We start from the raw sequence: 57,671 nt of genomic DNA, 5'->3' as shown, positions 1-57,671 counted from the left end.
GGGGTGGGTTGATTCCACCGTGCCCAAGGCCCCGGCCACAGCAACGGAGAGTGCGGACGCGTCCACGTGCACTGGCGGTTGCCTGCTGCCGCCGGCACCCATCGGCGGGTCCACCACCAGGGGCAAGGACGCCTGGTTTTCCAGCCCGCCCCACCAGTGCGATTGCCGCATCCCCGCTTGTTGGCTGGCCGAGAGCACCATTGCGGCACTGGCCAGCGCCGCGGCTGCAAGAACTGCGGCGACGGCGGGAACGCTCCGTCCCCGGTTCCTGGCCGAGTCCCGTGCCGCCATCCGGAGGGACAGGGTCATCCAACGCGTGCGGGAAGTCAGGCGGAGGACGAGCCAGCCGGTGACCATGACCAGGCCGGCTACGCCAAGCACGGCACCCAGGATCAGGATAGTGACCACCAGGGGCAGCTCCGCGGCCCGCTGGTCGGGATCGGTGGTGGACGTACCCAGCACCCAGCCGGCCAGCAGGAGCCCCGCCCCAGCCACCAGCGCCACGGCACCTGCAACAGTGGACCGCCGCGTCTTCGGAGCCGGTGCCCGCCCCGATTTCAACGCGCCAAGGACCGCCTGGCGTGACACCTGCCGGGCCGGCACCATGGCTGCGAGGACGCAGGCCGCCAGGCCCATGGCAGCAGCGGCCAGGGTCATGGGGACGTCCGGGTGCACGCCCGCCAGCCGGACAGATCCGGTCAGTCGGACCAGATGGACGACGACGGCAGCGCCTCCCAGCCCCACCGCGGCACCCGCGGCAACAGCGATGCCGCCAAGCCATAGTCCGCCTGCGGTGACCACCGCGCGGATGGTGGGGCTTTCCGCCCCGGATGATGCCAGGAGTGCCAACTCGCGCACCTGCTGCTTGGCTCCCACGGCGAACGCGGCACCGGCCAGCAGGCCCACTTCCAGGAGTGCGAGCGCGCCGACCAGGCCGAAGGTGGCGTAGACGGCCATCAGGGCCGAGGAGTCGTCGCGGGGCTGCGAACCCGGGACGACGCGCTGTTCGAGGGGCGGCGGGTCAAGGACCACGCTGCGCGACAGCACCGCCACCCCTTTACTGTTGGCGTCCTTGATGTAATCCCATGTCACGGGGTCCGGCCCCACAAGGTAATACGACACCGACAGGCGGGTATGCGGCCCGGGGGCAAAATTCTCAGGCACCTGGTGGGACTGCAGGTACAGGAAGCTGTTGCTGTCCGCCGAGCCGGCGTCGCGGATGGTGCCCACCGGGACAAAGGTCCCTGCCGACGTCGTGAATTCCTTGCCAAAGGTGAGCTTGAAGCGGGCCATCAGCCCGGGTGAGGCGAGGACCTCCGCCGCGCCGCGCGGGGGCCGCCCGTCCAGGAGCGTGAACTTGCCGGCGAAGGCCGGATTGAGTGCGTCCACTTCCCTGCCCTGCAGTGCCAGGAGGGCTTCGCCCACGCCGGTGGTCAGCTGCAGCAGGCGCTGTGGCAGGACTTCGTAGCCCGCGGGCAGGGCGTCGCGAGGGTCGGCGGGCTTGAAGTCCGGGTCATAGCGGCCGGTGCTGGAGGCCACCACGGCATCGTTGAGCGGGTCCTGGAGCGATTCGGCGCCCGGAACCGGCAGGGTGCTGAACCGGGCCTGCGTGCGGCCGAGTTCGTAGTCCACGATTTCAACAGGCGTCCGCTGGGAGCTCTGGTAGAGGGTGGCGGCGCCGGTCATCCCGGCCACCGGCACCATGATCAGCAGGATGATCAGCAGGGACCGCCCCTTGTGGCGGGCGATCTCGCGGCGCGCCAGCCGCAAGGCAACCCGAAGGCTGCTCCGGCGGCCATGGGGCGCCGGAGCCAGGTCCAACGGCATCAGAGTCCGGCCTGGGTGAGGAGCATGGTGGGGTCGTGCATGGCGGTGGCCTGGTCGATGATCCGGCCATCCCTGAGGAAGACCACCCTGTCAGCCCAGGCGGCGTGCCGCGCTTCATGGGTGACGAGCATGACGGCGGCACCGGCGTCGGCACGAGACCGCAGGACCTCCATGACCCCCTGGCCCGTGGTGGAGTCCAAGGCGCCGGTGGGTTCGTCGGCCAGGATCAGCCGCCGTTGGCCCACGATGGCCCGGGCGATGGCCACCCGCTGCTGCTGGCCGCCGGACATCTGGTCCATGTACCGGTGGGCGAGCTCGGATATCCCCACCTGCCGGAGCGCATCGGCTGCCTGCCGGTGCGCCTTCCGGGCCGATGTCCCGTCCAATTCCAGGGGCAGCGCCACGTTCTCCTCGGCCGTCAGCGTGGGCACCAGGTTGAAGTCCTGGAACACGTACCCCACCGCCCGCCGGCGCAGCCGGGCCAACTCGTTCAGGCCCAGCCCCGCCAGGGGCGTTGACTCCACGAAGACAGCGCCCGACGTCGGACGGTCCAGGCCGCCGGCCAGGGCCAGCAGGGAGGACTTGCCGGAGCCCGAAGGGCCCATAACGGCGACAAACTCCCCCGCGCCGATGGTGAGGTCCACATCGCGAAGCGCGGCGACCGCCGTCGCGCCCTCACCGAACGTCCTGCCAACTTTCGCGAGCTCAAGGACCTGCTGCGGCCCCTGCACGCTCACCGGCGGGTGTCCGCGTTCAGCGGGGCGTCTTCCGTGGCCCCGCTGGACGTCTTCCGGGCAGTGGCCGCCGCGGCCGACTGCGCCTGCTGGACCATCCTGGCCTCGCAGAGGTCCAGCCAGCGGACCTCCGCTTCGGTTTGGAAAATCAACGAATCGAGCACCAGCAGCCAAGCGGTGTCCGCCGCGCGCTGGTTCGCCGCGGTGTCGCGGCGGGCCTTGGTGTAATCCTGCAAAGCCCTGATGGAAGCCACGCGCTGGGCCTGGATGATGGCCTGGACGTCCACGCCGGGCAGCGTCACGGCGAGCGCGAGCTTGATGGCGAGCTCGTTGCGGGGCGGGTTGTTGCGCTCGACGGGCGCGGCGAACCAGCTCCGGACCTCGGCCTGGCCGGCGGGGGTGATGCTGTACACGACGTGGCCCTCGCCGTCGTCGCCGTCCCTGGCAACCAGGGCATCGCGTTCCAGCCGGTCCAGGGTGGTGTACACCTGGCCGATGTTCAAGGGCCAGGTGGCCCCGGTGCGGTTCTCAAACTCGACCCGCAGCTGGTAGCCGTAGCGCGGCTGGTCCTGCAGCAGGGCAAGGAGGCTATGGCGTATGGACATTGTGCTCCCCCGGGCTGGTCTCTACCGGTATGCACGAGCCCCCAAGACTCGTGCATACCGCGTATGGACAACACTAACGGGCAGCCGCGCCTCTGGCAATACTGAGTATCTAGGCCATTACATGACCAGGAGGACCTTGCCCACGTGATCCCCGCTGTCGAAGTAGCGGTGGGCCGCGCTGACCTGGTCCAGCGGGAAGGTCTTGGCCACGAGCGGGCGGATCCTGCCATCGACGATCAACGGCCACACGGCGTCCCGGACGGCACTCATGATGGCCCCCTTCTCCGCCACGGGCCGGGGCCGCAACGCCGTGGCCACCACGGCCGCGCGCTTCTTCAACAGCAGCCCCAGGTCCAGCTCCCCCTTGGTGCCGCCCTGCAGGCCGATCACCACCAGCCGGCCGTAATCGGCCAGGGCGTCCACGTTCTGGGGAAGGTATTTGGCTCCCACGACGTCCAGGATGACATCGGCACCCTTGCCGCCATTTTGGCGGCGGAGGCTCTCGGGGAAGTCCTCTTCCGTGTAATTGATGGCGATGTCCGCACCGAGGAACGCCTTGGCGGTGCCTACTTTCTCGTCCGTGCCCGCCGTGGCGGCAACCTTGGCGCCGAACGCCTTGGCCAGCTGGATGGCCATGGTGCCGATTCCGCCCGTGGCCCCGTGGATCAGGACCGTCTCGCCCGGCTGCAGCTGCGCCGTCATGACCAGGTTGGAGTACACGGTCGCCGCCACCTCGGGCAGGGACGCCGCAGTGACCAGGTCAACCCCCTCGGGTACCCGCAGCACCTGTTCGGCCGGGACCGCCACCTGTTGGGCGTACCCGCCGCCGGCCAGCAGCGCCACCACCTTGTCCCCCAGCGAGAAGGGCTTGCTGACGCCGGGGCCGAAACCGGCGATCCGGCCCGATACTTCCAGTCCGGGGATTTCGGAGGCACCGGGAGGCGGCGGGTAGAAGCCGCGGCGCTGCTGGACGTCCGCCCGGTTCAGGCCGGCAGCCACCACATCGATCAGCACTTCGCCCTGGCCGGGTACCGGCGCATCCACGTCGCGGACTTCCAGCACTTCCGGGCCGCCCGGTTCCGAAATGTAGACGGCTTTCATGGACCTCTCCCGTTCCTGATTCAAATCCTGGCTGCAACCAGTGTGCACCGGACTCCTGCCCGCGGCCTGTTTTGTTGCAGGCAAGTGCCTATGAAACACTACTAGCTGAGGAAGGTTGTCCGAGCGGCCGAAGGAGCTGGTCTTGAAAACCAGTGTGCGGTAACCCCGTACCAAGAGTTCGAATCTCTTACCTTCCGCAAGGGAACCCCTGGCAGCCGGCACCGGCCGCCAGGGGTTTTTTGCTTTAAGCTCACCGGCCCGGCCGTGTTGCGGATATGTAAATTCTTTGGATAAAGCCACCGCAAACACCTGGTCGTGATGCTACAGGCGGGTATCGTTTGTGACTGCCGGCACACCCCCGGGTTGCCGGCGATCATCACTCCCGCCACCAGCACCTCCGGTCCGGGCTTGGGGAAAAGCCCGTACCGGACGGCGGGGCGCACCGCTGGGGAACGCCCCGCCGAATGCACGCGCCAGCAACCTTGCGTTCATTCAGTGCTGTTGTCATGTGCCTGGACAACCACCTGGCCAGGCACGATCGTGCCCAGTCCGATCCATGAAGCATGGACGCACCCACCGGTCCACCCACCCGGTACTCCTCAATGAAAGTAAGAGCGGATGCATCACACACCTTGGAAGTCAGCGCTCGGCGCAGCATTGTCGGCGGGGCTCATCGCAGCCCCGCTGGCTGCTGTTCCGGCGGCCGCGGAGGTCTCAACCGCGCCCGGCACATCCCCCGTTGTCATCAACGAGGCCTACCTGAGCGGCGGCAGCAGCGGCGCCGCATACAAGCACAAATTCGTGGAACTGTACAACAGCTCCGACGCGCCCGTGTCCCTGGACGGCTGGTCGGTTCAGTACCGCCCGGCCACCGGAACGGCCGCTCCCAGCGGAGTCGCCGCGTTGTCGGGGTCCATTCCCGCCAAGGGCTACTACCTGGTGCAGGGCGGGAGCAACGGCACCAGTGGTGCAGACCTGCCCGCGCCGGACCTCGTGGCCGGGGCGCTCAACTTCGGCGGCAGCGGGGGCACCATTGTGCTCGCGAAGCAGCCCACCGCCGTCGGACTTTCCACCGGATCCGTGGTGGAGCCTGCGGGCGTGGCCGATCTCCTGGGCTACGGCAGCTCCAACACGTTTGAGACCAAGGCCACCGCGGCACCCGCTTCCAACACCGACGTGAAGAGCCTGAACCGGACCGGCGGCGCGGACAGCAACAGCAACGCCGCAGACTTTACGCTCAGCGCCGCCATCACCCCGACGTCCTCCGGCGGCACCGCGCCGGACCCCGCACCGGCCCCTGACCCGGTGAACCGCAGTATCGCCGAGATCCAGGGCACCGGTGCCGAAAGCCCGCTGGCCGGAGCCGCCGCCACCACCAAAGGCAAGGTCACCGCGACCTTTCCCACGGGCGGACTGAACGGCTACTACATCCAGACCCCCGGCACGGGCGGTGACCTGAGCGCCACCAACCACTCCGCCTCTGACGGCATCTTCGTCTACTCGCCCGCAACGGTGGGCTCGGTCCAGACCGGAGACTATGTCCAGGTCACGGGCACGGTTGCCGAGTACTACGGAATGACCCAGCTGAACGTCACGGCGGCTGCCGGCCTCACCAAACTGTCCGAGGCCGCACCCGAGGTCAAGCCCACCATCTTCACGCTTCCGGCCGGCGAGGCCTTCCGTGAGTCCCTGGAAGGCATGCTGCTGGCACCCCAGGGCCCCATGACCGTCAGTGACAACTACAGCCTGAACCAGTACGGCGAAATCGGCCTGGCCGGCGGCACCACCGCACTGGAGCAACCCACCGCCGTGGCACCCTACGGCTCCGCCGAATACGCCGCCGTGGTGGCTGACAACGCCGCCCGCGGCATCAAGCTCGACGACGGGTCCAGCACCAACTTCCTCAAGGACGCCGCCACCAAGGCCGAAGTGCTGCCCTACCTCACCACTACGGATCCGGTCCGGGTAGGCTCACCGGTCAGCTTCACCACCAACGTGGTGCTGGGCTACGCCAACAACTCCTGGAAGTTCCAGCCGCTGACCCACCTGACGGAGGCCAACAAGGCCACCGTCCAGCCGGCCCGCTTCGGCGCCACCCGCACCGATGCCCCCGCTGCCGTGGGCGGCAACCTGAAGCTCGCGTCCTTCAACGTGCTGAACTACTTCCCCACCACCGGCGACCAGGTTGCCGGCTGCAAGTTCTACAGCGACCGCGCAGGCAACCCCATCACCGTCAGCGGCGGCTGCAACGTCCGCGGCGCCGCCAACGCCGCGAACTTCAAACGCCAGCAGGACAAGATCGTCGCCGCCATCTCCAAGTCCGGCGCCGACGTCGTCACCCTGATGGAGGTGGAGAACTCCGCCCAGTTCGGCAAGAACCGGGACGACGCCCTGGCCAAGCTCGTGGAGGCCCTCAACATCCCCACCCCGGGCATCTGGGACTACGTCCGCACCCCCGCCAACGCTCCCCCGCTGGCAGACGAGGACATGATCCGCACCGCGTTCATCTTCAAGAAGGCCGCCGCCGAGCCGGTGGGCGAATCCATCATCCACAATGACACGGTCGCCTTCGCCAGCGCCCGCAAGCCGCTGGCCCAGGTTTTCAAGCCCGTGGGCGCCCCTGATGACAAGAAGTTCATCGCGATCGCCAACCACTTCAAATCCAAGGGCTCGGCTGCCACTCCGGACGACACCGACAAAGGCCAGGGCAATTCAAACCTCGCCCGCACCGCCCAGGCGCAGTCCCTGCTGGCTTTCTCCGACGAGCTGCAGAAGTCCAAGGGCACCGACAAGGTGTTCCTGATCGGCGATTTCAACTCGTACGGCAAGGAAGACCCGATCAACGTCCTCACCGGCGCGGGGTACGTCAACCAGGACGACAAGGCCAGGAATGCCGACGGCACTGCCAAGCACTCGTACCTCTTCGGCGGCCTGGTGGGCTCGCTGGACCACATCCTCGCCTCGCCGGCGGCCAACGCGGTGGTCACCGGTGCGGACATCTGGAACATCAACTCGGTGGAATCCGTGGCGCTGGAGTACAGCCGCTACAACAACAACGTCACCGACTACTACGCACCGGACCAGTTCCGCGCCAGCGACCACGACCCCGTGGTGGTGGGCCTGGACCTCCCGGCAGTCCCTGCCACTGTTGACCTGAACCTCCTGAACATCAACGATTTCCACGGCAGGATCGATTCCAACACCGTGCAGGTCGCCGGGACCATCGAGAAGCTCCGCTCCGCAGCCGCTCCGGGTGCCACTGCCTTCCTGTCGGCCGGGGACAACATCGGTGCCTCGCTGTTCGCGTCCGCGGTCGCCAAGGACCAGCCCACCATCGACGTCTTGAACGCCTTGGAGCTGAAGGCGTCCGCCGTGGGCAACCACGAGTTCGACGGCGGCTGGGCGGACCTGCGCGACCGCGTCAGCGCGGGCGGCACCAACGCTAAGTTCCCCTACCTGGGCGCGAACGTCTACAAAAAGGGCACCACCGATCCGGCCCTGCCGGAGTACACGGTGCTGGACCTTAACGGCATCAAGGTTGCCGTGATCGGCACCGTTACCCAGGAAGTCCCCGCCCTGGTGACTCCCGCCGGCATCGCCGACCTCGACTTCGGCGACCCGGTGGACGCCATCAACCGGGTGGCCGCCAGGATCACGGCGGAGAAGCTGGCGGACGTGATCATCGTTGAAGACCACGACGGCGCCGGTTCCGGGGTGGTGGAGGGCGCCACCCTGGAGCAGGAAGTTGCAGCCGGGGGTCCCTTCGCTAAGCTGGTCACCGAAACCTCCCCCGAGGTGGATGCGATCTTCACGGGCCACACCCACAAGGAGTATGCCTGGGACGCCCCGGTGCCGGGCGCCGCGGGCGAGACCCGGCCGATCGTGCAGACCGGCAACTACGGTGAGAACGTGGGCCAGATCCAGCTGACCGTGGACACGGCCACCAAGCAGGTGACCGGGTACAAGGCCGGAAACATCAAGCGCACCACCGACCCCGCAGCAGAGCTGGTGGCCGCCTACCCGCGCGTGGCCGCCGTGGACGCGATCGTAAAGAAGGCCCTTGCGGACGCCTCCGTGGTAGGCAACCAGCCCATCGGCTCGGTCACCAGGGACATCACCACGGCGTTCACCACCGACGCCACCGGTGGTGCCAAGCGCGATGACCGCGGCAGCGAATCCACCCTGGGCAACCTGGTGGCCGATTCCCTGCTCTCTTCCCTGCAGCCGGCCGAGCTTGGCGGCGCGGAGATCGGCGTCGTCAATCCCGGCGGCCTGCGCAACGAGCTGTACTACGCACCGGACGGCACCATCACCTACGCCGAGGCCAATGCGGTGCTGCCGTTCGTGAACAACCTGTGGACCACGTCCTTGACCGGTGCGCAGTTCAAGACGCTGCTCGAACAGCAGTGGCAGACCAACCCGGATGGCACGGTTCCCAGCCGGGCCTACCTGCAGCTGGGCCTGTCAAAGAACGTCAACTACACCTACGATGCCGCCCGCCCGGCCGGTGACCGGATCACGTCCGTGCGGGTGAACGGCGACCTGCTGGACCCGGCCAAGTCCTACCGGGTGGGAACCTTCAGCTTCCTGGCCACCGGTGGCGACAACTTCCGGATCTTCACCGCGGGCACCAACACCCGCGATTCCGGGCTGGTGGACCGGGATGCCTGGATCGGGTACCTCCAGAAGAGCAGCCCGGTGTCCCCGGACTTCGCCCGGCGGTCGGTGGCTGTCACCAACACCACTGCCGCTGAGGTCAAGCCCGGAGAACCGCTCACGCTGACGGTGTCCAAGCTTGACCTGACGTCGCTCGGCAGCCCGGTGAACACGGCACTGGCGGCCTCGTTCACGGACTCCGCCGGCACGGTGACCCAACTGGGCACGGTCCCGGTCGCCGCCGAAGCCGCCGCCGTGAACCTTGCCGTGCCGGCCGGCGCTGCAACGGGGACGGGCACCCTGGTGCTCACCGCCGTCGAATCCGGCACGATGGTCAGGACTGCGGTCCTGGTTGCGGCGGACACTCCGTCGCAGCCGGTATGCGTCCCGCCGGTCAAGCCCACCCGGCCCGCGGACCTCAAGGGCCAGGCGAACTACGGACAGGCCATGGCCGCGTACCGGGCCTGCCTGCGAGGCTGATCCCAGGATGCGCCGCCACTTCCGGTTCCCTTCCAACGGTTTGGGGGCCGGAAGTGGTGGCGCATCGGTGTTTAAGCCCTGGTGGGGTTAACCCCTGTTGAGGATGGCCGCCGCGATTTCGTCGGCATCGCGGAGGGTGCGCTGGCCGCTGCGGTAGGCGGGGCCGCCCTCCTGGAAGGCTTCGGCGGCGATGGCGGTGCCCCATTGTGCCGATGACAGCTGCAGTCCCAGCACGAACAAGCCCGCCGTCACCGACCCGTTGGCCCCCACCGGCCGGTAGGGGTGGGGCTCCACGTCCAGTCCGGTGGACTCCACCGGGGCGCCTTCGGCGGTCATCATCAGCTTGGATCGGACCAGCCCGTCGGCCAGCAGCTGTTCGAGAAGGGGGGATTCGTTGGCTGATACCCGGTTGCCAGGGGCCAGCGCTTCCACCATGGTCCGCGCCCTTGCCGGCGGCCCGGAAACCCACGGTGACGAAGCCGTAAACTCCGCCGATTTCCGGTCCACACCGAACTTGGGGTCCGGCCCAACAAAGCTGACCACCCCGGCCCGGGCGAGCGCGGCGAGCTGTTCGGAACGGAGCGCCGGCGGCCCGCTGGCCAGGCCCTCCACGAAGGACTCGAACCAGCCGCGGAGTCCGGCCACCCAGGATTCGTCGGTGATGCCGCCATCGGCCACTGCCGTTTTGAGGACGGCGCGTCCGTGGTGCAGGGCACCGATGGCCATCTTGACCGGATCGTCCTCGCCCAGCGCGGAACGGCGTGCGTCGTCGAGCAGGAATTCCACCACGGCGGCGTCGTGCCCGGCCCGGGAAGCAAACGAACGGCCGGCCAACGGAGCCGCCAGTCCCAGCAGGTCCAGGCGGTGCCTGGGGCCGACGTGGACGGCAAGGACACTGTCCACCCCGTCCTCCCACTTCACGGCGCTGTGCGCATGCGGCTGCAGGGCTTCCTCCAGCGCGGCAAGGAATGCCGGCGCGTCCGGCACTGCTCCCGGCTGCGAGCGCACCAGCGTGGAGTAGTAGGCCCACAAGGCGTCGCGGTACAGCAACGGCCACAGGTCGTGGTCGAACGAGGGCCGGATTCCTGCCTTGGCCAGCCGTCCGATCGCGGCCTCGGTGAGGTAGCGCAGCCTGACAGAGGGGGCGTAGTAGCCGTCCAAGGCTGCCTTGGCGCGGTACGGGGTGCCGCGCCGGGAAGCCGCAATGATCACCGGCTCCTGGCCGGAGGCTTCGTACTCGAGCCGGTTGCCGCTGGAGACGAACTTCCCGCCGCGGCCTTCGGTGAGCTGTCCCATGGTGTCAAAGAAATTCAGTCCCATGCCGCGGACCAGGACAGGTTCGCCGGCCGGGATCCGGGACCAGTCCACATCCGCGGGCGCCGCCGGCGGAAAGTACTGCAAACCCAGCCGCGCGGCCGAATCCTGGAGGTCGCGCTGTTCCGGGTTCAGGCGGGACGGGATGTGCCCCAGGGCGAGCACCACGGAGTTGGCCCTGATGGTTTCCCCGGCAGCCAGTCCGACGTCGAACCTTCCGTCCCCGGCGGGGCGCACCCACAAGGCGGACGTTTCGTGGAATTCGATGGTGACGCCGTCGGGGGCCTTGGCCAGCACGTCCGCCAGGGTGCTGCGAAGGTACCGGCCGTACAGGGCACGGCTGGGGAAATCCCGCGAACCCAGCACCGCGATTTCGGCCCGCTCGTCATCGGTGAGGTCCGGCAGCGGATCCTGCTGCTGCCTCAGCCGCCATTGATCGAACGTGGTGCCGGCAACCGGGGCCGGCAGCGACGGGTCCTGGGGAACCAGGGTGGGGTAGAACGACTGGGTGTTCATGAGGAACAGCCGGGACTGGCCCGGCTGCCAGACATGGCCTGGGCCCGCCGGGTACGGATCCACGACGTCGATGCGCAGCCGCACGGGGCGCCCCGCCGCTGCCGCGTGGGCGAGCAGCCGCTCCAGCACGCTGGTGCCCCGGGGGCCGGCGCCGATGATGACGGCCCGGGTGCTCTGCGATAATTCCACGCCATCCAGCGTACGGGCTCAGCGCAACCGGTGCCCCGCACGCTTGACTTGCCAGCTTTGGGGGATGTTGTTTGGATGGGGCGCATGACCACCACAGCAGCTGATCAAGCGTCCGTTCCCGGTCCCGGCCGGGACACCACCGCTACCCCGTCCCCGGGCTCCGCTCCCGAACCAGTCGACGAGAATGTGTGGCTGGAGGACATCTACGGCGAGGAGCAGCTGGCCTGGGTCAAGGAGCAGAACTCCCGCACCGAGGACCTGCTCGAGGGCTCTGACTACGCGGAACTGGAAGCGGGCATCCTCGAAGTCCTGGACTCCACCGACCGGATCGCCATGGTGGGCAAGCGCGGCGACTGGTACTACAACTTCTGGAAGGACCGGCAGAACCCCAAGGGCCTCTGGCGGCGCACCTCCTGGGAGAGCTACTGCACCGATTCCCCGGAGTGGGACGTCCTGCTGGACATTGATGCCCTGGCCGAGGCCGAGGGCGAAGAGTGGGTGTTCCACGGCGCCACGTTCCTGCGTCCGGCCGCGGGCGAGCCCTACCGGCTGGCCTTGCTGGCCCTCTCCCCCGACGGCGGCGACGCGAACCGGTACCGCGAGTTCGACGTCGAGGCACGCGGCTTCGTGGATCCGGCGGAGGGCGGATTCGACCTCCCGACCGCCAAAGGCAACGTGTCATGGCTGGACGCGGACACCCTGCTGGTTGCCTCCACCGCGGAGGGCCTGCCCAGGACGGCGTCCTCGTACGCCCGGACCGCGGTGACCCTCAAGCGCGGCGATTCCCTGGCCGGCGCCCCACGCCTATTCGAGGTGCCCGAGGACCACATGATGGCCATCGTGGCGCATGATTCCACCCCCGGCTTTGAGCGCACCTTCGCGGTGGACTACATCGACTTCTTCAACCGCACCAACCTGGTGCTGCGGGGCGACGAGTGGGTGCCGATCGACGTGCCCACGGACGTCAACGTGAGCGCCCACCGCGAATGGCTGCTCTTCCGTCCCCAGCAGGACTGGGCTGTGGACGGCACCACCTACCCGTCCGGCGCCCTCCTCGCCGCCGGGTTCGAGGACTACCTCGCGGGCAACCGGGAACTCACGGTCCTGTTCACGCCCGATGCCCACACCTCGCTGCAGTCCTGGAGCTGGACCCGGAACTTCCTGCTGCTCAACCTGCTCAGGGACGTTTCCTCCGAGATCCGCGTGCTGGATCCCTCCCGGCCGGCCCACGACGGCTGGGCGGCCACTCCCCTGGACGCCTGCCCGCCGCTGCACGACGTGAACGCGTACGCCGTGGACGACGAGGACGACGAAGCAGCCAACGGCGGCGCGGGTGATGACTTTTGGCTCATCGCCACGGGCTTCACCACCCCCACAACCCTGATGCGCGGCACCCTGGAGCGGAGCGCCCGGGACGGGGAGGCCGACGGAACGCCCGGTGTGGTGAGCCGGCACGCGGCCATCAAGGCCTCGCCGTCGTTCTTCGCTGACGGCGACTATGAGGTGGAGCAGCACTTCGCCGTGTCCGACGACGGGACCCGGGTCCCGTATTTCCAGGTAGCCCCGCGCGGGCTGGCTTTGGACGGGCAGAACCCCACCCAGCTCTCCGGCTACGGCGGGTTTGAGGTCTCCCGGACCCCCGCGTACAGCGGCACGGTCGGCAGGGCGTGGCTGGAGCGCAGGACGGCTTTGTCGGACGGCAGCGACGGGAAGTCGCCGCACTCGCGCGGCGGGGTGTACGTGGTGGCGAACATCCGCGGCGGCGGCGAGTACGGGCCGGCCTGGCACCGTGCCGCCCTGAAGGAAAACCGGCACAAGGCCTACCAGGACTTCGCAGCGGTGGCCCGGGACCTGATCTCGCGCGGAGTGACCTCGCCGCGGCGGCTCGGTTGCGTGGGCGGCTCCAACGGCGGGCTCCTGGTGGGGAACATGCTCACCCGGTACCCGGAACTGTTCAGGGCGGTTTCCTGCGGTGTGCCGCTGCTGGACATGCGCCGCTACACCAAGCTGTCTGCCGGGCATTCCTGGATCGCCGAGTACGGCGACCCGGATGTTCCCGAGCAGTGGGAGTACATCAGGACCTTTTCGCCGTACCACCTGCTCAAGGACGCGGTGGAGTACCCGGAAACCTTCATTTGGACGGCCACCTCGGACGACCGGGTGGGCCCGGTGCAGGCGCGGAAGATGGCCGCCCGGATGCTGGCCATGGGGATCCCCAACGTGTGGTTCCACGAAGCTTTGGAGGGCGGCCACGCCGGCGCCTCCGACAACCGGCAGGCGGCGGCACTGCAGGCCCGCAGCCAGCATTTCCTCTGGAAGGCCCTGGCGGGCTGATGGCGGCCGGGATGGCGGTCCGGAGGGCTGTGGCCGCGGACGTTGAGCAGGTGGCCCAGGTACACCTCCGCTGCTGGCGTGAAACGTACAGGGGCATGTTGACCGATGCTTTCCTTGGCTCGGTGGATCCCGCAGGCCGGCTTGCCCTGTGGCAGCACCTGCTGGACCGTCCGGACCCCGCCGAGGCGTGGGTGGCCTGCGACGGCGCGACGATCGTCGGTTTCGCCGGGCGGCGGCGGCTGCCCGCCCCGGGCTCCCCCGAAGGGCACCCGCCGCCGACTTCCGGCGACCTGGAGCTCTGGGGGTTGTATGTGCTGGCCTCGCACCAACGCCTGGGCCTTGGCGGCCAACTGCTGACCGCTGCGCTGGGCACCCAGGCGGCGAGCCTCTGGGTGGCGGCGGCGAACAGCAACGCCATCGGTTTCTACCGCCGCTTCGGCTTTGAACCTGACGGCGCCAAGGATGTTCTTGCCGACTGGGAGGATCTGCCGGAAATCCGGATGGTCCGCGCCGGGCAAGGCCTCCCCTAGGACCTCCCGGCGCCGGTTTCCCGGGCCGCATGCCTGGCCGGGCACCGTTTTGCACTGCATGGCCGGATCTGCGTATCCTTGGTGGGCTAGGAATAGCAATTGGAGACGTGCCAGAGCGGCCGAATGGGCTTCACTGCTAATGAAGTGTGGGGCACAACTCCACCGGGGGTTCAAATCCCCCCGTCTCCGCGTTTGGCCCCGGTCCCTGGACCGGGGCCTTTTGCGTTCCCTGGCCTGGCTTCAGGAGCGCCCCTGGCCAGTCCTAAGCCAGTTCGCGAATCATCACCTTGAAGTGTCGGCAGACGCGAACGAGCTTCTGATACGCCGGACGTTGCGCCCCGCCCATTCGGAAAACGCTGTCCGGTAGCCGGACGCGGAGGGCGCCGTTCCGGGGTCAGTGGCAGGATTGGCCCATGGCGGCACGCAGCAACTTACCCCGGCCCGAAGGCACCCGGACGGCATGGAATCCTCGCCTGGCACTCCTGGTGGCGGCGACCTTCTTCATGGAGTTCCTTGACGGAACGGTCCTCACCACCGCCATCCCCAGCATTTCCGCGGACTTCGCCATCCCCGCCGCGGACGTGAACGTCACCATGACCGCGTACCTGCTGACGGTGGCCATCGGCATTCCCCTCAGCGGCTGGCTGGCGGAACGCTTTGGTGCGCGCCGGATCTTCTGCCTGGCCATCGCCGTCTTCACCGCCGCTTCGCTGGCCTGCGCCCTCAGCCAGGACCTCACCACCCTGACCTTGAGCCGTATTGCCCAGGGGGCGGGAGGCGCCATGATGGTCCCGGTGGGAACCCTGGTGGTCCTTCGCGGCACCCCGAAGTCCGAGTTGCTTCGCGCCACCGCGTTCCTGGTGTGGCCCGGGCTCCTGGCCCCGGTCCTCGCCCCGCTGGTGGGCGGTGCGCTCACCACCTACCTGTCCTGGCACTGGATTTTCCTGGTCAACCTTCCGCTCGGTGCCGCCGCGTTCCTGGCCTCGCTCCGGCTGGTCCCGGTGGCGCCAGGCGATCCGGGCCGGCGCTTGGACTGGCCCGGCATGGCCCTGACCACCGTCGGGGTAGGAGCGCTCGTGGCCGGCCTGGAGCTTGCCAGCAGCCACCCCGAACTGCCCTGGGCCGGGATCAGCGCCGCCACCGGGGCCGCAGCACTTACGGGGGCCGTGATATGGATGCGGCGCACCCCGCATCCGCTGTTCAACCTGCAAGTCTTTCGCGCCCGGACCTTCCGCGCCATGGCTACCGGCGGTTTCGTGTACCGGGTAACCATCAGCTCGGTCCCGTTCTTGTTGCCGCTGATGTTCCAGACCGGATTCGGCTGGACTCCCCTGCATGCCGGCGCACTCGTGGCCGCAGTGTTCATCGGCAACATCGGCATCAAGCCTGCCACCACGCCCCTGATCCGGAAGTTTGGCTTCAAGGCGATGCTGGTGTTTGCCTCGCTGGCGTCGGCCGTGACCTTCGCCGCTTGCGCCCTGCTGACTCCGGACACCCCGGAAGCCCTGATGTTCGCGCAGCTGGTGTGCAGCGGGGCCTTCCGCTCCATCGGCTTTTCGTCATATGCGTCGGTCCAGTACGCGGACATCCCGCCGGCACAACTCACCTCCGCCAACACAGTGTCGGCGACCCTGGTGCAGCTCGCCACAGGCTCGGGAATCGCCGTTGCAGCGCTGCTGATCCGGACGTTTGACGGGGTTTCCCTGGGGCACCAGGATGCCGCCGGACCATTCCGGGCCGCGTTCCTGGCCATGGCCGTGCTGATGCTGGCCAGCACCGCGGACAGCATGCTGCTGCCGCGGCACGCCGGGGCGTCGGTAAGCCAGCGGGGACACCGGAGAGACTCCGGCCACCGGACCGGCACAGCAAGCTCGACCGCCACATCAGCCGCAGCAGGCACGGCAGCCGGCGGCCCTGGCACTGTGACCGGGCGGCCTGCCGTCAGCCCGCCTGCGCCAGCACCAAAGGAAGCACCGCTCCCGCCCCGGCCTGCCGAAGGGAGCGCCCGGCGACCGTAAGGGTCCACCGGCTGTCAACGAGGTCGTCAATCAGCATGACCGGCTGGCCTTGGGCTGACTGCAGGGCCGCTTCAAGCTCCGGACCCACCACCAGCCGGTCCCACACGCCGGCCAGCCGGTAGGCGCTGTTGCCGCCACGGCCTCCGGTGGGACCGCCGTGCGCCAACTGCAGCTCACCAAGGTAGGGGATCCGCCCGATATCCGAGATCCCGCGGGCCAGCGAACCCACCAGCTGCGGCTTGCTCCGGGAGGGGATGCTGACGATCGCAGCTGGCCTGCCGGCTCCGCTCCACCCCGGGTTCCGGGCGTCCCCGCTGCCCCATTCGCGCAGCACCTGCACGCAGGCCTGCAGCATCCCGGGATCCACCGGCCGGTCCTGCGCGCCGGCGGCGAACACCTCCCGCAAGGCCCCGCCCCAGCCCAGGTCCGTCAGGCGGGCGAGGACCCGCCCGTCCGCGAGGCCTTCCCCTGGCTTGAGCTTGCCCTTCGCCGGAACTCCCAGGCGGTCCATGCCGCTGGGCCACTGCAGGCGCGGCTCCAGGACTCCGCCCGCCATGCTCAGAGTCTGGCCGGCGGCTGCTGTGGCCTCGGCCGCGACGTCGGCGGGGAACCATTGGCCTGCACAGTTGTCGCACCGGCCGCAGGGCCGCGCCGTCTCATCGTCCAGGACCGAGGTGATGTACTCCATCCGGCAGCCCGCCGTGTCCTGGTAGATGACCATGGAGTCCTGCTCGTCCACGCGCGCCTCGGCGATCCGGCTGTAGCGTTCGGCGTCGTAGGTCCAGGGCTGTCCGGTGGCGCGCCACCCGCCGCCGACCCGTTCCACGGCGCCGTCCACGGAAAGTACCTTCAGCAACAACTCGAGCGGGGTGCGCCGAAGGTCCACCCTTGCTTCCAGCGCCACCGTTGACAGGGCCGTTCCGGCCTCGGCCAGGGCGGTCAGTACGGCCCCGGCTTTCTCCTCGGACGGCATGGATGCGGTGGCGAAGTATTGCCAGATTTCGCGGTCCTCGGAGCCGGGCAGCAGCAGGACGTCGGCATTGGCGGCGCCACGGCCCGCACGGCCCACCTGCTGGTAGTAAGCCACGGGCGACGACGGGGCCCCCAGGTGGACAACGAAGCCAAGGTCCGGCTTGTCGAAGCCCATGCCCAGTGCCGACGTGGCCACCAGCGCCTTGACCGCGTTGTCCTTCAGCAGCTGCTCCGCCCTTTCCCGGTCGGCCGGATCGGTCCGGCCGGTGTAGGCAAGCACGTGGTGCCCTGCCTCGGCCAGCAGCCTGGCGGTGTCTTCCGCTGCGGACACCGTCAGGGTGTAGATGATGCCGCTGCCGGGGAGGTCTGAGAGGTGCGTCAGCAGCCAGCCCAGGCGCGCTTTGGAATCGGGAAGTGACAGGACGCCGAGCCGCAGCGAATCACGGCCCAGCGCGCCGCGGATGGTCAGGACCCCTGCACCGAGTTGCTCTTCGATATCGTGCACCACCCGCGAATTGGCCGTTGCGGTGGTGGCCAGGACCGGCACAGAATCAGGCAACCGCGTGATGAGGTCGGCGATGCGGCGGTAGTCGGGGCGGAAGTCGTGGCCCCAGTCGGAGATGCAGTGGGCTTCGTCTATCACCAGCAGGCCGGTCCGGCGGAGGAGTTCGGGCAACTGGTTTTCACGGAAGGCAGGATTGGTCAGCCGTTCCGGGGAGACCAGGAGGACGTCCACTTCATCGGCAGCCAACTGCTCACGGACAGTGTCCCACTCCAGCTGGTTGGCGGAGTTGATGGCCACGGCCCGCACCCCGGCCCTCGCAGCGGCGGCCACCTGGTCGCGCATGAGGGCGAGCAAGGGCGAGACGATCAGCGTGGGGCCAGCGCCCCGGCGCCGCAGCAGCAGGGAGGCCACGAAGTAGACGGCGGACTTGCCCCAGCCGGTGCGCTGGACCACCAAAGCCCGCCTCCCGGCGTCGACCAATGCCTCAATGGCCTCAAACTGCCCGTCGTGGAACACTGCACCCGGGTGCCCCACCAGGCCGCGAAGGACCTCGAGGGCCTCGGCGTGGGTGGCGGTGCCCGGGGCATCTTGACCTGCTGCAAGGGTGGGGGCGGAGAGTGTGGACGTGTACTGGTTATCGGCCATTGATTCAGTATCCCAGCACCCCCTGACAGCGGGCACAGCCCGGACTGCTATGTGGAAAGCGGCGGCCGGTGCGCCCGAAAGCGCGCAGCTGTTACGAAAGTGCGCCCGGAGCCAGCTTGGCTGCGTCCGCCGCCCACGTAAGATAAAGCCCGTGACTAGCGAACAGACAACGACATTTGATCTCTCGGCATCCTTCAAGGCCTACGACGTCCGTGGGATTGTGGGCGAATCGATCACCGCCGAAATCGTCGAAGCCGTGGGGGCCGCGTTCGTGGATGTCCTCAAGCTCGAAGGCCAGACCATCGTGGTGGGCGGCGACATGCGCCCCTCCTCCCCCGAGTTCACCAAGGCCTTCGCCAACGGAGCCGCAACGCGGGGCGCCAACGTGGAGCTGCTGGACCTGATCTCCACCGATGAGCTGTATTTTGCCTGCGGTTTCCTGAACCGCGCCGGCGCAACCTTCACCGCCAGCCACAACCCTGCCGCCTACAACGGCATCAAGATGTCCAAGGCCGGCGCCGTCCCGATTTCCTCCGAAACCGGCCTGAAGGAGATCCAGGCCCTTGCGGAGCAGTACCTCAACGCCGGGTCCATCCCCGCCGCCGGCGCCCGTGGAAACATCAGCGTCCGCGACGTCCTGAAGGATTACTCCGAGTACCTCCGCAAGCTGGTTGACCTCTCGGCCTCCCGCCGGCTGAAGGTGGTGGTGGACGCAGGCAACGGCATGGCAGGCCTGACCACTCCCGCCGTACTGGGCGACGCCCTGCTGCACAAACTGCCGTTCGACATTGTCCCGCTGTACTTCGAACTGGATGGTTCCTTTCCCAACCACCCCGCCAACCCGCTGGAGCCGGAGAACCTCCGCGACCTCCAGGCCGCGGTCATCAAGCACGGTGCGGACATCGGCCTGGCGTTCGACGGCGACGCAGACCGCTGCTTCGTCATCGACGAAAAGGGCGAGCCCGTGTCGCCGTCGGCCATCACCGGGATGGTGGCGCGCCGCGAGATCGCCCGCGCCAAGGCACAGGGTGAGGAAAAGCCTACGATCATCCACAACCTCCTCACCTCCCGCGCCGTCGCCGAGCTGGTGGAGCACGACGGCGGACGGGCTGTCCGGACCCGCGTGGGCCACTCGTTCATCAAGGCGGTCATGGCCGAGGAAGGCGCCGTGTTCGGCGGCGAACACTCCGCGCACTTCTACTTCCGCGATTTCTGGAACGCGGACACCGGCATGCTGGCAGCCATGCATGTCCTGGCAGCACTGGGCGAGCAGGACGGGCCGCTGTCCGATCTGGCACGCGAATACGAGCCCTACGTCAGCTCCGGCGAGATCAACTCCGAGGTGGAGGACAAGCCGGCGGCGGTGGAGCGGGTACGCCAGGCCTTCGCGGACGAGGACCTCACCATCGACACCCTGGACGGCAGCACGTTCACGGCCAACGACGGCAGCTACTGGTTCAACCTCCGCCCCTCCAACACCGAACCGTTCCTGCGGCTCAACGCCGAGGCGACGGACCGGGCCACCATGGAGCGCGTGCGCGACCGCGTCCTCTCGCTGGTACGGGCCTAGCAGCGGATGGCTGACCACACCGGGCAGGCAACGGAGGGCTCCGGCGGCCAGGAGAGCTGGCGCGATTCTGTTCCGGAAGCCACGGCAACCGACCTGGAGAACCTCCTGGGGACGGGTGTCAGCGCGGCCCAGGAGCAGCTCCAGCGCAACGGCGGCTTCCTGCCCTTCGCGCTTACGGTCCAGAACGACGGCGAGGTGCGGCTGGTTGCCGTCTCCCCGGCGGAGGCCGGGGAGGACACGGACGGGGATTTCGACGCCGAGGCCATGATCCACGACCTCCAGGCGCTCCTGCGGCAGAACCGGGACGACTTCCGTGCCGCCGCCGTCGTGTGCGACATCCTGCTGGTGGAAGAGGATTCCGACGCCATCCATGTCGCCGCCGAGCACCGGGACGGTTCCCTGTTCGCTGCTGTCCTGCCGTATGCCGCCAACCCCAGCACCCAGTCCTGGGATTTTGGCGAGCTGGGCGCGGATGCCAGCGAGCCCGCCATCTGGGTGGACTAGACCAGCGGCAGCCGTGAAGATCAACGCCTTCGCCGACGTCAGCCTGCGGGCACTCATGGTGCTCGCAGCGGTCCCGGATGGCACCCTGCTGACTACCCAGAGCATCGCGGACTCGGTGGGGACGCCCTACAACCATGTCAGCAAGGCGATGGCCAAGCTGCGGAGCCTGGGGCTGATTGAGGTTGTCCGGGGCCGGTTGGGCGGGTCCCAGCTCAGCCATGCCGGGCGCGTCGCCAGTGTGGGGCAGATCCTGCGGCAACTCGATTCCCGGGCCGATCCGGCCGATTGCGTATCGCCGGCCGGCAACTGCCCGCTGATCACGGAATGCCGGCTCCGCAGCGCCCTGGCCCGCGCCCGGGAAGCCTTCTACGCAGAGCTCGACTCCGTGGTGATCGCCGACCTTCCCCAGGCCCGCCAGATGGCTCCCGTATTCCAGGTGATCGGCCTCCGCCCGGGGTTGTAGCCCCACGCATCCGGGGGTCGACTACCAGTTTGATTTCAAACTTCTACACAGTGTAGAACTGAGGCAGAAATACTTGTATTTCAAATACGAGTTTTCATCCGGCCGGACGAAGGCCCCGGCCATAACCTCAGGAGTTTCAGATGCTCTCGGACAAATCCCGCCCCGTCATTGAGGCCACCCTGCCGCTGGTCGGCTCCAGGATCGGATCCATCACCCCGAACTTTTACGCCCGTCTTTTCGCGGCGCACCCCGAACTGATGGATGGCCTGTTCAGCCGCTCCAACCAGCGCTCCGGGAACCAGCAGCAGGCCCTCGCCGGCAGCATCGCAGCCTTCGCCACCCACCTGGTCAACAATCCGGGCACCCTGCCGGAGACGGTCCTTTCCCGCATCGCCCACCGGCACGCCTCCCTGGGCATCACCGCGCCGCAGTACCAGGTGGTCTACGAGCACCTGTTCGCCGCCATCGCCGAAGACCTGGCCGAGGTGATCACGCCGGAGATCGCTGAGGCCTGGACCGAGGTCTACTGGCTCATGGCAGATGCCCTGATCAAGCTCGAGAAGGGGCTCTACGCGGCCCAGGCCAACGACAAGATGTGGACGCCGTGGCGGGTTGCGGCGAAAGCCCCCGCCGGAACCGGTTCCATGACCTTCACCCTGGAACCGGCGGATGACACCCCGGTCACCGAAGCCTTGCCCGGACAGTACATCAGCGTGAAGGTGGCCCTCCCGGACGGCCTGCGGCAGGTGCGGCAGTACTCGCTCTCCGGCGATGCCGGCACCAGCCGGACCTTCACCACCAAACTCGACGACGGCGGCGAGGTCTCCCCCGTCCTGCACCACACCGTCCAGGTGGGCGACGTCGTCGAGATCTCCAACCCCTTCGGTGAGATCACGCTCAAGGACGGCGACGGCCCGGTGGTCCTGGCCTCCGCGGGCATCGGCTGCACCCCCACCGCGTCCATCCTGCGGTCGCTGGCCGAGTCCGGCTCTGACCGGCAGGTGCTGGTACTCCACGCCGAAAGCACCCTGGACAGCTGGGCCCTGCGCAGCCAGATGACCACCGACGTCGAACGCCTGGACGGCGCCGAGCTGCAACTTTGGCTGGAGCAGCCGGTGGACGGCACCAAGGAAGGCTTCATGTCCCTGCGCGAAGTGGACCTCCCTGCCGACGCGTCCCTCTACCTCTGCGGCCCGCTGCCTTTCATGAAAAACATCCGCAACGAGGCCATCAACGCCGGCATTCCCGCCACCAGCATCCACTATGAGGTCTTCGGCCCGGACATCTGGCTCGCGAGCTGATTTAACCCCTGGGCCCGCTCCTGGGCCCACGGGACGACGACGGCCCCGCACCTTTCGGAAAAGGTGCGGGGCCGTCGTCGTACTTCATGTTACGAAAGGCGGGCCTTCAGGCCTGCCAGTTCGGACTGCAGGGCTTCGGGCAGCGAGCCGCCGAAGTTGGCGAACCAGTCTTCAATGGAGGCCAGCTCGGTGGCCCATTCGGCGGGATCGACCTTGACGGCTTCCTCGACCTGCGCGGCCGTCATGTCCAGGCCCTCGAGGTCGATGGCCTCGCCGGTGGGCACGTAGCCGATGGGGGTTTCGACGGCGTCTGCCGTGCCTTCAAGGCGCTCGATGGCCCATTTGAGCACTCGGGCATTGTCGCCGAATCCAGGCCAGGCGAAGCCGCCTTCGGAGTTACGGCGGAACCAGTTGACCAGGAAGATCTTGGGCAGGCGCTCCGGATTTGCCTTGGCGGACAGGTTGACCCAGTGGTTCAGGTAGTCGCCTGCGTCGTAGCCGATGAAGGGCAGCATGGCCATGGGGTCGCGCCGGACCACGCCCACCGCGCCGGCAGCGGCGGCGGTGGTTTCCGAGGACAGCGTGGAGCCCATGAAGATGCCGTTGGACCAGCTGCGGGCCTCGGTGACCAGTGGAATGGTGGTCTTCCGACGGCCGCCGAACAGGATCGCGGAGAGCTCCACGCCGTCGGGGCTGAAGTACTCCTCGGCCAGCATGTCGATCTGGTCGATCGGGGTGCAGAAGCGGGAGTTCGGGTGGGCTGCGGGCTTATCCGAATCCGGCGTCCAGGAGTTGCCCTGCCAGTCGGTAAGGTGCGCGGGCACCTCGTCCGTCATGCCCTCCCACCACACGCCGCCGTCGTCGGTCAGCGCCACGTTGGTGAAGATGCTGCTGCCCTTGGCGATGGCCCGCATGGCGTTGGGGTTGGTGCCCCAGCCGGTACCGGGTGCGACGCCGAAGAGGCCCGCTTCAGGGTTGACCGCGCGCAGCTCGCCTTCCTTGCCAAACCGCATCCAGGTGATGTCGTCACCGAGGGTTTCCACCTTCCAGCCCTTGATGGTGGGATCCAGCAGGGCGAGGTTGGTCTTGCCGCAGGCAGAGGGGAAGGCCGCGGAGATGTAGTACGTCTTCTGCTCGGGGGAAGTCAGCTTAAGGATGAGCATGTGCTCCGCCAGCCAGCCCTCGTCGCGGGCCATGACGGAGGCGATGCGCAGGGCGTAGCACTTCTTGCCCAGCAGCGCGTTGCCGCCGTAACCGGAGCCGAAGGACCAGATGGAGCGTTCTTCGGGGAAGTGGACGATCCACTTGTCCGGGTTGCACGGCCACGGGACGTCATCCTCGCCCGGCGCCAGCGGAGCACCCAGGGAATGCAGGGCCGGAACGAAGAAGGCGTTGGTCTCGGTGATCCGGTTCAGGACATCCGTGCCAATGCGGGCCATGATTCGCATGGAAGCAACAACGTAGGCGCTGTCGGTGATTTCCACGCCGAACTTGGGGTCCTCGGCATCCAGGTGGCCCATGACGAACGGGATGACGTACATGGTGCGGCCGCGCATGGAACCGGCGAAGAGCCCGCGCAGCTTGTCCTTCATCTCGCGCGGGTCCATCCAGTTGTTGGTGAAGCCGGCGTCACGCCTGTTTTCCGAGCAGATGAAGGTCTGTTCCTCGACGCGGGCAACGTCGGCGGGATCCGAGAACGCGGCGAAGGAATTCGGGAACAGGTCCTGGTTGAGGCGCGTGAGCGTTCCGGCGGCGACGAGTTCGTCGGTCAGGCGGGTGTTTTCCTCTTCGGACCCGTCAACCCAGTAGATGCGGTCCGGCTGCGTAAGCTCAGCAACCTCTTCGACCCATGCCAGCAAGCCGGCATGTGTGGTGGGTGCTTTCTCAAGCAGCGGCTTCTGCGCCAGATCGCCCATTGCAGTTCCCTTCCTCGGGTTCATCGGTGTGAGCTAAATGCTATGGTCCGGACCACTGGAGTTTTTGGGGAGCTTGACTGACATCTCCGGTCACGAAAAGTGAATTCCGCGGAAATTCAGGGAATTTTTGCCGCAGAATCACCGATTAAGTGACAAAGGTCACCTATACCGGTCTAGTTGCGGAGATTACAAGCGTTTCGATTTGGCACTACGGCCCCGGCTCGCGTAAAGTAATTCGAGGTTCGGGGAGAGCGGTTCTTCTCCCGGGACACGGAATGCGCCCATAGCTCAGCTGGATAGAGCGTCTGTCTACGGAACAGAAGGTCAGGGGTTCGAATCCCTTTGGGCGCACCAACAAGGTCCGCACCGGTTCGCCGGTGCGGACCTTTTTTGTGCTGTTCCGGCGCCACGGCCCGGCTAGGCTGTGCACATGATGCCCGAGGCCGCTGAGCGCGAATTTGATGTTGTTGTTATCGGCGCAGGCGCCGTAGGTGAAAACGTGGCGGGCCGCGTGGTCCAGGCGGGCCTGAGCGCCGTCATGGTGGAAGCGGAACTCATCGGCGGTGAATGCTCCTATTGGGCGTGCATGCCGTCCAAGGCACTGCTCCGGCCCGGCACCGCCCTGCATGGGGCGCAGACCACCCCTGGCGCCAAGGAAGCTGTCACCCGAACCCTGGACGCCGCCGCCGTCCTGTCCCGCCGCAACTACTTCACGTCCAACTGGCAGGACGACAGCCAGGTTGCCTGGGCGGAGGACACAGGCATCGAGCTGGTGCGCGGCCACGGCTGGCTGACCGGGCCCAAGACCGTGGAGGTGGCGGGACTGGACGGGACCCAACACCTGCTGCGGGCCCGGCACGCGGTGGTCCTGGCCACCGGATCGACCCCCAACACCCCTCCGATCGAGGGCCTGGAGGACGTGCAGGTTTGGGGCACCCGGGAAGCGACGTCGGCAGCTGAGATCCCTGAGCGCCTCGCGGTCCTGGGCGGCGGTGTGGCCGGAACGGAGCTGGCGCAGGCCTTTGCCCGCCTGGGTTCAAGCGTCACCCTGGTGGCGCGCAGCGGCCTGCTTGGCACGTTCCCGGAGGAAGCGGCAGCGCTGGTGGCGGCTGGATTGCGGGCAGACGGCGTCAACCTCCGGCTGCATACGGCCACCGAACGCATCGCCGCGAACGACGACGGGACGCTCACCGTCAGCCTGGGCGACGGAACCACCGTCACGGCGGAAAAGGTCCTGGTCTCCACCGGCCGGCACCCGGCACTGGAAGGCCTGGGCCTGGAAAGCGTGGGCTTCGAGCCCGGTGAATCGGGACACCTGAGCCTGTCCACTGACACCACGGGCCTCGTGGAAGGAACCCCCGGCAATGACCACTGGCTGTATGCCGTGGGGGACGCCGCGGGCAAGAACCTCTTCACCCACCAGGGCAAGTACGAGGCCCGCGCCACCGGCGACGCCATTGCCGCCCGGGCCAAGGGCGAGCTCAAGGGAGCCCCGGGCGACTGGACCCGCTGCGCCCAGACCGCCAACCAGCACGCCGTACCCAGCGTCGTCTTCACGGATCCGGAATTGGCCAGCGTGGGGCGCACCCTGGCGACTGCCAGGAAGGACGGCTACAACGCCTCATCCGTGGAACTGCCCATCCAGGTGGCTGGCTCCTCCCTGCACTCGGAAAACTACGAGGGGTGGGCGCAGCTCGTGGTTGACGAAGACCGCAAGGTCCTCCTGGGCGCCACCTTCGCCGGGCCTGACGTGGCTGAGCTGCTGCATGCGGCCACGGTGGCAGTGGTGGGCGAGGTCCCGCTGGACCGGCTGTGGCACGCGGTCCCTTCCTATCCCACCATCAGCGAGGTCTGGCTCCGGCTGCTGGAGAACTACGGCCTGTGACTCCTATTTGAACTGACCGGTCAGTTTGGTTAGTCTTGAGGCAGACTTCTTCTGCGAAAGGCAAGCCTTGCTCTCAGCACACCAGCTCCAGGCCAAAGGACGCCGGGACCCGCTGCTTCCTCCCACGTCCCTGACGGTTGCCCGCGGCGAGCTCCTGCTCGTTGCCGGCGACCGGCAGGACCAGCGCACCGCGCTGGCGCTCCTGCTCAGCGGCAGGATGAAGGCCACCGGCGGGGGACAGCTCAGCTGGGACGGCAACTCCCGGACCAAGCACCTCCGCCTCGCCGCGGCGCTGGTGGACTCCCCCGGCGTCAATGAACCGGAGGAACACCTCAGCGTCCGCGACCTGGTGACCGAGGACCTGGCCCTGATCCCCCGCCGCTACCGTGGCGCCCTGCTCAGCCGGCCCTGGCTCAAGGTCAACCGGTTCGAGGACATCGCGGACCTGTGGACGGAACAGCTCGAGCCCCGGCGGCGGCTCGAGCTGCTGACGGCGCTGGCCCTGGCCAACCCGCGCACCGACCTGCTGGTGGTCGACTCCCCGGACCGGCACAGCGCGGATGAACTCACCTGGCTGCCGCGCCTCCAGGCGTTGGCGTACGACGCCGGGCGGCCCCTCGCCGTCGTAGCGGCCGTCAGTGCCGTCCCCGCATCGTGGGACGGGCCGGTTGCCCACATCGGCAACGAGGCACCCGACCCCGCCACCGATCCCGCGCCGGAACGGATCCCCGAAACCGCCCCCGATGCCCCCGCCGGCACGCTCTCAGCGGAGTCCATGCCTGACCGGGAAAACCAGGAAACCGAACTCGAAACCGAGGTTGCCAAGTGACTGTCCTGCGGCTGGCCCGCTCCGAACTCAAGCGCATGACCGGCGGGCTGCTGCCCAAGCTGACCATCCTGGCGCTGACAATGGTCCCGCTGCTCTACGGCGCTGTGTACCTGTACGCAAACTGGGATCCCTACGGCCACCTCAACAGCCTCGACGCCGCCCTCGTGGTGGAGGACTCGGGCGCCACCGCTGCCGACGGCACCCGGCTGGAGGCCGGAACCAAGGTGGCGGACAGCCTGGTGGAAGGCAACGTGTTCCACTGGGTTCCGGTTTCCAGCTCAACGGAGGCCGATGCCGGAGTCAGCAGCGGCCAGTACGCCTTTGCCCTGAAGATCCCCAAGGATTTCTCGGCAAACCTGGTCTCGCCGGGCAGCTTTGATTCCGCGAGCCAGGCCATGCTGAACGTCACCACGAACGATGCCAACAACTACCTGTTGAGTACCATCGTGGACAAACTCACCACGGCCGTCCACACCTCGGTGGCCAAGGAGGTTGGTGAGGAGACCGCCAACCAGTTGCTCACCGGCTTCGGCACCATCCACAGCAAGATGGTCCAGGCTGCGGACGGCGCCGCCCAGCTGGCCGACGGCGTGGCGACCCTCAGGGACGGAACGGTCACCCTCCACCAGGGCACCACAGCCTTGAGCAGCGGCGCCGACCAGTTGTACGCCGGCCAGCTGAAGCTGCGGGACGGCGCCAACCAGCTGACCGACGGCGCAGGTCAGCTCAGCAACGGATTGTCCACGCTCAAGGACAAGACCGCTACGCTGCCCTCCGATACCCAGACGCTGGCGTCCGGCGCGGCCCAGGTGGCAGCCGGGAATGCCCAGCTCAATACCAAGGTCCAGGACGTGGCGTCCCAGCTGGAGGCAGCCGACCAGGGGCTGCGCACCCGGGTGGTGGAGTCCAACAGCAGGCTGGTCGCGTCGGGCATCCTGACCCAGGAACAGGCTGACAAGGTGCTGGCTGATTTCGACGCCGCCGCGGCGTCCAGCCCTATGGCCGCGGCCAAGGCCAAAATCCAGACGGACGCCGAACAGGTCCAGCAGCTGGCCGACGGCTCCCAGGCCGTCAGCGTCGGCGCAGCCCAGCTGGCCGCCGGGATGCCTGCCCTGAAGGACGCCATCGGGCAGGCCTCGGCCGGGGCGAACCAGCTGCACACAGGGGCCGCAGCACTGGCAACCGGTGAGCAGTCCGCCGTCGACGGCGCCGCCGGGCTTGCGGACGGGGCGCGGAAGGTGGACGCCGGCGCGGCCCAGCTCGCCGATGGGGCGGCCCAGGCCGCCACCGGTTCCCGTACCCTGGCCGACGAGATCGGAAAGGGTGCCGGCCAGGTTCCCAACCCGGACGACACCCAAAAGAGTAACCTCTCGCAGGTGATGGCCGATCCTGTGGCGGTCAGCAATGTCTCGCAGGCCAAGGCCGGTTCCTACGGGGCAGGGCTGGCACCGTTCTTCCTCACGCTCGCCCTGTGGATCGGGATCTTCATGCTGATCCAGGCGATGCGGCCCATTACCCAGCGGGCCCTGGCCTCGAACGCGCCGTCGTGGAAGATCGCGCTGGGTGGCTGGCTGCCGTTCCTGCTGGTCTCCGTAGTGCAGGCGTCCCTGCTGACCTTGGTGGTGGATGTGGCGCTGGGGCTGAACCCGGCGCACCCGGTCCTGATGTGGCTGTTCCTGCTGGCGGCGGCTATGGCGTTCAGCGCCCTCATCCAGGGGATCGTGGCCCTGCTGGGCTCCCCGGGCAAGCTGGTGGTGCTGATCCTGCTGGTCCTGCAGCTGGTGTCCTCCGGTGGAACGTTCCCGTGGCAGACCACCCCGGAGCCGCTGCATGCGGTGCACCAGGTCCTCCCCATGGGCTACGTGGTGACCGGGATGCGGCACCTGATCTACGGCGCGGACCTGTCCATGATTGTTCCCACCCTGGTTGGCCTGCTGGGCTACACCGTCCTGGGCGCGGCCCTGTCCACCCTGGCGGTGCGCAAGAACAAGTATTGGACACTCAAGACACTGAAACCGGAGATCGCCGTATGACCACCGAACCCCAGGCCGGGGCGAAAGCGCTCCGGCCCGCCCGGACCAACGCCACCCGCCAGAAACTCTTCGACGCCTCCATGGAGCTCATCGGCGAACGCGGGGCAGCCAACGTCACGGTGGACGAGATCGCCGCCGCTGCCGGGGTGTCCAAGGGCACGGTCTATTACAACTTCGGCAGCAAATCCGAGCTCATCGCCCAGTTGCTGCGGCACGGGGTGGACATCCTCAAGGCACGCCTGCTTGAGGCCGCTGACGGCGGCGGCGGCCGGGACCCGCTGCTGGCCATGGAAGCGATGATTGGCCAGGCCATGGACTTCATGGCCGAATACCCTTCCTTCGCCCGCCTGTGGGTCAGCGAAAACTGGCGGATCCCCAGTGAATGGCAGGGCACATTTTCGGTCCTGCGCGGGGAGCTCCTCGCGGTCATCGGCCAGGCCGTGGAAAGCGTGGCCGCGGCATATCCGGTAGATGGCTCGGTGTCCCGGGGCAGCCTGGAGACAGCCATCTTCGGCGCCTGCTTCGTGGTGGGCCTGGACCGGCAGACCTACAATCCCGAGCGGACCCGTGACCAAAGTGTTGCAGCAATCATGGCCATCATGCGCGGCTACGTCCTGAAGGATGCCGCGCCTCGGGGATGATGGAGCACATGCGCCATACCGGAAAGAGCGGAAAGTTTGCGGTGATCTGCGGCGTCGTCGCCGCCGGGCTGCTGGTGCTCACGGGGATGACCCTTGCGGAGCCGGTGTTCGTCGCGTTCCTTGGCGTCCTGGCGCTGGCGTACCTGGCTGCGGTTGCCGAGGTGGTGGTCCGCCGCCGGCGCTTCGCCCTGTTCGCCGCGGGGACCGGAACTGCCCTGGCCCTCGGCTTTTCCCTGGCGTTCGTCAGCACCTGGACGCTGGCGTACGACGACCAATCCTCCTTCCTGGGCACCCCGCTGCCCACCCGCGACCCGGACAACTACTTCCTGGGCGCCGGGGTTGCGGCCGCGGCAACTTTCGGGATCCTCTTCCTGGGCGCGCTCTGGCCGGGGCGGCGGCGCGCAACGCCGGTCCGCAGGCCGGCCGGAACCACCAGGCGCCCGGCGGCCGCCCCCCGCCCGGGCACCCGGGCCGCCGCACAGGGCACCGCACGCCCCGCACCGCAGCGCACTCCACCACAACGGCCCGGACCGCCGCCGCGCAGCCCCCGTGCAGCCGCCCCACGGACCGCCGGCCAGGCTTCCGGACCGCAGGCTTCCGGACCGCAGGCATCCGGCGCCCAGGCGTCCCCCGCTCAGCGGACGTCCGTTTCCCGGGCTCCCATCCGGGGGACATCTGCGGCAGCCAAGCGCCCGTCGTCGTCCGTGTCCCCCGCGCCCAAACCGGCACCAAAGTCCGGCAGCGGCTCAGCCTCCCGCCGCTGACGGCGCCCGCCTGCTCCGGTGAGCACCGCGGTGGCCACGCCGCCCAGGAGGAGCAGGCCGCCCGCCAGTTCCGTTGCCGACGGCACCTCGGCGAGGACCAGCCACGCCGTGCTCATGCCCACCACCGGGACCAGCAGCGTGAAGGGCACCACGGCCGACGACGGGTGGCCGGCAAGGAGCCGGTTCCAGATGCCGTAACCCACCAGCGAGGCAAAGATTGCCGTGTACAGCGCGCTGAGCACGGTGGGCGCCTGCAGCGTGGCCAGCGACTGCCACACCCTGTCCGGACCGTCCACGAGCACGGACAATACCCCCAGCGGAAGCGGAACCACAGCCCCGGACCAAACCACCAGCCCCAGGCCCGACGCCGCTTTGGCCTTCCGGGCCATGACATTTCCGGCGGCCCAGGACAACGCCGCGGCCAGGACGATAATCAGCGGCAGCAGCGGTGCCACGGCGCTGCGTCCTGCCGCCACGACGGCGAGCCCGGCGACGCCCAGCACCACGCCCGCCAGTTGACGCCGGCTGGGGCGTTCGCCCAGGAAGCCCGCGGCAAGGAGGACGGTCAGCAGGACCTGCGCCTGCAAGACCAGGGACGCGAGCCCCGCGGGCATGCCCAGTGCCATGGCCAGGTAGAGGAGGCCGAACTGGCCTGCGCTCATGAAGAGTCCGACGCCGATGATGGCCTTCCAGCTGACGTCCGGTTTCCTGATGAAGAAGATCCAGGGGAACACCACCAGGACGAAGCGCATGGCCACGAACAGCAGCGGCGGGAAGTCGTGGCCGCCGGCATGCAGCCCGAGGTCGATGGCCACGAAATTCAGGCCCCACAACAGGGCGACAAGGACGGCAAGGAGGGAATCGCGCAGGTTCACAATCCATACTCTGACAGCACGGCGGATGAAGCACCAGCGCTGGTTTGTACCGCAGATCATGTACCTTTGCTTCATGATTGATATCGGTTCCCTGCGGGCCCTCGCCGCGGTGGAGCAGCACGGCTCCGTCATTGCGGCCTCGGAAGCCATGGGGTTCAGCCCATCGGCCGTGTCCCAACAGGTGAAGAAACTGGAGAAAGAGGCCGGCTTCGCGGTCCTGGAGCGCCGGGGCCGCGGCGTCCTGCTCACGGAGCGCGGACTGGCCCTGGCGGCATACGGCCGGCGCATCCTGGCCGAGCTGGAGGAACTGCAGTCCACGCTCCTGGCAGATCCGGCCAAGCCCAGCGGAAGCCTCCGGGTGGTGTCATTTTCCACGGCCTGCCGCGGACTGGTGGGCCCGCTGCTGGCACAGCTCGAAGAGTCGGGCACGGCATTGAGTATCGCCGTACTGGCCGAGGATCCGCGGGAAGCCGTGGCCCGGGTGGCGAACGGGGAGGCGGACCTGGGCCTGGTGCACAACTGGAATTCGGTGCCGCTGGTGATCCCGGAGCATCTGACGCTGGAGTGGCTGTGCGGGGATGTGGCGGACGTCCTGGTGCACCGCAGCCATCACCTGGCGGCGCGCCCTGAGGTTGCACCGGCGGAGCTTGTTGACGAACGCTGGATCAGCACGCCGGCGGGGGCGATCTGCAACGAAGCCCTGCTGCGGATTTTCGCGGACCTGGGGCGGGTGCCGGATATCCGGGTTTACGATCCCGATTTCGCGACGCATATCGCGATGGTGGAGCAGGCGGTGGCGGTGGCGCTCGTTCCCCGGCTGGGGCGGCCGGCACTTCCCCGGGACGTGGTCGCCGTTCCGGTGGTCAACCCGGTCCAAGCCCGCCAGGTTGGGCTCATCCACCGCAAGACCATGACGGCCAGTCCCGGCATCAGGCACGTCGCGGGACTCCTGCGGGCGATTGCCGGCAGCAGGGTCCCCACGGGCGCGGCTGCCGCTAGTGGGCCCTCGGAACCTTGAACCTGGTAATCCTGGCGTCCTGCCCATCCAGTTCCGCCCAGGGTTTCTCCGTTTCCAGGACGGTCAGGGCGTTGGTGGGATAGCGGGTGGCGGCGTCCATGTAGGCGTCATGGTCGGAATCCCGCGAGGCGAGGTGCATGGCCAGGTCCTGCACGCCGGGCAGGTGCGCGATCAGCATCAGCGTGGTCACCGTGTCCGGCACGTGGTTGACCACGGTGAGCATCCGCTGCGCCGAGGCCGCGTACAGGCCGTCTTCGAGCTTGGGCGTGGGCGCCTTGTCCCCCAGCTCGGAGCACACCCACGTGCACGTCTGCCGGGTTCGCAGGGCGCTGGAGCACAGGATGAAATCGGGGACGATGTTGTGTTTGAGCAGCCACCGCCCGGCCAGCGGCGCTTCCCGGTGCCCGCGTTCCTCAAGCGGCCGCTCATGATCAGCCACCCCGCCCGGCCAGTCAGCCTTGGCATGGCGCATGATCACAAGGCGTCGAACATGGTGCGAACTCATGGCCCAAGCCTAGCCAATCCAGCAGGCCACGAAGGATGTCCTGCGAAAGCGTGCCCGCCGCACTGGGCAGGCACGTTTGGGTCCGGGAGCTAGATCGAGTACTCCGGAGCGGCCCAGACAACAACCTCGGGGTGCTCGTAGAACCGATAGCCCTGGCCACGGACCGTGCGGACGGTGTTGGCGAGGCGGCCCAGCTTGGACCGGAGGCGGCGGATGTGGACGTCGATGGTGCGCTCATTGGGCACCTCTTCGGCATTGCGCCACAGCCCTTCGAGAAGTTCGTCACGGCCCACGGTGCGGGTGCCGTTCTCGACGAGGTAGTTCAGGAGTTCGAACTCCTTGAAGGTGAGGTTCAGGGATTCACCATCAAGGTGGACTTCGCGCCGGGCGAGGTCGATCAGGACACCTGAGGGGCGCGGCTCCTGCGGCTGGGCAGGACGGGCGGCTTCTGTGCGCTGGCGGGAGTTGACCGTGGGGTCGCCGAACGTGGAACGGACGACGTCGAGCGCGGACCCGGGGGTTCCGGCCGGAGCTACCGCAACGGCGGCGTAGCTCTCGGCGCCGGAGACCAGCGATTGGGCGTAGGCGCGGATTTCCTGGGCGAGCTTGGCGATGGAGGTGCCGGCCGCTGCTGCGGTTTCCTCGTCGATCCCCATGTACAGGACGAACCCGCGGGCCACGTTGTCGTTGGCCACCGGGCGGACAGCATTCGGGCCCGCCACCACGGGGGTGGGAGCGGTGACGGGGGCAGCTTCGGCAGGCTGGACGGCGCGGAGCTGGCCGTAGGAGTTCGGGTTGTATCCCTGCGGGGCGTAGCCCTGCGCGGGGAAGGCGCTTCCGGAAGTGGGAGCAAGCGACGGACGGGGCCCGAAACCGGGGCGCAGGCCGGAGGGCTGGCCCGCCTTGGCGGCGTTACGGACGGAGATGTGGACGTATCCGGATGCAACTGACATGGAATGCTTACCTCAATGTGAATGGCCGCGTTCGCGGCTCGAATGCTGGATTCCCCGTAGACGCGGACCGGGGAGGGGCGCCCGACGCTGGGCTGGGGGGCGAATGCCTAAGAACTTCAGGGGTGCGAAGGTCAGGCGTGCATTCGACAACAGCGCATGTCGGCAGCAGCGGATGTGCTGGGCCAATATTCTGCGGCTGCAGGTGCTGTTGAGTTCTTGTTCACATTGGAAGTGTGCAGCGTAACAATGGCAACTTGCAAGTAACAATGGACCAATTCGTCCACATGGTGAGACGAAACTGTCGATTGTGCTTTAGATCACTATTTCGAGATGGGGAAATAATAACGTTCGTTATCCGGAGAAGAGTCTCGGATAACGCCCTCTTCGGAAGATAATTCGATGGAATGCCCATTCACCGAATCTCTCTGAAATTCAATCGCTTGACATAGAATCGGCCGGACGGCTGCTTGCCGTGTCCAGTCCCGGTCCTGCCGGCGGCAGATTTTTTTGCCCGGACAGCGGGCGTGGGCCGGCGGCAGGACCTGCCTGGGAGTGGTACGGCTGCCAGGGTCAGTTGCTGCTGGTTCCCGGGCCGGCCGAGGTACCGGTACCGGCGGTGGCCAACTGGATGGCCTGGGCGGTGTAGGCGTCGCCGTTCTTGAGCGCGGTGACGCGAACGCTGGCCCCGGTGGTCACGTTGGACAGGCTGAGGGTAGTTCCGGTGGATGTGCCCCCGCGCTGCCGCATCCCCTGCGTGACCTGCACATCCGAGCCCACGGAATAGGTGCGGGAGAAGCCGTCCTCGCTCTTGACCGTCAACGAGGTGGCCGAGACATCCGTGACCGTGCCCGACTGGCCCGCCATGGTCACGTAGTTGGAACCATCCAGGACCACATACTCGGAGTGGATGGCCGCGTTCAGGCCGGCCGCCCCCATCCCCAGGCCGCCGGGGCCACCATCCATGCCCATGCCGCCGGCCGCGCCGCCGTTGGTACCAGCCTGGCTGCCCGGCCCGGCCATGCCGTTTTGGCCGCCGGGACCGAACTGGCTGGCTGAGCCCGCGCTTTGGGCGTTGGCGGCGGTGCCCGAGCCGTTTCCGGCCGCGTACGCGCCGGCGCCGGCCGCTGCGCCCAGGACCACGGCCGCTCCGCCGACCAGGAGCCCCTTCTTCGCCGTCCAGGCGCCCTTCGGCCCGCGCGACGCCGGGGTGGAGGCGTACTGCTGCGGGGCGCCCCAGCCAGTGCCGGGGGCCGCCGCACCGTGGCCGCTGTCATCCGCTGAGCCTCCCCAGACGGGGGCCGGCTGCCCGTTCTGCGCTGATGCGCCCGGGACTGGCTGGTTGTTCTGCTGGTCCATTGCTTTCTCCAAGGAAGTCGAAACTGATGGTGGTGATGCTGTTTGTTCCAACAGGCTCTGCCGGTTTGCTGTGCGGGGGCTGTGCAGCAGGCCACGTCCGCCTGTGACCTGCACCGTTCCCCGTGGACGGGGAACCGCGTGGCCGCGGGTCCTGGTGGCTAGGCTGGAGCTCACAGCTGGAACACAGCAACGGCAAAGCACCGGCAAACCGGTAGATCGGAGAGTTGTCCCATGGCATCCCCGCACTCCATGACCAACAACCTGCCCCAGCTCACCCACCCGGACGGCTCCCCGATCCGGGCCCTGGTGGTGGATGACGAACCCAGCCTGTCGGAGCTGATGAGCATGGGCCTGCGCATGGCGGGCTGGTCCGTGGCGGTGGCCGGGGACGGACCCACGGCGGTCAAGCTTGCCAAGGACTTCCATCCGGACGTCCTGGTGCTGGACGTCATGCTGCCGGGGTTCGACGGCGTGGAGCTGCTGGGCAGGATCCGCGCCTTCGCGCCGGAGGTGCCTGCGCTGTTCCTGACGGCAAAAGACGACGTCCAGGACCGGATCGTGGGGCTGGCAGCCGGCGGCGACGACTACGTGACCAAGCCCTTCAGCATGGAGGAAGTGCTGCTGCGCCTGCACCGCCTGGTCCAGCGTTCCGGCGTGGCCGCCATGGACACCGCCGAACTGGTGGTGGGCGACCTGGTCCTCAATGTCGACACCCGGGAGGTCACCCGCGCCGGGGAGGAAATCCAGCTGACGGCCACACAGTTCGAACTCCTCCGCTACCTCATGGAAAACCCCAAGCGCGTGGTCAGCAAGGCCCAGATCCTGGACCACGTATGGGACTACGACTTTGGCGGCCAGGCGAACATCGTGGAACTCTACATTTCCTACCTGCGCAAGAAGCTCGAAGCCAACCACCCGCCCATGATCCACACCGTGCGCGGAGCCGGCTACGTCATCAAACCCGCAGACTAAGCCAAGGAACCGCATGTCATCGCTTTCCGGGATTCCCCGGCCCACCGGCCGTTCGTGGTTCAACCCGGCCACCTGGCATCTCCGCACCCGCCTGATCCTGCTCTCCATGGCCCTCCTGGTGGCTATCTCGAGTGCGATCGGGGTGGTCAGCTACGCCTCCATGGACGTGGTCTTGTCCAAGCAGTTGGACGAGCAGCTGACGATGGCTTCGCGCGGCCGCCCGCCCGAAGGCAACCCCTCGGGCCGTCCGGATCCGCTCGACGCGCGGGGACAAAGCGTGGGAACACTCAACGCCAGGGTGGTGGGTGGCCAGATCACGCGGGAAGCAGGTTTCCTGTCCGCGGATTTCACCCGCACGGCGCTGACATCCCGGGACACGGCCACCTTGCAGGCCCTCCCCCGTGACGGCAGCCAGGTTGACCGGGAGCTGTCCAACGGCGACTACCGGCTCATGGCGACACAGACGCCGTACGGCGACGTGGTGATCACCGGGCTGCCGCTGGCCACCAAGGAAAGCACCGAGGCCTCGCTGGTGTTGACGATGGTGCTCGTGTCGCTGGGCGGCCTTGTCCTGATCGGACTGGCGGGTACGGCGTTGATCCGCCGGACCATGCGGCCGCTGGAGCAGTTGTCCGACGTCGCCACCAAGGTTTCCAAGCTGCCGCTCGACGCCGGCGAGGTAGCCCTGGCAGTGCGTGTCCCGCCGTCGGCAGCGCATCCCACCACAGAGGTGGGCAGTGTGGGGCACGCGCTGAACCTGATGCTGGACAACGTCTCCAGCGCGCTGGAAGCCCGGCAACGGAGTGAGATGAAGGTGCGCCAGTTCGTGGCCGACGCCTCGCATGAACTTCGGACCCCGCTGACGGCCATCCGCGGCTACACCGAGTTGATGCGGATGACCGAAACCCTCACCGAGGACGGCAGGAAGTCGCTGGGCCGGGTGCAAAGCCAGTCGGAGCGCATGACCGCCCTGGTGGAGGACTTGCTGTTGCTGGCACGGCTGGACGAGGGCAAGGCGACCGAAGCCACCGATGTGGACCTCACCCAGCTGGTGATCGAAACCGTCAGCGACGAAAAGGTCATGGCACCGGACCACACCTGGCAGCTGACGTTGCCCGACGAACCGGTAACCGTCCGCGGCGACACCACCCAGCTCCACCAGGTCCTGGCCAACCTGCTCTCCAACGCCAGGAAGCACACGCCGGCCGGAACCACAGTCACCACCGGCGTGATGCGCTCCGCCGACGGCAGCGTGGTGGTCACGGTCACCGACGACGGACCCGGCATTCCCGCCGAATTCCAGGGCAACATCTTTTCCCGGTTCACCCGGGCCGATGCCGCCCGCTCCGGTTCCGAAGGATCGTCGGGGCTGGGGCTTTCGATCGTTGAATCCATCGTCGCGGCCCATGGGGGCACCGTGGAACTGGTCTCCCGGCCGGGCAGGACCGAGTTTGCCGTCCGCCTGCCGGCAGCGGCCGCCACGTCCTGACCGCCCCAGCCGGCCGCACTTACACAGGCACGTCACAGGTTGCGCCTAAAGCCTTCAAATACGGCGGCGCCACCCTTGATTCATGACGCTCACCGACTCCACTTCAGGAACCCTGCCGGACGCCGCGGTGGCGCCGGTGGCCCTTCCGTCCCGGGGGCGTGCCGGACGGCGCGCACCCGTGGACACCCGCACCGCCGTGCCGGTCCTCGACGTGACCATTCCGGTCTTCAACGAGGAACGCGACCTGGAGGAATGCCTCCGCAGGCTTCACGCCCACTTGCTCGATTCCTTTCCGCACGCGTTCCGGATCACCGTGGCGGACAACGCCAGCACGGACGGCACCTTGAAGATCGCCGAACGCCTGGCCCGGGAGTTCCCCGAGCTCGCGGTGGTCCACCTCGACGAAAAGGGCCGCGGAAATGCACTGCGCAAGGTGTGGCTGGCCTCGCCGTCGCCGGTCCTGGCCTACATGGACGTGGACCTCTCCACCGACCTTGCGGCCCTGGCACCACTGCTGGCGCCGCTGATCTCCGGCCATTCGGACCTTGCCATCGGCACCAGGCTGACCCGCAACTCCCGCGTGGTCCGCGGGCCCAAGCGGGAATTCATCTCGCGCGGCTACAACCTGATGCTGCACTCCTTCATGGGTGCCCGGTTCAGTGACGCACAGTGCGGGTTCAAGGCGATCCGCGCAGACGTCGCCCAACAGATCCTCCCGTACACGGTGGACAACTCCTGGTTCTTCGATACCGAGCTCCTGGTCCTGGCGGAGCGGTGCGGGCTGCGCGTCCATGAGGTTCCCGTGGACTGGACCGACGATCCTGATTCAAGCGTTGACGTGCTCCGGACGGCGCTGGCGGACGTCCGGGGCATGGCACGGCTCACCCGCGACCTGCTCTACGGCCGCATCCCGGTTCCGGAGCTTCGGGCAGCCCTGGCGCGGGGGCCGCTGCCCGCCTCGTCCCGGGCGGCCGAGCAAACGCGCGGCAGCAGCCTGTTTGGCCAGCTGGTGCGCTTCGCCGCCATCGGTGCCGCGTCAACCTTGGCCTACCTGGCGATCTTCGTGTTTTGCCGCGGCTTCATGGATCCGCAGCTTGCCAACTTCCTGGCCCTGCTGATCACGGCGGTGGCCAACACGGGAGCCAACCGGCGCTTCACGTTCGGCATCCAGGGCGGCAACCCGGTCCGGCACCACTTTGAGGGGCTGATCGTGTTCGGCATCGGCCTGCTGCTCACCTCAGGTGCGCTGGCGCTGGTGCACAGGACGACGACGCCGGACCGGTGGGCGGAAATCCTCACCGTCGTGGCGGCGAACCTCGCCGCCACCGCCGTGCGGTTCCTGCTGTTCCGGCTCTGGGTCTTCCGGGAGCGGGCGCCCCGTACAGCACCCACCGCGCACCCCGGTCCCGGGGCAGGCCCGGGGCCTGCAACAACACCCGCCGGAACCCCCGCGGCATTACCCGCCGACGACACGACAGCCACCGCCTCCACAGAAACGGCAGCATCATGACCTCCACCATTTCACCGGCAGGCGCCGGATCAGCCACCGAATCAACCGCCGGTCCACAGCACCCTTCAGGTGCCGCTGTCTCCACGGCGGGCCCGGCACAGCCTGGGCCGCGCTGGGCCCGCTACGCCTTCGGCGGGCAGCCCCGCTGGGTGCGGCCCTCAGCCGCCGGCCTCCTCGTGGCCACGGCAATCCTGTACCTCTGGAACCTGGCCGCCACCGGCTACGGAAACTCCTTCTATGCCGCTGCCATCCAGGCGGGCACCAAGGACTGGACGGCGTTCCTCTTCGGCTCGCTCGACGCCGGAAACGCCATCACCGTGGACAAGCCGCCCGCCGCGCTCTGGATCCCGGCCCTCGCCGGCCGCATCTTCGGCTTCTCTTCACTGAGCATGCTGGTGCCTGAAGCGCTCATGGGAGTGGCCGCCGTCGGCTTCCTGTACCTCGCCGTAAAGCGGGTTTCCGGTCCGGCGGCAGGCCTCCTGGCCGGTGGCGCCCTGGCGCTGACGCCCGTAGCGGCGCTGATGTTCAAATTCAACAACCCGGACGCCATGCTCACCCTCTGCCTGGTGCTGGCGGCGTACTTCACCACCCGGGCCATCGAACGGGCCGGATGGAAGTGGCTGGTCGCCGCGGGTGCGGTGATAGGCCTGGCGTTCCTCAGCAAGATGCTGCAGGGCTTCCTGGTGGTTCCCGCGCTTGGACTTGCCTACCTGTGGGCAGCCCCCACCCCGCTGGGACGCCGCCTGGTCCACCTGCTCGGCGCGCTGGGCGGGATCATCGTGGTGGCCGGCAGCTACGTCGCCCTTTTCCAACTGACGCCGGCCTCGGAACGGCCGTACATGGCCGGGTCCACCACCAACAGCTTCCTGGAACTGACCTTCGGCTACAACGGCCTGGCCCGCATCACCGGTTCGGGTGAAGGAATGCCCGGAGGCGGAGCCGGCGGCCCGGGCGGCGGTGCGGCGGGCGGCTTCGGCGGCGGAAACGCCGGATTCGGCGGCGCGGCCGGCCTGCTGCGGATGTTCGGGACCAGCTTCGGCGGCGAGGTGGCCTGGCTGCTGCCTGCCGCCCTGGTGCTGCTGGTGGCGGGCTTGTGGTTTACCCGCCGCGAAGCGCGCACGTCCCGGAGCCGTGCGGCCCTGATCCTGTGGGGCGGCTGGCTGCTGGTCACGGCGGGCGTCTTCAGCTTCATGAGCGGTATCGTCCACCCCTACTACTCGGTGGCACTGGCACCGGCCATCGCGGCGCTGGTGGGCATCGGCGCGGTTGAACTCTGGCGGGGCCGCGCATACTGGCCGGCACGGATCACCCTCGCCGTCGTGGTCCTGGGCACCTCCATCTGGTCATCGGTGCTGCTGGGCCGCGACACGTCCTGGCTGCCGTGGTTGCGCATCGGCACCATCGTCCTCGGTGTCCTCGCGGCCGCCGCCATCCTCCTCCGCCTTGACGGCAAGGGCGCTGCGGGACGGTTCCGGCACTCCGGGACGGCCGCCGTCGTCGTTCTCTCCTTGCTTGCCGGGGGCCTTGGAACGGCTGCCTGGACCCTGGCCACCGCCGCGGCCGCCCACACGGGATCCATCCCGACGTCGGGGCCCGCAGGTTCCTCAACGGGCGGTTTTGGCAACAGGGCTGCCGGGTTCCGGGACGACGCCGCGCTCCGTGGCGACCGGACCGACGGCACGGATGCGGCCGCTGGTGCCGGCGGTTTTGACCCCGCGAACGGGGCCGGCGGCCCCACCGGCGCCAACGGCGCCCCTGGCGCCGGCGGGGCCGGGGGTCCCGGCGAAGGCACCGCCGATGCCGCCGTGACCGCACTGCTGGCGGGCACCACCACGAAGTGGTCGGCGATCGTCTCCGGCGCCAGCCAGGCCGCGAGCCTGGAACTGGCCACGAACACCAACGTCATTGCGCTGGGCGGCTGGAACGGCGGTGACCCCTATCCGACACTCGCCGAATTCCAGGCCATGGTGGCCAAGGGTGAAATCGGCTACTTCATCGAAGGCGGCATGGGCGGCGGCATGGGCGGCGGCATGGGCGGCCGGGGCGGCAACTCCGAGGTGGCCGCATGGGTGCAAGCCAACTTCCAGGCCCAAACCGTGGGTAGCTCCACGGTGTACCAACTCAGCAAGTAGGACCCCGTGACCAGCTATTACCCAGCCCCGGTGCAGGCTCCCCCCGCTCCCGCTGCCCCCGGCCCTGCTGCTGCCGCGGCGCGCGTGTGGCGGGATCCCCTGGCCCTCCGGCACCGGCTGGAACTGGCAGCCGTGCTGGCAGCCACCGCCGCGCTGTACCTGTGGAACCTCGGGGCATCCGGCTGGGCCAACGCTTTCTACTCCGCCGCCGCCCAGGCCGGATCGCAGGACTGGGCGGCATGGTTCTTCGGCTCCTCGGACGCCGCCAACTCCATCACGGTGGACAAGCCGCCGGCGTCCCTGTGGATCATGGGGCTCTCGGTCCGGATTTTCGGCCTGAGCTCCTGGAGCATCCTGGTTCCTGAGGCCCTGATGGGCGTCGGCACCGCCTGGCTGCTGTACCTGGCCGTCCGGCGGGCGGCGGCACCGGCCACCGGTGACCCGCGGCTCGCCCACCGGGCAGGCCTGCTCGCCGCCGTGGTGCTTGCCCTGACGCCGGTGGCCACCCTGATGTTCCGGTTCAACAACCCGGATGCCCTGCTGGTGCTGCTCATGACCGCCGCCGGCTACGCGGTGCTCCGCTCCGTCCAGGACGACCGGCTGCGCTGGCTCCTGCTGGCAGGGGTATTCCTGGGCTTCGGGTTCCTTGCCAAGCAGCTGCAGGTCCTGCTGGTGGTTCCCGGGTTTGCGCTCGCCTACCTGGTTGCGGCCCCGGCCAAGCTGGGCAGGCGGGTGCTGCACCTGCTCGCCACCGGTGCCGCGATGCTTGCCGCGGCCGGCTGGTGGCTGGCCGTCGTCGAGCTCACCCCGGCCGCGGACCGTCCGTTCATTGGCGGTTCGCAGGACAACTCCATCCTGGAACTGACCCTCGGCTACAACGGCCTGGGCCGGTTGACAGGCGACGAGACAGGGAGCGTGGGCGGCGGCAACGGTTGGGGCGTTCCCGGCCTGCTGCGGATGTTCAACAGCGAATTCGGCGGCCAGATCGCCTGGCTGCTGCCCTCCGCCCTGATCCTTGCCGCCGGCCTGCTGTGGGTCGGACGCCGGGCGCCGCGGACTGACGCAGTCCGCGCTTCGGTGCTCATCTGGGGTTCCTGGGTCCTGGTGACCGGCCTGGTCTTCAGTTTCATGGCCGGCATCATCCACCCCTACTACGCAGTGGCATTGGCGCCGGGGATCGCAGCCCTGGCCGGCCTGGGCCCGGTCCTCCTCTGGCAGCACCGGCGGCAGGCCGCCGCGGCGGTCTTCTTGGCCGCAGCAGTGGCCGCGGCAGCCCTGATGGCCTGGACCTTACTGGGAACCACGTCCGCCTACGGCCCGTGGCTGCGCTGGGTGGTGCTGGCGGCAGGCCTGGCGGCCGCGGCAGGAATGGCGGTGAACAGGTTCGTCCGCCTGCGCTCCGTCCAACGGACGACGACGGCGCTCGCCATCGCGGCATCGCTCGCCGGACCGATGGCCTTCTCCCTCTCGACGGCGGCGACGGCGCACAGCGGGGCCATTGTCAGCGCCGGGCCGGCGACGTCATTCGGCGGCCCGGGCGGGTTCGGCGGAAACCGGACCGGCGGGCTCGGCGCGGGCGGCAATGCCCGGCAGTTCAGCGGCCAGGCCGGACAAGGCCAAACCGGCGCAGGGCAGGGTGCCGGCCAAGCCGGCGCAAGGCAGGGCGGCCCCGGTGCCGGCGGTGGCCGTGGCGGCGGGATGGGCGGCCTCCTGGGTGCGCCCACGCCGTCGGCCGGGCTCGTGGCCGCGCTCAAGGACGGCGCCTCAAACTACACGTGGGCCGCGGCGGTGGTCGGTTCGAACAACGCCGCAGGCTACCAACTGGCCACGGAATTGCCGGTGATGGCCGTGGGCGGCTTCAACGGCACCGACCCCTCTCCCACGCTGGAACAGTTCCAGGCGCTGGTAGCCCAAGGCAAGATCCACTACTTCATTGCCGGCGGGACCATGATGTCCGGCAGCGGTTCGGACGCCTCCACCCGGATTGCGCAATGGGTGGCGTCTACCTTCCAGTCGGAAAACATTGGCGGGACCACGGTCTACGTCCTCGCGGGATGATCGACCCCTGGGGGCCGGCCTTGCGGCAAATCGACGCGCCAGGAGTCGTGACTTCCGTTACCTAAATGTGACTAATGCGCGATCTTCCTGTACCGTCGATTGGGTGCGGTCCCCGTTCGGGCCGCATATCCCGGGTTGACGCCAAGCTCTGCCGCTTCCCGGATTCCGCTTGAGCAACGGCAGAGGCGGGGGACCCACCGTCCCGGGCAATGATTGCCCTTGGGGTTAAGCCAGCACGTGTTTTTTCCGTGCGGCCGGATGCCCTCATCCGAACCCGACAGCTAACTCCGCAGGTGTGAGAGGCGATCAATCATGTCTAAATCCATGGCAAAACCATGCCTGCAAGACAAGGCAAAACACCGGGCCAAACCCCAGCCCGCCAAAAAGACCACCGTGGGCCGCCGTGCTGCGATCCTTGCGGCATCGTGCGCGGTGCTGGTTGGCGTTGGCGCGGCAGGCCAGGCGACCACCAGCATGACCCAGGCGTCGTCCACCGGATCAAGCCCTTCCAGCTCCGCTGCTGATGCCCAAATGAGCATCGAGAAGAGCGAAATCCGCTCAAACCCGGCCGCGAACCCCGCTCCTTCCGCCATCAGCGTGGCACCGCAGGCAGCGGAGCCGGCCCCGGCACCCGCACCCGCCGCCCCCGCCGCCCCCGCCGCTGAAGCACCCGCCCCGGCGCCGGCCCCCGCACCTGCGCCTGCTCCCGCCGTCGCGGTTAACGATCCTGCGGGCGCCCAAGCCTATGCCGCCAGCCAGCTGTCCTCCTTTGGCTGGGGACCGGACCAGATGCAGTGCCTCCAGACGCTGTGGACCAAGGAATCCGATTGGACCACCACGGCCACCAACGCCAGCAGCGGCGCGTACGGCATCGTCCAGTCGCTGCCGGCGGAGAAGATGGCCAGCGCAGGCGCCGACTACCTGACCAACTACCGCACCCAGATCAACTGGGGCCTGGACTACATCAAGAAGAGCTACGCCTCGCCCTGCGGTGCGTTGAACTTCCACCTGGCACACAACTGGTACTAGGCAGCACCGGGCACCACTGCCCCAACGCACACCGCGGGCCGCATCATGATGATGCGGCCCGCGGTTTCGCGTTAACCGGCGTCCCGCACCTCGCCCTGCCCGGAGTTCCGCCAGGGGATGTACTGGACGGCCCACTTGTTGCCGTCCGGATCAGCGAAGTACAGGAAGTGGCCCCACTGCTGCACGTCCACGTCGCTGACCTCCACGCCGTTACCCTTGAGCTGGCGGTGGGCAGCCTCGATGTCGGTGACCACCAGCTGCAGGTTGGATCCGGTGCCGGGCGGAGCATCGGTGAGCCCTTCGCCGATGCAGATGGAGCAGGCGGAGCCGGGCGGCGTCAACTGCACGAACCGGATCGACTCCGACGGGCGTTCGTCGTAATCGGCGTTGAAGCCAACCTTGTTGACATAGAAATCCTTAGCACGGTCCACATCGGATACCGGGACAAAGACAAGTTCGAGTTTCCAGTCCATCCGCACAGGCTAGCGGCGGGAACCGGCTCGGAAAAGGGTGGGGCGCTACCCGGCAATTCCGTAGAGGCGGTCGCCGGCGTCGCCGAGGCCGGGAACAATGTAGGACTTCTCGTTGAGCTTCTCGTCGATGGAGGCCAGGACAATGTGCACGTTTGCGTCGCCCAGTTCCTCCTCCAGCTTGGCCAGGCCCTCCGGGGCTGCCAGCAGGCAGATGCAGGTGACGTCCGAGGCGCCGCGCTTGAAGAGGAACTTGATGGCCTCACGCAGGGTCCCGCCGGTGGCCAGCATCGGGTCCAGGACGAAGACCTGGCGGCCGGTGAGGTCCTCGGGAAGGCGCTCGGCATACGTGATGATGTCCAGGGTTTCCTCGTCCCGGGCCATGCCCAGGAAGCCCACCTCAGCGGTGGGAACCAGCTTGGTCATGCCCTCCAGCATGCCCAGGCCGGCGCGCAGGATGGGAACGACCAGCGGGGTGGGTTTGGTGAACGCGGTGCCGACCGTGGTGCTGACGGGCGTCTGGATGGTCACGGGCTCGGTGCGGACCTCCCGCGTGGCCTCATAGGCCAGGAGGGTCACCAGCTCCTCCGTCAGCTGGCGGAAGACCGGCGACGGCGTGTTTTTGTCCCGCAGGACGGTGAGCTTATGGGCGACCAAGGGGTGGTCAACAACGAGAGTGCGCATCCCCTAAAACTATCATCCGGCGCTGCCTTTGCCGGGTCCGGAGGGACCGCCGTCGTGCAGTTCTTCCGCCACGACGTCGCGCACAATGGGGCGGTCGAACGACGGCGCGGCACCCACGTGTTCCCGCCTGCGGACGATGTGGAACAGCCGGTGGGCCAAAATCACCACACCCACCCAGGTGAGCCCCAGCAACCAGCCGGCCATCACATCCGTGAGCCAGTGGTGGCCAAGGAAGACCCGGCTCAAACCCATGGCGATGATGAACACCGCACCCGCCGTGATGGCCATGACCCTGACGCGCATGGCGTTGAACTGGAGGCAGATCAGGTAGACCACCAGGCTGATCACCACAGTGGTGTTCAGGGTGTGCCCGCTGGGGAACGACGGGGAATCCTCGTACGGCGGAACGGCGTCTGCGTGGTCCGGGCGCGTGCGGCCCACCAGCTTCTTGCCGAGCGTGGTGGCGGTGATGGACACGGCTGCGGCACCGCCGACCAGGACCAGCGGACGCCAGTTGCGGCTGAGGAAAGTCAGCCATGCGGTGAGGATGCTGGCCAGGATGGGCATTCCGATGCCCCCGCCGATGTTGGTGAAGCCGGTGACGAACGCGTCGAGCCCGGGGCTGCGCAGGCTCTCGGACAGGGCCAGTGCGGGCTTGTCAAGGTTCGCCAGCCCAGCGGAGTCCACCACATTGTCGTACACCTCGGCGCCAAGCAGGGCGAGGGAGACGATGACCACACCGCCCACGAGGATGGTGAGGACCAGCGCCGCGTAGGGTTTGAACCAGGTCCCCAAGCGGTCCCGAAGCGTATCCATGGTGCCTCCCGGCATCGGTCAGTAACCTGAGTATCCCCGAAACTATCATTGAGCCATGCCGTTGCCCGAAAAGAAACACGACGCGTGGATGGGCCTCGCCCTGGCGGAAGCCCACAGAGCCCTCGCCACAGAGGACGTGCCCATCGGCGCCGTGGTCATCGGGCCCGACGGCGGGGTGCTGGGTTCCGGCCGGAACCAGCGGGAGGAGCTGGGTGACCCCACAGCCCACGCCGAGGTGGTGGCCATCAGGGAAGCTGCCGCACGGTTGCAGGAACGGGCAAGGCTCGACGGCGGCCGCGGCGACGGCTGGCGTCTCTCCGACTGCACGTTGGTGGTCACCCTGGAACCCTGCGCCATGTGCGCGGGCGCGATCGTCCTGGCCAGGATCCCACGGGTGGTGTTCGGTGCGTGGGACGAGAAAGCAGGTGCCGCAGGATCCGTGTTCGACATCCTGCGCGAACGGCGCCTCAATCATTGGGTTGAGGTGTACCCGGGCGTCCGCGAGGAAGAGTGCGCCAGGTTGCTGCGCGAGTTCTTCGCGGCGCACCGCAGCAGCCTTTAGCGCGTCCCGGCGTGCTAAAGGCTGGGAAGCCGCGGAGGGCACCTGTGCCGCGGCGGGTTCAGTCAGTCCGCGGCTGCCCGTTCCGTCAGTCCACCGCTGCCAGCACGGCCAGCAGGCCCTGGGCGGTGCTGCTCCAGCCGGGAAGATCCTGCCTGGCCTCCGTTGCGGCCGCGCGCCAGCCTTCGCGGACCCGGGCGTCCTCGAGCCACCGCCGCAGGACCGCGGCCAGCCGGCCGGGACCCTCCTGTCCCCCGACGGGCAGGGGAACCGCTGCCCCTGGAAGTCTTGGTCCGCCGTCGGACGTTTCCAGTCCGGCGAGGGTGAGCGCCTCCACCGCGCCCGTGCCTGCCCTGACCAGCGCGGGGATGCCGTGGGCCAGGCTCTCGGTGACGGCCATCCCGAACGCTTCCGACCGTGACACCAGCAACGTCAGGTCCGTCCGGGCCCACTGCGCTTCCAACGGGTCGCCGGTGAGCTCGCCGGTCAGCCGCACCCGCTCCCGCAGACCGCTCTTGGTGACCGCAGCCTGGACTTCCCGCGCGTACACCGGGTCCGCCTGGTCCGACCCCACGAACGACGCAGTCCAGTCAAGATCCCGGATCCGGCCCAGGGCCTCGACCGTGAGCAACTGGTCCTTGTTGGGCAAGAGCGCCGCGACGACGGCCAGGTGCGGCGGCGTGGAACCGGACGCCAAGGGTGCCGGCTCCACGCCGGGGAGGACAACCCGTGCTTGCGGGAGCCCCCGTTTGCGGACCTCGTTTGCTGCCGACGTGCTGGTGCATATGACCCCCGTTGCGGCACGCAGGGCCCTGGCTTCGCGCTCAAGGGCCCGGCTGCCGGCATCTTCCGGCACGGGCATATGCACCAGGACCCATGTTTGGCGGCCGGCCTTCGCAGCGAATTCCAGTTCGTCCGGAGCGCCCACGGCCACCAGCCCATCCACGACCGCCAAAGGTTGCCCGGGAAGTGTCTCCGGGTCCCACGCCCCGAGGAGGGCGCCCAGCCGGCGTCGTTCGTGTGCCCCGGCATCCGGCCAGCTGCCCTCCACGTCAATAACCTCCACCACTGCTCCCAACGCTTTGAGGCCGGCGACCAGGCGCGCGTTGTAGACGTTGCCGCCCGAGCTGTGGCGGATATTGCCCGGGACGAGCAGCCGGAGGGGGCGCATAGTCAGTCGGACAGGTCCAGGGCGTAGGTGGCCCAGGCGTCCGGATTTTCCCGGAGGGTGACGTCAATTCCGGCAAGTCCGGGGCCGTCTGCCGTGTCCTTGATCCTGGCGGCCACCGTCTGCGCGATGTACTCGGCGAGTGCCTCCGTGGTGGTGAGCTTGCCCTCGAAATCCGGGTGCTCGTCCAGGTTTCGGTAGTTCAGGTCGCCCAGCACTTCCTCGATGATGGTCCCGGCGGCTCCAATGTCCAGGACGATCGCGTCCGTGTTCAGGGCACGACGCCGGAAGCTCACCTCAGCGACGAATGTGGCGCCGTGCAGTGCTTGTGCAGGCCCGAACGCTTCGCGGGGAAGGCTGTGGGCGATCATGAAGTGGCGGCGGACGGTCAGGCTGAACATGGGTTACCTTACGCTTCGGAATTGTGGGTAGTTTGGCTGGGGGCCGGGTTGCCCGAAGGATACTCGACGACGTGGCACAGGGCTTCCAGCGTGCCGTCGGCCAGGCTCTGGACCACCTCGGGAAGGTCCTCGAACCGGGACGAACCGGTCAGGAAGGCATCGAAAACAGGGTCCTTGAGCAGCGATACGGCAAGGTTGAGGCGGTCCGCGTTGGTCCGGCGATGGCGCCGGGGCCGGGCCACCATGCCTACCTGGCTTGCCCTGATGGACAGCCTGCGTGCATGGAAATCCTCACCCAACGGTATGGTTACCGTCCGGTTGGCGTACCAGGACATTTCGATGACATCACCGTCGTCCCCGACGAGCTGGAGGCTGCGTTCCAGCCCTTCCTGGGAGGCCGAGCAATGAATGACAATATCGCAGTCGGCCAGGGCTTCATCCGGGTGGGCGAAGTCGACGCCCAGAGCCTCCGCCAGCTGCTTCCTGGCCGGGTCCAGGTCCACCAGTTGCAGGCGATGAAGCGGGAACGTGCGCAGCAGGGTGGCGACCATTCCGCCCACCAGACCGGCGCCGACGACCGCAACCCGGTCTCCCAGGCGCGGACCGGCCTCCCACAGCGCGTTGACTGCGGTTTCGACCGTTCCGGTCAACACCGCGCGCCGGGACGGGACGTCATCCGGGATCCGCGTCAGGGACTCCACCGGCACCACATAACGGTCCTGGTGCGGGCTCAGGCAGAATACGCGCGCGCCTTTCCAGTCCTCGGGCCCCTCCTCCACGACCCCAACGGAGAGGTAGCCGAACTTTACGGGCCCGGGGAACTCCCCTTCCTGGTGCGGGGCGCGCATCTGCTCCGCGACCCGGGGCGGAACAGCCCCGGCGTGGACCACCATTTCGGTGCCCCTGCTGATGCCGGAGTACAGGGCACGGACCAACACCTCGCCGGGACCGGGTGCGGGCATTTCTTCGGGTCTGAGTTCGCCGTGCTGCTTTGCGGTGGTCCAGTATGCGGTTGCATGGATCGGAGGCTGTGGATTCATCATCTTGCTGATGAATCTAGTCCGACGTGCACGCGCCGGGAAAGTCCGACGGCGGTCGGCGGTGACAGGCGGGCATTGTCAGGCGGGAGCGTGAAGGATCCGTGCCAGGCTTTCCTCTCCTGGCGACAGCCCTAAGTAGGCGAAGTCGGGGTGGCTGCCCGGCGGTTCGCCCGCTTGGCTCCGCCACTCTTTCAGGCGTTGGCCCGGTGGTGATGGCCACTTTGTGGGTTCCCAGTCTTGGTGTTCGCTTTGGTAGTGGCGCCCGGTGGGTGAGGTCCAGCCGGGTGGGTCGGTTTTGGTGGCTGGGGTGGGTTTCCAGCCGGTGGTGTGCCGGAGTCGATGATGTTTGGGGCACGGCTGTCCGAGGTTGCTGATCCCGGTGGTGCCACCATTGGCCCAGGCGAGGATGTGGTCGGCCTCGGTGTCCAGGGAGGGGCTGCTGCACCCGGGGAACGGGCATTTACCGTCCCGCAGCCGGAGCCAGTTCCGCATCGCTTTGCCTACCCGGTAGCTTTTCCTGCCGATCTCCAACGGTGCCCCGTCCCGCGGGTCCACAAGCACCCGGTAGAACGAGCCCGCCCCCTCCGCGACCAGCCGCCGGGCCATCGAGGCCGGGATCGGCCCATGACCATCCAACACCGCCGCCTCATCCGTCAACCCCAGCAGCGAGAACACCGGCACCGTCACCAACACCTGCGCCCGGACCGAGGAAGACAAGCCAGCGCCAGGGACGAGTCCGTTGGCGGGTCCGTTGGCGAGTCCGTTAGTGAGGATCGCATCGGCGAAAGTATCAGCCCGCAGTTGAGTCAAAGTCCTGTCCTCGCCCGGGCCCTGGAGCCCACGGGCGAGGGCGGTGAGCCGGTTCCAGGCCGCTGCCCCCTGGTCCGCGGGCAGGTAAGCGGCGAGCCAGGCCATCCCGTCCTGGTCCGGCCGGTACTCCACCCGTCGGTCCATGATTCCCTTGGCGTGGCGTTTCTCGATGCTCTCGGCATGGTGGCGTTCCCGCCAAACCCTGGCTTTGGCCCGGAACCGGTGCGCCGGCAACTCCCCCACCGGGCACCCCCGGGCCGCATCGGGTGCGTCCGGGTCCAGGAAATGTGCCTCCAACCCCGCCGCCCCGGCAGCATCCAGACCCGCCGTTTCATCAGCCATCACCGTGGCGTGCTGCCATGACAGGGTCCCGTTGTTCAAAGCTGCCGCGGTCCGCGGCAACGAGGCGCTCAGCGCGTGCGAGGTGGCCAGGAACGAAGACGCCGCCCGCGGACCCAGCGCCAGCACACAGCCGATCTCGGCCGCGACCGCCATCTCCTGCGCCACCACCGGCAGCACCGGCCCCGCCACAGCACCGGCCGCCTCCGCATACGCCACCGCAGCCCGGGCCTTCAGACCGGCGACCCTGGCCTCCACCTCACGCGCACCGGCCAGGACATCCAGGCAGCCATCCGCCAACCCGGCCAACGGATCAGCAGCACAGAACAGCTCCGCACCACACCCGTCCACCTCCGCAACCAACACGGCAAGGGCAGCGCGGATATCCTCGAACGCCCCCACCACCGCCGCTTTCCCCATAAACCCATCATCACAACGGGGTACGACATTTAAGGCAAGCAGCACAACCGGGCCCAAGAAGACCGCACGGGTTTCGACAAGCCCAACCACCGACAAGCCCAACCACCGGGTTCCAGGTTTCGACAGGCTCAACCACCGGGCCCCAAGCAGAGCACCGCCGGCGCCCTGCTCTTACGCAAACAGCTTGGATCAGGTCCCGTTTTGGGGATGACGGCTTCGCTCCGGTACCCTATTGAGGTTGGTGACGTGTCCGAGCGGCCGAAGGTGCAACACTCGAAATGTTGTTTGGTGTAAAAGCCAACGTGGGTTCAAATCCCACCGTCACCGCCAAAGAAAACCCCCGGGAAACCGGGGGTTTTCTGTATTTCTAGGGCTGTCGTGGTGCATTTTTGGTGCATATTTCGAAGTATCACGGCCGCATCGTGCATCCTCCGCGTGGTAGACATTCGGATCTGAACGCCCTGATCAGAAACGCGAATTAAGCGGAACATGCTCAAAGTTCGTAGACTGCCGGCGCGTTCACCACTCGCTGGGACAGCCAGGGACTAGTTTTTCTCCCCGACGTGGCGAGTACAAGACCAGGCCGAAGGAGTGGAAGAGTTGGGTCGTGACCGATCTCAAACTGTTCCGCATAGATGGCGGCCGAGCCTCAGAACTCACATCCCGCAGCTTCGCCCTTGAAAGAAATCTCCAGACCCTCATTGAGGAGAACATGGAGGTCACCTTCGGGGTCAGGTATCTCGCCAGCGAGTACACGACAGGCAAGGTCCACCGCGGCCGCATTGACTCGCTGGGCCTGGACGAGAACGGCTCGCCCGTGATCTTCGAGTACAAGCGGACGTCCAATGAGAACGTCATAAATCAGGGGCTCTTTTATCTGGACTGGCTCATGGACCACAAGGCAGAATTTCAGATCCTGGTCGCCTCCCGCCTGGGTGCCGCGACAGCGGAGAACATCGACTGGTCTGCACCACGGCTGATCTGCGTCGCGAACGACTTCACGCGTTACGACGAATATGCAGTCCGGCAGATCGATCGGAATGTTGAACTTGTCCGATACCGGGACTTCGGTTCCGACCTTCTGGCCATTGAACTGGTCACGTCAGTTTCGACAGAGACAACGGCTACCACGCGAAAAGCATCCTCCATCTCAGCGGCCGAGGCGGCACCAGGGAAGAAATCGTCACGGACCAAAACGGTTACCGAGCTGCTCGCGTTGGCAGATCTTGAGTTGGCGTCCCTCTACGAGAAGTTCGAGACGTTTGCGTTGTCGCTGGGTGATGACGTCGTGAAGAACGAACGCTCTCTCTACTTCGCCTTCCGCCGGCTGAAGAATTTCGCCTGCGTGGAAGTCCACCCGACATCAAAGAACTTGCTGGTGTACCTGAAGCTCCCCCCGGCGTCAGTGGAGCTGGTGGAGGGTTTCAGCCGGGACGTTAGCAAGATCGGACACTTCGGGACGGGCGATCTTGAACTGAGGATAAGTTCAACCGCCAACTGGCCACTGATTGAGGAACTGACCCGCCGGGCCTACGCTGCCAACTGAGCGGCTGCCGGCGACCGCACTCGGTGTGCAGCGCGTACCGCTCTCAAATCACGTTGACGTTCCCGGACAACTCGGGCGCCTGAGTGGTGCAGTCGTCACTTCGCGAAGCGACCCAAATTCGCGCCATGCCATTACCAGCTTCGTTGACTCGTCACTTCTCTCCACAGTTGGGGCATGCCCCGATCAGGGGGCGTTCCATAAAGCACGATTTACAGACATCGCCTCGTCGGCCTGCTGAATCACGTTCGGCAGCGCCGGTGCCGGACGACATTTCGGCGCAGGTCTGGCAAGGGGGCAGAGCTCGCATCTGCTCCTCCGAGGCACGGTACGGTGCCGGGCCGAGCATCGAACCGTCGCTGGCACGATAGAAGTGCGAGCAGTCCTCATGATGTCTTCGTCGAGGAACGGCTCCGGTCGGCTGGCCATTAAGGCTAATCGGATCTTTGACCCAGATGAGACCCGGATACGCAACGATTTCGTTCACGTCACCACATTAATCCCGCCCTCCGAAATTTGTCTCTCTGGAACCCTCCCTTTGACCTACCACGTGCGCGGCAACTCGGACGGGTGTCACGTGCCAGCTGGTGATCTGCGGCACGGCAATCATCTGGTGCACCGGCCGGGCCCTAGACTAGCTCCAGCCCGAGAGTCGGGCGCGAGTATCGCAAAGTGGGGTTTCCATGGCGCCGCTGATGTGCCCACTAAATGTCGATCACGAAGGAGTCGAGGTACTCGAAGCGCTCCCGGACGGTCGCAACAAAGCCTGGTGCCCAAACTGCGACTACACCTGGGTGCACGGGGCGGCCCGGCTGCACTTTGCGCCTGTGACCGCACAGCCGACCCCTCGTCCCATGCCTACCGCGGACCAGGCCTCCCCTGAGTTGATGGCTCGCGCCCAGCTCCTCAAGCCGGCATTCCTGAGCCAGGTGCACGCCGGGCTCGATCCTCGCGTGCCGTCCTTTTGGGCGAAGTACCGGCGCATCTTCAGTGAAGAGGGCCCTTCCGCCGCTGGCCCCGCTGACCTGCGTGCATTCGGGACGGACACGAGCGGGTCCAACCTCGGCATCCAGTCCACCTTCCTCACAGCTTTCGACAAGAATCCCGAGTATGGCGCAGCTCAGGTCCGGAAAGTGGTTGACTACCTGCTGCGGGGTACCGGCAAGCCTCTGGAGGACCGACTCACAGACTTGGTCAACGGGACGCTCAGCTTCTCGTTCCCGGGCTTCAAGGAACTGCTGCTTTCGAGGGTGCTCTCGGTCATGTACCCCGAGCGGTTCCTGACCCTCCTGACCTACGAGCAGAAATTGATCGCGGCCAGGGATGTCTACGGCCTCGACCTGCCGCCCTACGATCGCGCTAGGATCGGCCACCAGATAGTGCAGAGCAATGACTTGCTCGCAGGGCTCGCCGGCGACGGCTTCGTTCACTGCCCGCACGCGGGCGAGTTCCTATGGTGGGCCCAGCTGCAGCCTACGGGGAGGAACTGACGTGAGCTATCGACGGGTTCAGTAATTCCGAAATCTGCCGACGATCTCTTTCCTGAGGACCCAAGAGTAGCGAATGCTCGACATCCGGAAGAGAACAGCTCTCCGCAGGTAGCGTTTCCTTGACAACATCCGATCATAAGGGTGGCCCACCGCGCTCAAAGGAAAAACATGGCGAAGAAAAGGAAGCTGAAGGGAAGTTTGGCTTCGTTGAAAGGGTCAGCTTCGGAAAAACTCGATCGCTACACTTCCCGGACCCACGCGTATGCCTTCAATACTTATGACCAGCAGGGTGCTGTGGATGCCCCGCTTTCCCCGTCAGATGTGCTGATGGCGAACCTTCTGAGTCTGAAACTCAGCGCTCTCGATGTAATCCCCCTGTTCACGGATGGTGACGGCCCCGCGCAACACGTCCGGAAAGCGGTAGATCAGGCACTGCTCGACCTGCGCGACACAGACAGCTTTGAGTCTTACAAGGACCTATCCGGACTCGAGCAGGCGGTGGAAAGCTTAGCCGCAGCGAACAGAGCCGCTTTGGAGGTCAAGGGGTGGACTGCAGTGACCGTGTCCAAAGTTCTCCATCGTCGCCGCCCGCACATCGTTCCCCTCATCGATTCCCGGGTGTACAGCTTTTACGGCACAAAGTACCCAAGCGAAGTCCGGGCAGCTCTTTGGGAGGACCTCCAAGCGAACGAAAGCTGGCTAGCCGATCTCGCAAAGGACAAGCTCACTCCGGACGGGCGACAGCTCTCGCTGCTGCGCCTGGCTGACATCCTCATCTGGACCCCAGAACGGGAGAAGGAATTGGACGTTTCACGGGCTTGACCAAGATAGCTCGGGCACATGATCTACTTCAGTGCCGGAAGCTCTCTCTGGGCCAGTCGCTTTACGGCCTCGGGAGTCGGCCGGCCCCGTTGTTCGTCCAGGGCAACCCTCAATTGCGCGGCCCGAATGCCACGGCGCAAATACAGTGCCATCTCACGCCGTGACGACGGATCTCTTCGGAGCTTCCCATCCGGCGTTCTCAAGGTATCGAATGGAGACGGCAGCTTCGGGGGCGTTCGCTGTGCCAGGCGTACTACCGCCTCCGGCGTCTGACGGCCCTGTAGTTGGTCCAAGGTGACACGAAGTTGGGCGGCCCGGATTCCCCTCCGAATACGCAGGATGGTTTCTTCCCTGGACGCCCGGGCTTCCTCATCCACAGCAGACATCGGCGCGCCCCTCTCTGCACGTTGGGTCAATGATGGCAGAGAGGGCAGCAACCGCCAAGGCTCCACGTCAGCGAGGCTGCAGCCCTTCCAAGCACTTCTACGTAGGCTATTTCTCCGACGTTCGCCCACCGGGTTGCGAGGCCTTACGCAGGAGACGAGCGACCTCGGGCGTCATGGAGTAGCGCTCTCCGTCCCAATCCCAGACGTAGTGCCAAGAAGTGCCCCTAGGAGTGGTGTACACGGGAAGGCCTGCACGACGAATTGCCTTACCGACGCCACCGAGAACACCGGCTACCCCCGGAGCGCCTTTCGGATACTGGCTTAGATCGGCGAGTTCTTTTGGAAGGAGGTGCGCGGTCTCATCACGTGCCGCTTCAATCATGTGACGAAGAATACCCTTTCCCGGCAAAGAGATCTCGTCCCATAGCGCTGCGGCCATGGAAGGGGCTTCATCCGTCTCAACCCAGGAGGGAACGGTCCCGGACGGCAACAGGGCGGGCACATCTGGATTTGGGACGTCGGCCACGAACTCTCCAAAGCGGATATAGAACTCTTCCACGCGGTGATCGGGGACGTGGACGGTGACGGGAATAACCACTTGAACTCCAAGGTAGCTTGTAACTGAGGTTGACACTCTGAGCATGACTTCCCCTGAGTGCTAAAGTCAAGCCCGGTTGTAACCCCCCTTGATGAGCCTCACTCAAGTCGGACCAACATAACGGTCATTATGTTGTCGATTTATTTCGCCAGCCACATCAATGACCTGCCACGCCCTGGCGGCTCCGTCGGGCGTCCGCGCGGCCTGAGGGCCTTAGTCAGAGCTGCTCGGGCACGACAAAGCTGTTCATAGCATCGGCCTCGCCTATTGACGCTTCGAACTCTTGCTCGGTTACCACGCACAGCAGGTCGAGCGGCGATCGCTCGGAGCCGTCTTCGGCCTGAGGCAAACCGGGATGCGGCGTCTGCCACCAGTCGAGGAGCGCGGCGGCGATCCGTGCAGGATTCGACTGGCCGCAGGCCAAGGTGTGTTTCCTGTTGATCTCCGCGAGGGCGTCAATGACCTTCCCGTCGCGGAACTGGAAGGCAGGATAGTGCTTCGTCGCGCCGAGCTCGATCTCGATGACCACCCGGTAGCGGAGATAGTCTTTGAGCAGCTTGTGGCGGGCCCTCTTCTTCTCCCGCTCCGCCTGCTCCGGCGTCTGCAGTTGGGCCGTCGTGTCCGCTTCTGCACCGGTCAGCAAAACGCGTGTCTCGACGGCGGTGCGACTGTCGGCGCGGTCGAGCAGGTTCGCGGCCAGCATAGGCGAGCTGTCGAGCAAGAAGCTCCGATCCCAAATTGGGCTGGTCCTCCAGTTGTCAGGGAATCCTAGCTGGCTCATGTCGAACCCGATCGTCGGAGACCGAGCCTCAATAAGGTCGACGAGGTCGACCATGTCGGCCCGGTCCGGCGCGATGCTCAGGAGGAGGTGGCGCATTATGAGCAGCACGCCGTAGAGCCTGTTCTTGACCCCCTCTTCGACGAGCGGGGACAGAGGACTGTCTGCGTCCCTTTGCGCCTGCCCCGGCGCTTGAATGAGCACGTCGAACGTGCGATTCCACAGTCGGCCGTAGTGTGCGCAGATGTTCCGCACGTTCCTTAGGCTGTTGAGCCAGTTGGCTAGTGCTCCGCGGTCCCCGTGGCCGTTGGCGGTGCTGACCTGGAACCGCGCGGCGAGGATCTCCTGGTCGGCCTGGCGCAGTAGGTTGTAGAGGTTGCTCAAGACACCGAAGGACATGACCTCCGTCGCAACCCAGATCGGCAGGTGCGGACCATACTTCTCACGGAAGTGCGCGACGAAGTCGCCTCGTGCCCGTTTCTCGTGCCGGTCGTACTCCTCAAGCCAGCCATCATATGCGGATGTCGGCACGTTCCGGACGCGCGCTGTTCGCCCAAGGAGTGCGTTCCAAGCTCGGGTGATCCTGGGAGCCTCCAGCTCGCGCATCTCCTCCAATGCTTCTGGGTCCCTATGCGCGAACGCATCCACCCTGCCGAGCCGGTGGCCGATGCGGAACCGGAGCGCTGTCTCGATCGTGCTCAACGCGTCTCCCAGACGCACGCGGAGCTCGTGGTCGAACTCGTACAGGGAACGCACGTGCACGAGACTGGTCCCCGGCACGAACGAGTCCAGGCGGATCTCACGTCCGTCGGCGTCGAACTGGGCCTCCGGAGGCGCGGGGCGGTCGCGGTAGAGGTGCCAGTAGCCCGACAGCCGGTAGTAACCATGGCGCTCGAGAACGGCGGAGGCGCAGGCGTCGCTGGGGCCGCAGTCCATACCCCGTCCGCGCAGCCGGTGGAGCTGCTCCGGGACAGTCAGGAACGGTTTGGCATAGGTGCTGTCCCGAATAGTCACGTGCTCATCGTGTTAGCGGCCATGAAAAACTGCCCATAGGCGGCCACGAAAGTGCCCACTGATGGCCAGTAGAACTGCCCAGCGGTGGCCATGAGATCTGCCCA

43 protein-coding genes, 4 tRNA genes and 1 riboswitch (1 of these 48 running past the window's edge) are annotated in these 57,671 nt (G+C 67.3%); of the genes, 27 read left to right on the top strand and 20 right to left on the bottom strand.

Annotation, left to right across the window (positions count from 1 at the left end; translation table 11 throughout):
• From ACFVVC_RS20785 to ACFVVC_RS20770, 4 genes are all read right to left on the bottom strand, one after another.
• A protein-coding gene (locus tag ACFVVC_RS20785; RefSeq protein WP_387457791.1) for a hypothetical protein crosses the window boundary here: on the bottom strand, positions 1 to 1,827 show its 5' portion. It extends 1,029 nt beyond the left edge of the window; only the first 1,827 of its 2,856 coding nucleotides appear in the window; the start codon lies at positions 1,825 to 1,827; the stop codon falls past the left edge of the window.
• The gene (locus ACFVVC_RS20780; RefSeq protein ID WP_387457788.1) at positions 1,827 to 2,564 is read right to left on the bottom strand and encodes an ABC transporter ATP-binding protein; all 738 of its coding nucleotides are present in this window, start codon (positions 2,562 to 2,564) and stop codon (positions 1,827 to 1,829) included. Before ACFVVC_RS20780 ends, ACFVVC_RS20785 begins: the two co-directional genes overlap by 1 nt.
• Positions 2,561 to 3,166 (bottom strand): PadR family transcriptional regulator, encoded by a 606-nt coding sequence (locus ACFVVC_RS20775; RefSeq protein ID WP_387457785.1) that lies wholly within the window; start codon positions 3,164 to 3,166, stop codon positions 2,561 to 2,563. Before ACFVVC_RS20775 ends, ACFVVC_RS20780 begins: the two co-directional genes overlap by 4 nt.
• Before the next feature lie 117 nt (positions 3,167 to 3,283).
• Positions 3,284 to 4,267 (bottom strand): NAD(P)H-quinone oxidoreductase, encoded by a 984-nt coding sequence (locus ACFVVC_RS20770; protein ID WP_387457783.1) that lies wholly within the window; start codon positions 4,265 to 4,267, stop codon positions 3,284 to 3,286.
• A 109-nt stretch (positions 4,268 to 4,376) separates the two neighbouring features.
• Here ACFVVC_RS20770 and ACFVVC_RS20765 point away from each other — a divergent pair.
• Positions 4,377 to 4,464: transfer RNA gene (locus ACFVVC_RS20765), tRNA-Ser, on the top strand.
• A gap of 421 nt (positions 4,465 to 4,885) precedes the next feature.
• Positions 4,886 to 9,403 carry an ExeM/NucH family extracellular endonuclease gene (locus ACFVVC_RS20760; protein ID WP_387457780.1) on the top strand — a complete coding sequence of 1,506 codons (4,518 nt, stop codon included), beginning with the start codon at positions 4,886 to 4,888 and terminating at the stop codon, positions 9,401 to 9,403.
• A gap of 87 nt (positions 9,404 to 9,490) precedes the next feature.
• On the opposite strand, the gene ACFVVC_RS20755 is transcribed toward ACFVVC_RS20760, so the two are convergent.
• Positions 9,491 to 11,422: an FAD/NAD(P)-binding protein gene (locus ACFVVC_RS20755; RefSeq protein WP_387457777.1), complete on the bottom strand. Its 1,932-nt coding sequence runs from the start codon at positions 11,420 to 11,422 to the stop codon at positions 9,491 to 9,493.
• Positions 11,423 to 11,506: 84 nt separating this feature from the next.
• On the opposite strand from ACFVVC_RS20755, the gene ACFVVC_RS20750 reads away from it, so the two are divergent.
• The 4 genes from ACFVVC_RS20750 (at position 11,507) to ACFVVC_RS20735 (ending at position 16,304) form a co-directional block, all read left to right on the top strand.
• Positions 11,507 to 13,756 carry a prolyl oligopeptidase family protein gene (locus ACFVVC_RS20750; RefSeq protein ID WP_387457774.1) on the top strand — a complete coding sequence of 750 codons (2,250 nt, stop codon included), beginning with the start codon at positions 11,507 to 11,509 and terminating at the stop codon, positions 13,754 to 13,756.
• Between the two features lie 95 nt (positions 13,757 to 13,851).
• Positions 13,852 to 14,286, top strand: a complete 435-nt coding sequence (locus ACFVVC_RS20745) for a GNAT family N-acetyltransferase (RefSeq protein WP_387457771.1) — start codon at positions 13,852 to 13,854, stop codon at positions 14,284 to 14,286.
• A 101-nt stretch (positions 14,287 to 14,387) separates the two neighbouring features.
• A tRNA-Ser gene (locus tag ACFVVC_RS20740) sits at positions 14,388 to 14,475 on the top strand.
• Between the two features lie 224 nt (positions 14,476 to 14,699).
• Positions 14,700 to 16,304, top strand: a complete 1,605-nt coding sequence (locus ACFVVC_RS20735; RefSeq protein WP_387457768.1) for an MFS transporter — start codon at positions 14,700 to 14,702, stop codon at positions 16,302 to 16,304.
• Here ACFVVC_RS20735 and ACFVVC_RS20730 read toward each other — a convergent pair.
• A complete protein-coding gene (locus ACFVVC_RS20730) occupies positions 16,228 to 18,426 on the bottom strand; it encodes a RecQ family ATP-dependent DNA helicase (protein ID WP_387457765.1) in 2,199 nt (732 codons plus the stop codon). The two genes, ACFVVC_RS20735 and ACFVVC_RS20730, sit on opposite strands and share 77 nt — an antisense overlap.
• A gap of 151 nt (positions 18,427 to 18,577) precedes the next feature.
• On the opposite strand from ACFVVC_RS20730, the gene ACFVVC_RS20725 reads away from it, so the two are divergent.
• The 4 genes from ACFVVC_RS20725 to ACFVVC_RS20710 all read left to right on the top strand — a co-directional run bounded on the left by ACFVVC_RS20725 (position 18,578) and on the right by ACFVVC_RS20710 (position 22,264).
• Entirely contained in the window at positions 18,578 to 19,996 is a 1,419-nt protein-coding gene (locus ACFVVC_RS20725; RefSeq protein WP_387457762.1) for a phosphomannomutase/phosphoglucomutase, read from the top strand.
• Between the two features lie 6 nt (positions 19,997 to 20,002).
• Entirely contained in the window at positions 20,003 to 20,500 is a 498-nt protein-coding gene (locus ACFVVC_RS20720) for a hypothetical protein (RefSeq protein WP_387457758.1), read from the top strand.
• Positions 20,501 to 20,513: 13 nt separating this feature from the next.
• Complete coding sequence (locus ACFVVC_RS20715; protein WP_387457755.1) at positions 20,514 to 20,963, top strand: RrF2 family transcriptional regulator; 450 nt, start codon at positions 20,514 to 20,516, stop codon at positions 20,961 to 20,963.
• A 140-nt stretch (positions 20,964 to 21,103) separates the two neighbouring features.
• Positions 21,104 to 22,264 (top strand): globin domain-containing protein, encoded by a 1,161-nt coding sequence (locus ACFVVC_RS20710; protein WP_387457752.1) that lies wholly within the window; start codon positions 21,104 to 21,106, stop codon positions 22,262 to 22,264.
• A gap of 89 nt (positions 22,265 to 22,353) precedes the next feature.
• Here ACFVVC_RS20710 and ACFVVC_RS20705 read toward each other — a convergent pair whose 3' ends face one another.
• Positions 22,354 to 24,180, bottom strand: a complete 1,827-nt coding sequence (locus ACFVVC_RS20705) for a phosphoenolpyruvate carboxykinase (GTP) (protein ID WP_387457749.1) — start codon at positions 24,178 to 24,180, stop codon at positions 22,354 to 22,356.
• A gap of 277 nt (positions 24,181 to 24,457) precedes the next feature.
• Here ACFVVC_RS20705 and ACFVVC_RS20700 point away from each other — a divergent pair.
• From ACFVVC_RS20700 to ACFVVC_RS20680, 5 genes are all read left to right on the top strand, one after another.
• Positions 24,458 to 24,534, top strand: a tRNA-Arg gene (locus ACFVVC_RS20700).
• Between the two features lie 76 nt (positions 24,535 to 24,610).
• Positions 24,611 to 26,065: a dihydrolipoyl dehydrogenase family protein gene (locus ACFVVC_RS20695; protein WP_387457746.1), complete on the top strand. Its 1,455-nt coding sequence runs from the start codon at positions 24,611 to 24,613 to the stop codon at positions 26,063 to 26,065.
• A 67-nt stretch (positions 26,066 to 26,132) separates the two neighbouring features.
• Positions 26,133 to 26,894: an ABC transporter ATP-binding protein gene (locus tag ACFVVC_RS20690; RefSeq protein WP_387457743.1), complete on the top strand. Its 762-nt coding sequence runs from the start codon at positions 26,133 to 26,135 to the stop codon at positions 26,892 to 26,894.
• Positions 26,891 to 28,927, top strand: a complete 2,037-nt coding sequence (locus ACFVVC_RS20685) for a YhgE/Pip family protein (protein WP_387457740.1) — start codon at positions 26,891 to 26,893, stop codon at positions 28,925 to 28,927. The genes ACFVVC_RS20690 and ACFVVC_RS20685 overlap by 4 nt, the downstream gene beginning before the upstream one ends.
• Complete coding sequence (locus ACFVVC_RS20680; protein WP_387457737.1) at positions 28,924 to 29,568, top strand: TetR/AcrR family transcriptional regulator; 645 nt, start codon at positions 28,924 to 28,926, stop codon at positions 29,566 to 29,568. The genes ACFVVC_RS20685 and ACFVVC_RS20680 overlap by 4 nt, the downstream gene beginning before the upstream one ends.
• A 634-nt stretch (positions 29,569 to 30,202) precedes the next feature.
• Here ACFVVC_RS20680 and ACFVVC_RS20675 read toward each other — a convergent pair.
• Positions 30,203 to 31,207 carry an EamA family transporter gene (locus ACFVVC_RS20675; protein ID WP_387457734.1) on the bottom strand — a complete coding sequence of 335 codons (1,005 nt, stop codon included), beginning with the start codon at positions 31,205 to 31,207 and terminating at the stop codon, positions 30,203 to 30,205.
• A gap of 73 nt (positions 31,208 to 31,280) precedes the next feature.
• Between ACFVVC_RS20675 and ACFVVC_RS20670 the strand changes: the two genes are divergently transcribed.
• Positions 31,281 to 32,225: a LysR family transcriptional regulator gene (locus ACFVVC_RS20670; protein ID WP_387457731.1), complete on the top strand. Its 945-nt coding sequence runs from the start codon at positions 31,281 to 31,283 to the stop codon at positions 32,223 to 32,225.
• Here ACFVVC_RS20670 and ACFVVC_RS20665 read toward each other — a convergent pair.
• From ACFVVC_RS20665 to ACFVVC_RS20655, 3 genes are all read right to left on the bottom strand, one after another.
• Positions 32,203 to 32,730, bottom strand: a complete 528-nt coding sequence (locus ACFVVC_RS20665; protein ID WP_387457728.1) for a SixA phosphatase family protein — start codon at positions 32,728 to 32,730, stop codon at positions 32,203 to 32,205. The two genes, ACFVVC_RS20670 and ACFVVC_RS20665, sit on opposite strands and share 23 nt — an antisense overlap.
• Before the next feature lie 89 nt (positions 32,731 to 32,819).
• Positions 32,820 to 33,683, bottom strand: a complete 864-nt coding sequence (locus tag ACFVVC_RS20660; RefSeq protein WP_018762395.1) for a winged helix-turn-helix domain-containing protein — start codon at positions 33,681 to 33,683, stop codon at positions 32,820 to 32,822.
• A 570-nt stretch (positions 33,684 to 34,253) separates the two neighbouring features.
• Complete coding sequence (locus ACFVVC_RS20655) at positions 34,254 to 35,039, bottom strand: hypothetical protein (protein ID WP_387457724.1); 786 nt, start codon at positions 35,037 to 35,039, stop codon at positions 34,254 to 34,256.
• 231 nt (positions 35,040 to 35,270) lie between these two features.
• Between ACFVVC_RS20655 and ACFVVC_RS20650 the strand changes: the two genes are divergently transcribed.
• The 6 genes from ACFVVC_RS20650 (at position 35,271) to ACFVVC_RS20625 (ending at position 44,229) form a co-directional block, all read left to right on the top strand.
• Positions 35,271 to 36,011 (top strand): response regulator transcription factor, encoded by a 741-nt coding sequence (locus ACFVVC_RS20650; protein WP_387457721.1) that lies wholly within the window; start codon positions 35,271 to 35,273, stop codon positions 36,009 to 36,011.
• A 13-nt stretch (positions 36,012 to 36,024) separates the two neighbouring features.
• Positions 36,025 to 37,500, top strand: a complete 1,476-nt coding sequence (locus ACFVVC_RS20645; protein WP_387457719.1) for an ATP-binding protein — start codon at positions 36,025 to 36,027, stop codon at positions 37,498 to 37,500.
• An 82-nt stretch (positions 37,501 to 37,582) separates the two neighbouring features.
• Entirely contained in the window at positions 37,583 to 39,010 is a 1,428-nt protein-coding gene (locus tag ACFVVC_RS20640; protein ID WP_387457716.1) for a glycosyltransferase, read from the top strand.
• The gene (locus ACFVVC_RS20635) at positions 39,007 to 41,142 is read left to right on the top strand and encodes a glycosyltransferase family 39 protein (protein ID WP_387457713.1); all 2,136 of its coding nucleotides are present in this window, start codon (positions 39,007 to 39,009) and stop codon (positions 41,140 to 41,142) included. The genes ACFVVC_RS20640 and ACFVVC_RS20635 overlap by 4 nt, the downstream gene beginning before the upstream one ends.
• 6 nt (positions 41,143 to 41,148) lie before the next feature.
• The gene (locus ACFVVC_RS20630; protein ID WP_387457710.1) at positions 41,149 to 43,200 is read left to right on the top strand and encodes a glycosyltransferase family 39 protein; all 2,052 of its coding nucleotides are present in this window, start codon (positions 41,149 to 41,151) and stop codon (positions 43,198 to 43,200) included.
• Between the two features lie 146 nt (positions 43,201 to 43,346).
• Positions 43,347 to 43,509, top strand: a riboswitch (cyclic di-AMP (ydaO/yuaA leader).
• A 3-nt stretch (positions 43,510 to 43,512) separates the two neighbouring features.
• Entirely contained in the window at positions 43,513 to 44,229 is a 717-nt protein-coding gene (locus ACFVVC_RS20625) for a hypothetical protein (protein ID WP_387457708.1), read from the top strand.
• Positions 44,230 to 44,300: 71 nt separating this feature from the next.
• On the opposite strand, the gene ACFVVC_RS20620 is transcribed toward ACFVVC_RS20625, so the two are convergent.
• From ACFVVC_RS20620 to ACFVVC_RS20610, 3 genes are read right to left on the bottom strand one after another with little or no spacing between them, the layout of a single operon-like run.
• Complete coding sequence (locus tag ACFVVC_RS20620; RefSeq protein WP_387457705.1) at positions 44,301 to 44,702, bottom strand: glyoxalase superfamily protein; 402 nt, start codon at positions 44,700 to 44,702, stop codon at positions 44,301 to 44,303.
• A 45-nt stretch (positions 44,703 to 44,747) separates the two neighbouring features.
• Positions 44,748 to 45,383 carry a uracil phosphoribosyltransferase gene (upp, locus tag ACFVVC_RS20615; protein WP_109044758.1) on the bottom strand — a complete coding sequence of 212 codons (636 nt, stop codon included), beginning with the start codon at positions 45,381 to 45,383 and terminating at the stop codon, positions 44,748 to 44,750.
• Positions 45,384 to 45,395: 12 nt separating this feature from the next.
• Positions 45,396 to 46,199: a phosphatase PAP2 family protein gene (locus ACFVVC_RS20610; protein WP_387457702.1), complete on the bottom strand. Its 804-nt coding sequence runs from the start codon at positions 46,197 to 46,199 to the stop codon at positions 45,396 to 45,398.
• A gap of 55 nt (positions 46,200 to 46,254) precedes the next feature.
• Here ACFVVC_RS20610 and ACFVVC_RS20605 point away from each other — a divergent pair, with 55 nt between their 5' ends.
• The gene (locus ACFVVC_RS20605) at positions 46,255 to 46,761 is read left to right on the top strand and encodes a nucleoside deaminase (protein WP_285242263.1); all 507 of its coding nucleotides are present in this window, start codon (positions 46,255 to 46,257) and stop codon (positions 46,759 to 46,761) included.
• Positions 46,762 to 46,846: 85 nt separating this feature from the next.
• On the opposite strand, the gene ACFVVC_RS20600 is transcribed toward ACFVVC_RS20605, so the two are convergent.
• The 4 genes from ACFVVC_RS20600 to ACFVVC_RS20585 all read right to left on the bottom strand — a co-directional run bounded on the left by ACFVVC_RS20600 (position 46,847) and on the right by ACFVVC_RS20585 (position 50,936).
• Entirely contained in the window at positions 46,847 to 47,929 is a 1,083-nt protein-coding gene (locus ACFVVC_RS20600; protein ID WP_387457698.1) for a glycosyltransferase family 4 protein, read from the bottom strand.
• A 2-nt stretch (positions 47,930 to 47,931) separates the two neighbouring features.
• Entirely contained in the window at positions 47,932 to 48,327 is a 396-nt protein-coding gene (locus ACFVVC_RS20595; RefSeq protein WP_387457695.1) for a 6-pyruvoyl tetrahydropterin synthase family protein, read from the bottom strand.
• Between the two features lie 8 nt (positions 48,328 to 48,335).
• Positions 48,336 to 49,370 (bottom strand): zinc-binding alcohol dehydrogenase, encoded by a 1,035-nt coding sequence (locus ACFVVC_RS20590; RefSeq protein ID WP_387457692.1) that lies wholly within the window; start codon positions 49,368 to 49,370, stop codon positions 48,336 to 48,338.
• Positions 49,371 to 49,445: 75 nt separating this feature from the next.
• On the bottom strand, positions 49,446 to 50,936 hold the full coding sequence (locus ACFVVC_RS20585; RefSeq protein WP_387457690.1) for a DUF222 domain-containing protein: 1,491 nt from the start codon (positions 50,934 to 50,936) through the stop codon (positions 49,446 to 49,448).
• Positions 50,937 to 51,176: 240 nt separating this feature from the next.
• On the opposite strand from ACFVVC_RS20585, the gene ACFVVC_RS20580 reads away from it, so the two are divergent.
• The 4 genes from ACFVVC_RS20580 (at position 51,177) to ACFVVC_RS20565 (ending at position 54,791) form a co-directional block, all read left to right on the top strand.
• Positions 51,177 to 51,266 (top strand) — tRNA-Ser (locus ACFVVC_RS20580).
• A 277-nt stretch (positions 51,267 to 51,543) separates the two neighbouring features.
• Positions 51,544 to 52,482: a DUF5655 domain-containing protein gene (locus ACFVVC_RS20575; RefSeq protein ID WP_387457688.1), complete on the top strand. Its 939-nt coding sequence runs from the start codon at positions 51,544 to 51,546 to the stop codon at positions 52,480 to 52,482.
• An 851-nt stretch (positions 52,483 to 53,333) separates the two neighbouring features.
• A complete protein-coding gene (locus ACFVVC_RS20570) occupies positions 53,334 to 53,969 on the top strand; it encodes a hypothetical protein (protein WP_387457685.1) in 636 nt (211 codons plus the stop codon).
• 168 nt (positions 53,970 to 54,137) lie between these two features.
• Positions 54,138 to 54,791: a DUF6308 family protein gene (locus ACFVVC_RS20565; protein WP_387457682.1), complete on the top strand. Its 654-nt coding sequence runs from the start codon at positions 54,138 to 54,140 to the stop codon at positions 54,789 to 54,791.
• Between the two features lie 492 nt (positions 54,792 to 55,283).
• Here ACFVVC_RS20565 and ACFVVC_RS20560 read toward each other — a convergent pair whose 3' ends face one another.
• Positions 55,284 to 55,775: a hypothetical protein gene (locus ACFVVC_RS20560; protein WP_387457679.1), complete on the bottom strand. Its 492-nt coding sequence runs from the start codon at positions 55,773 to 55,775 to the stop codon at positions 55,284 to 55,286.
• Between the two features lie 217 nt (positions 55,776 to 55,992).
• The gene (locus ACFVVC_RS20555; protein WP_387457676.1) at positions 55,993 to 57,567 is read right to left on the bottom strand and encodes an Abi family protein; all 1,575 of its coding nucleotides are present in this window, start codon (positions 57,565 to 57,567) and stop codon (positions 55,993 to 55,995) included.
• Positions 57,568 to 57,671: the final 104 nt, after the last annotated feature.

This window comes from Pseudarthrobacter sp. NPDC058196 (assembly GCF_042882685.1).
In the GTDB taxonomy this organism is placed as follows: domain Bacteria; phylum Actinomycetota; class Actinomycetes; order Actinomycetales; family Micrococcaceae; genus Arthrobacter.
The sequence above is the reverse complement of the archived record's forward strand: the minus strand, read 5'-3'. Positions and strand labels throughout refer to the sequence as shown.

What these genes read in the sequence shown, in the direction of transcription:
- ACFVVC_RS20775 (WP_387457785.1), bottom strand. Translation starts at nt 3,166, where the DNA reads ATGTCCATACGCCATAGCCTCCTTGCCCTGCTGCAGGACCAGCCGCGC.
- ACFVVC_RS20770 (WP_387457783.1), bottom strand. Translation starts at nt 4,267, where the DNA reads ATGAAAGCCGTCTACATTTCGGAACCGGGCGGCCCGGAAGTGCTGGAA.
- ACFVVC_RS20760 (WP_387457780.1), top strand. Translation starts at nt 4,886, where the DNA reads ATGCATCACACACCTTGGAAGTCAGCGCTCGGCGCAGCATTGTCGGCG.
- ACFVVC_RS20750 (WP_387457774.1), top strand. Translation starts at nt 11,507, where the DNA reads ATGACCACCACAGCAGCTGATCAAGCGTCCGTTCCCGGTCCCGGCCGG.
- ACFVVC_RS20745 (WP_387457771.1), top strand. Translation starts at nt 13,852, where the DNA reads ATGTTGACCGATGCTTTCCTTGGCTCGGTGGATCCCGCAGGCCGGCTT.
- ACFVVC_RS20735 (WP_387457768.1), top strand. Translation starts at nt 14,700, where the DNA reads ATGGCGGCACGCAGCAACTTACCCCGGCCCGAAGGCACCCGGACGGCA.
- ACFVVC_RS20730 (WP_387457765.1), bottom strand. Translation starts at nt 18,426, where the DNA reads ATGGCCGATAACCAGTACACGTCCACACTCTCCGCCCCCACCCTTGCA.
- ACFVVC_RS20720 (WP_387457758.1), top strand. Translation starts at nt 20,003, where the DNA reads ATGGCTGACCACACCGGGCAGGCAACGGAGGGCTCCGGCGGCCAGGAG.
- ACFVVC_RS20710 (WP_387457752.1), top strand. Translation starts at nt 21,104, where the DNA reads ATGCTCTCGGACAAATCCCGCCCCGTCATTGAGGCCACCCTGCCGCTG.
- ACFVVC_RS20705 (WP_387457749.1), bottom strand. Translation starts at nt 24,180, where the DNA reads ATGGGCGATCTGGCGCAGAAGCCGCTGCTTGAGAAAGCACCCACCACA.
- ACFVVC_RS20695 (WP_387457746.1), top strand. Translation starts at nt 24,611, where the DNA reads ATGATGCCCGAGGCCGCTGAGCGCGAATTTGATGTTGTTGTTATCGGC.
- ACFVVC_RS20680 (WP_387457737.1), top strand. Translation starts at nt 28,924, where the DNA reads ATGACCACCGAACCCCAGGCCGGGGCGAAAGCGCTCCGGCCCGCCCGG.
- ACFVVC_RS20670 (WP_387457731.1), top strand. Translation starts at nt 31,281, where the DNA reads ATGATTGATATCGGTTCCCTGCGGGCCCTCGCCGCGGTGGAGCAGCAC.
- ACFVVC_RS20665 (WP_387457728.1), bottom strand. Translation starts at nt 32,730, where the DNA reads ATGAGTTCGCACCATGTTCGACGCCTTGTGATCATGCGCCATGCCAAG.
- ACFVVC_RS20660 (WP_018762395.1), bottom strand. Translation starts at nt 33,683, where the DNA reads ATGTCAGTTGCATCCGGATACGTCCACATCTCCGTCCGTAACGCCGCC.
- ACFVVC_RS20655 (WP_387457724.1), bottom strand. Translation starts at nt 35,039, where the DNA reads ATGGACCAGCAGAACAACCAGCCAGTCCCGGGCGCATCAGCGCAGAAC.
- ACFVVC_RS20650 (WP_387457721.1), top strand. Translation starts at nt 35,271, where the DNA reads ATGGCATCCCCGCACTCCATGACCAACAACCTGCCCCAGCTCACCCAC.
- ACFVVC_RS20645 (WP_387457719.1), top strand. Translation starts at nt 36,025, where the DNA reads ATGTCATCGCTTTCCGGGATTCCCCGGCCCACCGGCCGTTCGTGGTTC.
- ACFVVC_RS20640 (WP_387457716.1), top strand. Translation starts at nt 37,583, where the DNA reads ATGACGCTCACCGACTCCACTTCAGGAACCCTGCCGGACGCCGCGGTG.
- ACFVVC_RS20635 (WP_387457713.1), top strand. Translation starts at nt 39,007, where the DNA reads ATGACCTCCACCATTTCACCGGCAGGCGCCGGATCAGCCACCGAATCA.
- ACFVVC_RS20625 (WP_387457708.1), top strand. Translation starts at nt 43,513, where the DNA reads ATGTCTAAATCCATGGCAAAACCATGCCTGCAAGACAAGGCAAAACAC.
- ACFVVC_RS20620 (WP_387457705.1), bottom strand. Translation starts at nt 44,702, where the DNA reads ATGGACTGGAAACTCGAACTTGTCTTTGTCCCGGTATCCGATGTGGAC.
- upp (WP_109044758.1), bottom strand. Translation starts at nt 45,383, where the DNA reads ATGCGCACTCTCGTTGTTGACCACCCCTTGGTCGCCCATAAGCTCACC.
- ACFVVC_RS20610 (WP_387457702.1), bottom strand. Translation starts at nt 46,199, where the DNA reads ATGGATACGCTTCGGGACCGCTTGGGGACCTGGTTCAAACCCTACGCG.
- ACFVVC_RS20605 (WP_285242263.1), top strand. Translation starts at nt 46,255, where the DNA reads ATGCCGTTGCCCGAAAAGAAACACGACGCGTGGATGGGCCTCGCCCTG.
- ACFVVC_RS20600 (WP_387457698.1), bottom strand. Translation starts at nt 47,929, where the DNA reads ATGCGCCCCCTCCGGCTGCTCGTCCCGGGCAATATCCGCCACAGCTCG.
- ACFVVC_RS20595 (WP_387457695.1), bottom strand. Translation starts at nt 48,327, where the DNA reads ATGTTCAGCCTGACCGTCCGCCGCCACTTCATGATCGCCCACAGCCTT.
- ACFVVC_RS20590 (WP_387457692.1), bottom strand. Translation starts at nt 49,370, where the DNA reads ATGATGAATCCACAGCCTCCGATCCATGCAACCGCATACTGGACCACC.
- ACFVVC_RS20585 (WP_387457690.1), bottom strand. Translation starts at nt 50,936, where the DNA reads ATGGGGAAAGCGGCGGTGGTGGGGGCGTTCGAGGATATCCGCGCTGCC.
- ACFVVC_RS20570 (WP_387457685.1), top strand. Translation starts at nt 53,334, where the DNA reads ATGCCTACCGCGGACCAGGCCTCCCCTGAGTTGATGGCTCGCGCCCAG.
- ACFVVC_RS20565 (WP_387457682.1), top strand. Translation starts at nt 54,138, where the DNA reads ATGGCGAAGAAAAGGAAGCTGAAGGGAAGTTTGGCTTCGTTGAAAGGG.